Consider the following 57,671-nt stretch of genomic DNA (forward strand, 5'->3'; position numbering starts at 1 on the left):
CATCGGTCACCAGCCACCCTGCCAACAGCAGCAGGCCAATCCGTAGCGCGGCGCTAGGCAGCAGGAAAGAGAGGGGCCGTGTCAGGCGCAGCGCCAGACGTACACTCAGTGCCAAGCCCAAGAAATACAGGATACTGACGGTAACACCGGTGCCAAAGCCGATGATCACAGCATGCCAATCAATCATCATGACGGTCACTCCCGCTTTCCTTGCTGACCCAGGCCCAGGCAATGAAGCCGCCGAGGGCTACGCCCCCCAGAATCAAGGCAATGGTCCACTGAAAATCCTGCGGCATGTTGCGATCAAGCCACAGGCCAAAAAAGGCGCCTGCCACGGTGGGTACCGCGATCGACCAGCCGATCATGCCGAATACACCCAGGCCCCGCAGGGGACTCGTACCGGGCTCCTCCCGTGCCTTTCTCAGACGTCTCGCACGACGGCCGATGTCATCCACCGGAGATTTTCGCGGCTTGGTCATGGCGTTTTGGGTCGCTGCAGATCGGCAAACCGCCGCACCATGCCCGCCTCTAAACGCGCCAGGGCGGAACGTGCCACGCGCTCATCTTCATCTACCTCAATAAAGTTTCTTTGCACGGTTTCCTTCAGCGAGGCCAAATCCGTTCCCTGGACACCTCGCCGGATCGCAATCTCGACCTGATGGCCCTTTTTCACCAGTATCCCCTCGTCGATGCCAAATATCTGCTCCTCACCATTGTCTAGAGTCAGGATTAACACCGAAGGCACCAGGGCGGTGACGAAATCGATATGGTTTGGCAGCATCCCGAAAGCACCGTTTTCCGCCACGGCAAACAGCCGACTTGCCGGGCCCTGATGCAGGGTCATGGCTGGCAGTCTCAAGGTCACCTGCATCATCGTTGACTGGGTCATACCAACGTCTCCAGATCGGAGAGTGCGCCGATCATGTAATAGTCGCTTTCGTTACGCTCAAAATGGGTCTGGTTCAGGATGGTTTCACAACCCTCTAGGGTCTCAATGGTGGTCACGCGTCGTCCCTCGGTACCGGTAAAGGCCGCCGTGGTGAAGAAGGGTTGGGTCAGGAACCGCTCCAGCCGGCGAGCGCGGGCAACGGTTGCCCGGTCAGCGGCTGACAGTTCCTCGATGCCCAGCATAGCGATGATATCGCGCAGTTCCTCATATTCGGCCAGGGTTCGGCGCACGCCCCGAGCAATGTCATAATGACGCTGCCCCACCACCGACGGCGTGAGCATTACTGAGGACGAGGCCAGGGGATCAATGGCCGGATACAAGCCTTCACTGGCGCGTTTACGGGACAGCACGACCGAGCCCGAAAGATGAGAGAAGATATGGGCAGCGGCTGGGTCGGTGAAATCGTCGGCGGGCACATAAACGGCCTGGATCGAGGTGATCGCTGCGCTGCGAGTGGAGGTAATTCTTTCTTCCAGCTCCGCCAGTTCGGTCGCCAAGGTCGGCTGATAGCCCACCCGCGAGGGCATACGACCCAGCAGCCCAGATACTTCAGAGCCGGCCTGGACAAAGCGAAAAATATTGTCGATCAGCAGCAACACATCTCGGTGCTGCTCATCGCGGAAATACTCCGCCATAGTGAGAGCCGTTTTGCCAATCAGAAACCGCACACCTGGCGCCTCGTTCATCTGCCCGAATAGCATGACAGTGTTATCAAGTACGCCAGCCTCGCCCATTTCACGGTAGAGTTCTTCCGCCTCGCGGGAACGTTCGCCGATGCCGCAAAATAGGCTCACCCCCTTGTATTGCTGCACCGTATTGTTGATTAGTTCGGTGATCAGCACGGTCTTGCCCACACCAGCACCACCGAACAGGCCAGTCTTACCGCCTCGCTCAATGGGAGACAGTAGGTCGATGGCCTTGATGCCGGTCTCCAGTACTTTACTGCGAACGACACGATCTTCCAGCCGTGGCGGTGCTTGGTGAATGGCGCGGCGCTCCACCGTCACTGGTGCGGGCTTGCGGTCGATAGGCGTACCAAACACGTTAAGCATGCGGCCCAGGACAGCGTCGCCGACCGGCACGCTGATCGGAGCGCCGGTGGCCCGAACCGACATACCTAGCCCTAGCCCCCTGACCGGCCCCAGCGCCATGCAACGAACGATGCCATTATCCTCAAGGCCGGCAACCTCCAGGGCTGTTTTCCCGACATACAAGAGCTCTCGGATAGCAGGTACCAGCTTCGCGAACTTGACATCGATGACACCCCCACGAATGGCGACAATAGTCCCGGTGTCATTGTCTGGTTCGACCCGATCGTGGGCGTCATGTTGAGTCATCATCACGTACTATGCATCGGTAGACACCCGCGTGCCTGCCGATCCGTCAAGAATGGCAATGGCATCCTGCAGCCGGCCAATGCCGCTGAGCCCCCCCGCTTCAGCAAATTCACAGGCGGCACGCAGTTTGGGGCCCATGGAGCCAGCAGGTAATTCCAATGCTCGCGCCTCAGCCACCGTCAATGCGGAAACCGGTGTCGCCTGATCGGTGCCAAAGTCTCGGTAGACCGCATCCACATCGGTCAACAGGAGCAACGCATCCGCCCCCAGTTTTCTGGCCAACAATGCGCTGGCGGCATCCTTATCGATGACCGCTTCAACGCCCATCAGGCTGCCGTCCTCCTGCCGCAGCACCGGTATTCCGCCACCGCCGGTGCAGACCACGACCACGCCCTGCTCCAGCAATAGCTGCAGCACGCGCAGATCGGGTATTTCGAGGGGTTTGGGAGAGGGCACCACACGCCGCCACTTGTCACCGTCCGGCGCAATACTCCAGCTCGCACCAGCCGCCCGGCTCTCAGCTTCCTCGCGCTCATAGACAGGTCCGACAAACTTGGTCGGTTTGGCAAAAGCCGGATCTTTCGGGTCTACCACCACTTGCGTCAGCAGCGTCGCGACGGGCCGGTCATGCGCCAGTGCATTCTCCAGTTCCTGTTCGATCATATAGCCGATCATACCTTCGGTTTCCGCGCCCAGAACATCCAGCGGGTAGGCTTCATCCGGCTTGTAGGACGCGCCCTGCAACGCCAGCAACCCCACTTGCGGCCCATTGCCATGGGTAATCACCAGGTCGTGTCCGGCTCGAACGATATCCGCCAGCGACAGTGCCGCCGTTTTCACATTGTTGCGCTGAACCACCGCAGTCAGCGGCTCGCTGCGTTTCAGAAGAGCGTTACCGCCCAAAGCTGCGACCACCAACATGTCAGTCTCCCAGGGTCGCCACGAGGACGGCTTTGATGGTATGCATCCGGTTCTCGGCCTGATCAAAAACAATGGAGGCCGGACTTTCAAATACTTCGTCAGTCACCTCCATGGCATCAATGCCATGAGCCTCCTGAATCTCTTTGCCAACCACTGTTTCGGTGTTGTGGAAAGCTGGCAAACAGTGCATGAACCGCACCCGGGGATTGCCGGTTTTCGCCATCAGGGCCGCGTTGACTTGGTAAGGCATCAGCAGCTTGATGCGTTCGGCCCACTTTTCTTGTGGTTCACCCATCGAGACCCAGACATCGGTATAAACAAAGTCGACACCGGCAACGGCGGCGTCAATATCATCGGTGATGGTGATGCGAGCTCCAGTTTCCGCCGCCAGCGCCTTTGCCTCGTCTTGCACCGCCTGTTTCGGCCAACAGGCCTGAGGCGCGCACAGCCGCACGTCCATACCCATTTTGGCGCCGCCGATCAGCAAGCTATCGCCCATGTTGTTGGCGGCATCGCCGATAAACACAAAGGCTACCTCGCGCAACGGTTTTTCCACCTGCTCCTGCATGGTTAGTAAATCTGCCAAAATCTGGGTCGGATGGAACTCGTTGGTCAGACCGTTGTAGATCGGCACACCAGCATACTGGGCCAGCTCCTCCACAACCGACTGCCCGAAACCTCGATACTCAATGGCATCGTAGACCCGTCCAAGCACCCGCGCGGTGTCTTTCACCGATTCTTTGTGGCCTATGTGGGTGCCAGTGGGCCCCAGATAAGTCACTCGCGCACCCTGGTCATAGGCGGCCACCTCGAACCCGACCCGGGTTCGCGTGGAATTCTTCTCGAAGATCAGCGCGATGTCCTTGCCCTGCAGTCTTGGCACCTCCGTGCCGGCGTACTTGGCGGTTTTAAGATCAGCGGACAACTTCAGCAGAAAACTGATTTCGCGCGGCGTAAAATCCCGCAGCGTCAGAAAATGTCGGTTCTTGAGATTAAACGCCATGTATCTTCTCCTTAGCTGTCAAACAGCATCCCTGATGGTTGGGCAACTCATGCAGCGCCCTCCGCCTCGACCTCGGCCCAGCTCGGCGCCGGGTATGGCCAGAACTTCTATGCCCGCTGCTTCAAGCGCAGCATTGGTATCGTCGTTGCGGTCATAACCCACCACCACCCCGGGGCTCAGTGCCAGTACGTTGTTACCGTCGTTCCACTGTTCGCGCTCGCGCTCTTCCGGGCTATCCCCCCCCGTGGGCACAACCTCCAGCGCCGGGAACCCGAGAATCTCAGCCACCACCTCAAACAGATGTCGGCGATCCTGCTTAAAGGCCAATGTTTTGCCACCCTCGCCGGGCCTCAGGTCATAGCAGACCACGGCATCCGCCACCTCCTTGAAGGCCGTCACTACGTTGCCACCACAGAAGGTGAATACCGTATCCAGGTGCATGGCTGAGCGGGATTTGGGCAGTTGGCAGGCAATCACCCGATCGACCATGCCGCCATCGAACAGAGCCTTTGACAGCTGACCAATGGCCTGGGGCGAAGATCGCTCACCCATGCCCACCAGCACCGTGCGATTACCTAGTGGCATGATATCCCCGCCTTCCAGGGTGGCTAGGCCATGGTCTTGCAACGGATCCCCCCAATGCACCGTCACCTTGCCGGCAAATTTCGGGTGAAATTTATAAATAGCGGTCATCAGAAGGGTTTCTGGCTGGCGGGCAGCCCAGTGCATCGGGTTCAGTGTTACCCCGCCATAAACCCAGGCACTGTTATCCCGGGTAAACAGGAAATTCGGCAGCGGAGGCAATACAAATCCGAATGGTCCGAGATGGTTACCAAACAGCCCCGCCGAATCAAAAGGCAGATCCGTTACCTCAAGACCTCCGATCAGAAACTTCGCCAACTCACCACCGGGCAGCTCGTCCATCCAGGCCCGCAGATCCGACACCATGCCAACGCCGATATGATTCCAGTTAATCCGATGATCCAGAATCCAGCCCCGTCCTTCAGGAATCTCCAGCGTTTGTGCCAGTAGCTCATTGACATCCAGTACCTCAGTCCCCCTGCTGCGCATCAGATTGGCAAACACATCGTGATCCTTTTGCGCCTGCTTAACCCAGAACACATCATCAAACAGCAGGGCGTCGCAGTTTGACGGCGTTAGCCGCCGATGGGCCAGCCCGGGCCGACAGACAATCACCTGGCGCAGAGTTCCGGTTTCAGAGTGCACTCCAAGAGTTTGTTCCGACATGACAAAATTCCTTTTAACCAGTGTTCAAAACAGTGTTTAAAACAGTGTCCCGATGCTGATAATCACGCTGATAAACACGGTCAGAATAAGCAGCAAAGGCCAGATAAAGGCGAGCCAGCGATCGTAGGACACCCGCCCGATGGCAAGTCCGCCAACCACCACCGCAAAGGTGGGGTTGATTAGATTGACCAGCCCGTTGGCAGCCTGGAAAGCCGTCACTACCAGATCGCGCCCCACATTGGCGAAATCCGCCAGCGGTGCCAGAATCGGCATGGATAGGACGGCCAGCCCGGAGGAAGACGGCACGAAGAAACTCATGCCGACCTCAATCCAGAACATGAGGTTGATAAACGCCAGCTCCGGCAGACCACCCAGCGAGGTTTCTGCGCTGTGCAGAATGGTATCGGCAATCATACCCTGCTCCATGATCACCACGATGCCACGGGCGAGGCCCACCACCAGTGCAACTCCGAGTAAATCCCGAGCGCCATCGACGAAACTACCGGTCAATTTCTTTTCGCCCAGCCGGGCAATGAGGCCAATCACAATGGCAGCACCAAAGAACAGAGCTCCCATACGCGCCATCCACCAGCCCTGGGAGGAGACGCCCCAAATCATGATGACAAAAGTCAGTCCGAAGATAATCAGCGCAATGATCTGAGTCCGGGTCAGGCTTGCGCTATGGCTCTCTTCATCGTGCCCTTGCAGAAACAGTTGACGGTGGGCGTCCCACTGCTTGGCCACCACCGAGCGTGAGGAGTCGGCTTTGACACGGTGGGCATAGCGCATGACATAACCGATGCAGATCAGCAGGCCACCAATCAGCAGGATAAAACGCAGCACGATACCATCGGTAAACGGTATGCCTGCGGCGTTAGCCGCGATAACGGTGGCAAAGGGATTGATGGTGGAGCCCAGTACGCCGATCCCGGCGCCGAGCAGAATAATGGCAACACCAGTAACAGTGTCGTATCCAGCCACCAGCATCACCGGTATCAGGATGGCGTAGAAGGCGAGTGTTTCCTCCGCCATACCATAAGTCGTTCCACCCAGGGCGAACAGTGTCATCAAGATAGGGATTACCCAGATTTCGTGGCCCTGCAAATGTCTCATGGCACTGCGAATACCGGTATCGATGGCGCCGGTTGCGTTCATTACCCCCAGAAAGCCCCCCAGGAACAAAACGAACAGCGCCACATCAATGGCATTGGCCACGTAACTGTCCGGATCGTAGAACCCGGCGGTGGGAGCCAGCATAACCTCGACCGCGCCCTGGGGATTGGGGTCAACGGTTTGATAGGTGCCGGGCACGGCCACTTCGCGCCCGACCTCCTCATTCATGACACGATCATATTGTCCGGCCGGAATAATCCAGGTCAAAGCAGCGACGACAATGATCAGGCCGAAGAGGATGGTATAGGCAGTCGGGAACCGCGAGGCGAGATCACTTTCCGATACAGGCGTTGACTTATCATCCTTAGCCATGGTGCGTCTCCTTTCGTCAACTTCACACTCAAAGCCTTTCTGAGCCTCTAAACAACTCGGCAGTCAGCGGCATTGCCCAGCTCAAATCTGCTTGAAAAAGATAGTTCACCGACCGCACTTGTACGAGGAGTTTCAATCAGCGCAGCACCGTTAGTTGATCGAGATCAATATCGGCGTATCAGTTGCCTCATCATTTCAATAAACGTCTTCAAGGTATCGTCCTTGGGACTTTAGCGTTGCAACGTCAATAGCTAACGGCCTGAGAATATCTTCCAGAGCCTGCTTAACCCCAGCAGCCATCCCTCTGCCACCACAAACCAGAATCTGAGCGCCAGCATCGACCATGCGACGCACCGCTATCTGATCCTGCCTAAGCTTATCCTGAACGTAAACTCGCTGATCAGACTGAGAGAATGCCGTACTGAGCCCGGTCAAACGGCGGTCGTTGAGATAATTACCCAGTTCGGGTTGATAGAGAAAATCCGATTCTGCATTGCGCCCACCCCAATATAGATACATCGGATTGCGGGCGGTATTACGGCGAATAAACCCCGCCAGCGGGCCAATCCCAGCCCCCGCCCCAATCAAGATAGTCGCATGACTCCCCATCGCTGGTCGAAATTCGGGATTATGACGAATAAAGCCATTGATAGAGTCCCCCGATTTAAGCCCGTGAAGATAACCAGAACACAAGCCGCCGGGCTGTCTGCGGACACATATCTCCAGTAGCCCGTCTGAATCAGAAGATGCCAAAGAATAGAACCGAGCGGTCTGCCCATTAGGAGGTATAACGCCAAGCAGATCGCCAGCTTCAAATAGCGGTAGCGAGCTTTTTCGCGAGAGAAACGTCGACCACCGACCCTGCTTCGCGCCTGTCGCTTTGAAACGCATGATACTGGTCGGCGCCTGAACAGCCAGCCCATAATCCGCGCGCTCTACTAATTCCAGCGTTACCGTCGCTGGTGGCAATGGCTCATAGGTAAGCGTAAATGGAACGCCCATCTGCTCACTGATTCTGTCGCCCCATTCACTGAATTGCGCAGCATTGCATCGATCAATCCGTTCGAGGGAATATAAGCGTGCCAGCCCTTTTTTATCCAACGCGACATCCACATCCACAGCAAACTGACAAAATTTCGGGAACTGGCGGTCGCCAAAACCCAACACTGCGTATTTCAGCGCTTTCTTATTCTCGAAATCATTAAGCTTGGTCATAAACCGCTGTGCTGTCCCAGGTGCATCGCCGTCACCATAGGTCGACGTCAGCACAAACAGCATGGACGCCTGTGGATAGTGATCAGCCAATGCGTTCATCTCGCTGCAATGCACCTGAAAACCTGCTTTTTTCAGGCTCGCCTGAAGCTCACGGGCAAAGCCCCAGGTGGTGTTACCTTCAGAGCCAACGAGAATAATGATATCCGCCTGAGCGACATCGGCGTTATCCAGCATCAGCCCTGATGACCGCCGCCGTTGCCACCAGATGCTCACCCCAGTCAATGAAAGCACCGGTACGGTAAGCGCCGACGCACCCAGTATTAGGCCCAACCACCACAGCCCCTCACCGGTATGCAGACTGACCATCCATTGTTGGAACACGCTACCCTTAGAGCGCGGCTGATACTTCAGCAGCTCGCCACTCGCCTGATCGACAAACCCAGCTCCCTCTCGGGTCGTTAGAGAATAGACATCCTGGATGTCACCCTGATAAGGAAACACCAATTCGTGCAGATCACTGAGGTCAACATTCTTGAGGGCATTCAGGCTTGCCACCGGTGCTGGCTGCCCGCCCGAGACCTCAGCCGGAAAGATGGGCTCGGCCTCAATAGGTTCGGGCAATAGACCAAAACGCTGTGCTGACATATAGCTGCCAGTCAATGCCGACAACAGCAACCCAAGAACGGCAAATCGCGCCAGTTCAGTGTGAATACGTGTGCCACCGGAACCGGTTAATGGCTTTAACAGTCCCTTCCAGCCACCGCTACGCCGAACCAGTAGCAAAACACCCGATATACACAGCAGTACCATCACCGCGGCCATGACTCCAGCCAGCATTCGCCCGGCGTTATCAAGCAGAAGCGAACGATGCAGATCCTTCATCCAGATAAAAAACACCGAAGGTTCAAAGGGCGCAATGCCCTCTCCGGTCAACGGGCTAACTAGGTCTGCTCCAGGCTGGCCATCGCGGTAGTAATAGACGATCACCTCACCAGATGCGCCGCGCACGATCTGCTCGGTTCCCGGGTAATGGGTCACCACCCGCCCTGCCAGTTCAGCCACGCTCACTTCACCAGCAGCAGGAATCATTACTGCAGCGCGATCCATCGCAGGTGCTAGTGCCAGAATTGCTCCCGAAATGGTCAGCACCGTAAGAATCAATGCGACAAGCAGACCAGGGAGTCCATGCAGCCGTCGTAACATAGCGCTATCTCCTGCTCACACCTGTCAAAGGTCATATTGAAACGATTGAATATAACCACGCCCTGCCTGCGGTTGTCCGGCGCTTTCGCTGGTTAGCGGCACGGCGATGTCGTCACTATGATCGCGCATATCTTCAACGGCAGTATCAATCCGTATCTCGTAGCCACTGTCGATCAATGCATCATCTAGATCTAGGTTGATTTTCAGAGTGCGCCCACTGGCTAAACTCGCACCGGTTAGACCATCATATTCGACCGCATTCAACCCACTCCCACGCGCCCAGCCACTCAAGTGACTGTAGTATTTGGATTTTTCCCCAGCTACCCAGAGAGTCCCTTGATACTGTCCCTCCCCATCAGCAAGGTACAGTGCCAGATACGCACCATCGCCACCGTAGTTCTTCATCTCAATCGTAAAAGTTACTTCACGCGCCTGAGCAAAAGCAGGCATGGCTAAAGCGCTGGCGAGTGCGATGACCAAGCCAACGGCTGATAAAATCTGTTTCATCTTCGCTCTCCTGATAAAAGGGTGGTCAGCTAAACATCTTTCCGGTCATTCAACCGTTACGCTGGGGCGACCACTGACAATGCCATTACGAGGTACTGCCGAAGGGTTACTGCCCGGCGTACCTTCACGTTTTTCGCTGTTATTGCGGTAACGATCGTCATCGTTATCTTCGTCGTCATCCTCTCGTTCCAATTCCATCAACATCAGTGATGCGGGAGAAAACGATGCTTCTGCACGAAAGCCCCCAGGTGCTTCCCCCTTCACTTCATAACACCCGTCGTCCACCTTGATGCGGTATACCGTCCAGCCCTCAGCTTCCAGTTTTTGGCGTAAATTTTCCTGGGGCTGCCAGTTGGTCATCGGATCATTACAGTCATCATCTGCCAGCAGCGATGCGCTCATGAAGGCTAAGGCAAGGCTTAAAACCACTGTTTTCGTCTTCATTTGATATCTCCTCGAGAGGTCACAACGCATACGTTATGAGCTTTACCTGACACTGACCTGAACGCGGCTAATAATCCGCAGAAAGCTGAAATGCAGGTTGTAAGCAAGACAGACAAAAGAACAAACATGGCCGTGTTGTTCAGGCCAATGTCAGGTACTTGCGGTAATATCTTTTCCACAAGAAGATATGAAAGTGAGATAAGAGGTGAATAATGCGGGTACTACTGGTTGAGGACACGATCGGCCTTGGCGAAGCGGTTCGCGATCAGATCGCCGATGACGGTCACGCAGTAGACTGGGTACAAACCCTGGGCTTTGCCGATGCCAGCGTTAAGGCCACTGCCTACGACCTTATCCTGCTCGATCTTATGCTGCCGGACGGCCATGGCCTGACTTTTTTACGCAAGCTCAGGACCGCTGGAAATTCAGCACCTGTCATTATTCTAACGGCCAGAGACCAAGTCTCTGACCGAGTAGAAGGACTTAACGCCGGTGCCGACGACTATCTGATAAAGCCCTTTGATCTTTCTGAACTTTCTGCTCGGGTATCAGCGGTAGCTCGTCGTTACCGGGGCAATCCCAATCCAATCATCCATGTTGGGAACCTGGTGGTGGATCTGAACGATCACCGCATTCATCGCAACGGTCAGCCTGTCGAACTTACTGCCCGAGAGTGGGCGATTTTCGAAGGTTTCATCCAGCGACCCGGCATTTTATTGTCACGCTCACAGCTTGAGGATCGCCTCTACGCATTCGGGGCAGAAATAGAAAGTAATACCATCGAAGTTTATGTCAGCCGTTTGCGTAAAAAGCTGGGGCACGATGCTATTGTCACGGTGAGAGGTATGGGCTACCGACTGGAAATACATGGCCAATAAAAATAGTTTACAAAAACGCCTCGGCGTTGGCCTCACCCTGGGTGTCACTTTACTCTGGTTGTGCGGTGTGACGGCCTCTGGACTTATCGCACAACACGAAATGAATGAAGTTTTCGACAGCGCCCTTGAAGAAACCGCCCAACGCATTCTGCCATTGGCCGTTACTGACATTCTGAACCGAGAAAACAATTCGAGAAATCGAATAGCACCCACCCTAAAAAAGCACGACGAATACCTCACTTATTTGGTGAGAGATAGTCAAGGCAACCTATTATTACAATCTCACGATGCCGACCTCAGCGCTTTTAACGCATTTCCTCTGGAAGGATTTTCAAATACCTCTACACACAGGATATACGGCGCATCCGCTGTTAGTGGCACCCTCTTCATAGAAGTAGCCGAGCCGCTAACCCACCGACACGAAGCCGCCCTGGAAGCAGGCTTGGCATTGCTACTGCCACTGATATTGTTGATTCCGATTAGCCTGTTGGGGGTCTGGTGGATTGTCCGGCGCTCGTTGCGGCAAGTGGTTGAATTCAAGCAATCGATAGAATCCCGAGGGGCGGGAGATCTTACTCCCTTAGCGGCTGATCAGTTACCTAGAGAATTTGAACCCATCGCCGCCGCAGTCAACCGCTTGCTGGAACGATTACAGCGTGCGCTTGAGGCTGAGCGCAGCTTTACGGCTAATAGTGCCCATGAATTACGCACCCCTTTGGCAACGGCGCTTGCCAAGGTTCAACGTTTGAAAACCCAGCTCCATAGTGACGCGCTAAGGGATAATGTTACTGAAGTGGAGGTCGCACTGCGTAGCCTATCAGCACTCTCGGAGAAACTACTCGAACTGGCCAAAGCCGAAGGCGGTGGCGCTATTGCGCAACGTACGCACAACTTGGTGCCCATTCTGGCCCTGATAGTGGCGGATTTTGAAAGCCAGACTCCGGGAAGAATTTCACTGACACTGCCCGCGGGAGAAATGAACTCTTTTCTCGACCCTGATGCCTTCGCCATTCTGGTTCGAAATCTGATCGAGAATGCGATCAAACATGGCTCACACCAACATCCTGTGGAGGTCATCCTATCCGCTGACGGTAACTTTCGGGTACGCAATAGCGGAAATATCGTGCCAGCAGATGAACTCAACCTGCTACGTAACCGCTTTACTCGCTCAAAAACCGATGCGTCTGGCTCTGGTCTCGGTCTCGCTATTGCAGATGCCATTGCTACAGGTGCCAACATACATTTACACCTGCAGTCTCCAGCAAAAGGCAAACAAGATGGATTCGAAGCTGACCTTAATATCGCCGATGCAAAATAAAAAAATTAATAAAGCATCCTACAGCAGCTAAATTTAACTAGGAAACTCTTGCGCTAAGCGTCCGTTAATTTTGGTACTCTGTAGCTATCATCTGATTTTGTTCAACGCGGAAATATTGATATCGAGTGTTTAAGCCAGATTGCCGAAACGCCTGCATCGCATGGCAACCTGTTCACAGCGTACTGGAACTGCTGGATATATCGACGATGGTCTACCAGAGCGAGCTGGACATCAGCCAACGGTGTTCAGTCTAGGGCTGGCAATTGCTTATCCATAACCACGAAGCACCGCCTTGAACGAAAACCAGCTTTATCCAACTAACGTTATGCAACGACGCCAAAAATCCGCCCGACACCTGCCGTTAATGCCATGGCTAAAGCCCCCCAGAAGGTTACCCTGATAGCGCCAATCATAGTGGAGGCACCGCCTGCACGAGCAGCCACGCTACCCAGAACCGCCAGAAAAACTAATGATGAAAGTGCGACAAGCACAATAAGTAGATGCACAGGTGCTAACCATGCGACCCCTAACGGCAACGCCGCACCTACTAAAAAAGACCCTGCTGACGACAAAGCAGCCTGTATTGGCCGTGCGTTGCCATCGACAGAAATGCCAATTTCATCCCGGGCATGCGCACCAAGCGCATCGTGTTTCATTAATTGTTCTGCAACCTGTTGTGCCAGCCGAGGCTCTACACCTCTTTGTTCATAGATGTCGGCAAGCTCTTGCTGCTCGAACTCAAAATCATCTTCTAGCGATTTTCTTTCCAGTGCTACGTCTGCATTTTCAGTATCTGACTGGGAGCTTACGGATACATACTCACCCGCTGCCATGGACATAGCGCCTGCCACTAAACCAGCAACGCCTGCTAAAAGAATACTCTCTTGTGACGCTGAAGCTGCTGCCACGCCAATAATAAGGCTCGCTGTAGAAACGATGCCATCATTGGCACCAAGCACAGACGCACGCAACCACCCGACGCGATTAGTTCTATGAATTTCGTGATGGCTCAAGGACGTATCTCCTATCCTCATGGATGTGTTTGATACTCAGAAAAACCGGTTATCTGCTTGCTAAAAACAGAGAGCTAATCGCAAGAAAGAACGGCCAAAACAGGAGACTTCAATCGCGTGGAGTTAAAGGACTTCGTATGGTTGGATCAATTGGGAGTAGTCATGCGGTATCCAAAGTGATGCTGAGCACACCATTAATGCGACTAGGCCCATTGAAAAACCCAACGTGGGTCAAAGTGTAGTGCGGTTATTAACGATTAACCACATGATGCCCAATCCCAAAATAAGCTAGGGCTGGCCGTCTGGCTGGCACTCGTACTTAATTAGCCCTGCTGATGGAAGCAGCTTATACGAGCTTTTAAGCAAGCGTTTCTTATGGTGTCGTCTGTGGGGTCGAAACACAAAGAAGGTGAATTCTAGAAAGGAATGAAAAACATAACTATTTTATTGGCGTCCCTGGCAGGAGTCGAACCTGCGACCTGCCGCTTAGGAGGCGGCTGCTCTATCCTACTGAGCTACAGGGACTTATGGGGCGCATAGTATAGCGTGTTGGTGAGTGTCAGCCAACCGCGCAGTTAAATCCATCCTAGCAGGCGCAGCACAAAGATACCGCTGGTGACGGTGACGCTGGCCATTAAGGTGGTTATGGCGATGATATTGGCGGCCAGCGCTACATTGCCGTTAATTGCTTTTACCATCACAAAGCTGGCGGCGGCAGTTGGGCTGGCGAAAAATAGAAATAACAGCCCGAGCTGCTCTCCAGAGAACCCCACCGCCCACGCTGCTAGCGTGGAAAGCAACGGCAGCACAATCATTTTCATACTACTGGCGCTTAATGCGATTTGGCTGCCGCTGCGCATGCTGGCAACCGAGAGTGTGGCGCCGACACAGATCAATGCTAGCGGTAACGTTAACGAGGCGAAGTAATCGCCTGAGGTAATCAGCCAACTGGGCAGTGGAATCGAAAATGCTGTGAATGGCAGCGCGGCGATCACAGAAATAATCAGTGGATTAGTGACGATATGCTTTAACAGGCTGCGCCAATTTGTCGATTGCCCAGGTTGGTAGGCTGCCAGAGCCACCACCGAAAGTGCGTTATACATTACAATCACCACGCCAAGCAGCAGGCTACCAGCAGAAAGCCCGTAGTTACCGTACATTCCCGCCGCCAGTGCTAACCCTACGATGCCGCAGTTACCCCGGAACGCGCCCTGAACATAAATACCGCGGTCGGCTTTAGGCACCCGATAGCTCGCCCATAGCCAACTGATCAGGAACTGGCCGAGTGTCGCGGCGGCAAAAAACAGCAGCAACGGCACATCTAATGCAACGCTTAGATCGGCTTTTATTAAACTCAAAAAAATCAGCGTGGGGAGCGTTGCTTTGAAGACGAGGGCTGACGCTGTAGAGACAAATTCTCTGTCGATCCACTTTAGGCGCTTTAAGCCGATACCGACGAACACCATGGCAAAAACAGGCAACGTGATATCCAGCGTGCGGGAAAATAGCTCAAGTAGGTTCACGAAAGCCCTCTCATTCGAATAAGCAGACGCTTATATTCTACCGTCACTCTGGGTTTGTCGACTAATGGGAATGAATAAGAGACGCAATATAGAAGGCGAACCCAAAGACCACGTGTTATTCAAATAACGACATTGGGTCTAGTGCCTTTGGCAGTTTGACCACCACACTGTCACGCCCATGCCCTTTGGCTTCGTAACTGGCGGCATCCGCTCGGGAAAGTGCCACGTTGTAGTTAGTGTCATTCTCATCAAAGCTGGTCACACCAATACTCAACGTCACGGTGTACTCTTTGCCTTCATGGGAAACCGACACTTCGCTCACCGCTTGGCGTAGCGATTCAGCAATGCGTTGCGCCTGGCCTAAGGTACAACTCGGCAGCAACACCCCGAATTCGTCACCACCTTGACGTGCCACGTGGTCGCTGCGACGAACCTCCCACGCGACTACCTGGGCAATACGGCGCAGCATTTCGTCCCCTAACGCATGTCCACCTTCATCGTTAATGGGTTTGAAGTGATCAAGGTCGAACAGCAGCAGCGCTGACGGTGTACTGGTTTTCCGGAAGTCGGCAAAGGCCTCTTCAAGACGACGATCAAAACCACGGCGGTTGAGCAAGCCAGTCAATGGATCATGCTCTGCTTCCCAACGTTGAAGCGCTTCCTGCTCACGCCGTTCGGTAATGTCTTTTACCACACCCACCAAGCCAAGCGAGTTCCCACCCTGGGAAAGCATAACCACACGGGCGTGAATCTCAAGCCAAAGCATCTCTTTATCACTGCGTATAAAGCGCAGTTGACGCACGTAGTCATTGCCGGTTTTTAAGCTATGCATCCACATATCTTTCGCGCCGGAACGATCATCTATATGGATTTGCTCAAGCCAGGCTTCCATAGGCATATCAGGCTCAATACCCAAGATATCTAATAGCGCGGGGTTCATATAGGTAATGTTGCCGCCAAAGTCAGCCACAAACATTCCTTGGGGCGAGGCATTGAGCACCGAATCCAAAAATGCTTCACGCTCTTGAAGGTGACCTACTAGCAGCTGACGCTCATTCTCAACACGATTAAAGGTACTGGCTACTTGTTTTAGCTCTTGCATATTGGTCGCAAGATCAACGCCAGAACGGCGTCCAAGCCCTACTTCACCAATTTGTGTTTCCAGAAGATTTAATGGCATTAAAATACGTGCCAGCAACCACCATAAAACAGGCATCATTAAGACCGCAGCGGCGCACCAAATCCACCATAGCTTATGGATAAAACCAGATAACGGTAATTGAGCTTGCTTTAGAGGAAGATAAAGCCCTACCACCCAGTTCGCAGACCATACCTGTGCATAGGACTGTAGACCAACTCGGCCATCAAGCAACTTACCAACGCCATCGCCCTGCCAGCCATCGAGCGCTAAGTCCAACAACGGGATAGCCGTTGCATCGAAGCTATCGTTATTAATTAGCGCCCTATTCGGGTGATATAACATTTGGCCAGTTGCAGTAGAAACCGCAGCATAGCCTTCACTACCTAATCGAATGGTTGCTAGGCGTTTGAATAACCCGCTGCTATTTAAACTGACGACCCCGCCAATCATGCCCGCGAACCGCCCGTCGCTGTCTAACCGGGGCACACTTACTAACACCATTGGCATGTCGCTTGCTCGGCCAACAAACGGCTCGCTCACATAAGGCCTTCGCGTGCCTCTGAGCATTCTAAAATATTCAAGCTCCGCTGTATCGAGGCCCACACGCCCGACAACCGTTGGCCAATCAGACACAATTCTGCCGCTGCTATTGCTAACAACGATAGCGTCGAACCACGCCAATAGTGCATCGTTCTTGCGCAGTTCATAACCAAGCCATTCAGGGTCATTGGACATACCAAGGACGTCGCTTAGTCGCTCTAGCGCTTGAAAACGGTGATCGATTTGCTGGGTAACTTCATCCGCAATCAGGTCGGCTTCATAACGCATGTGGGCCATATTAGCTTCTTGCACCATGGTTTTTCCCACCTGCCACGCCATCCCCAATACTAACCCAGCCAGTATCAACAGCGCACACAAAAGCCCCAGCAGCAGCCGGCCTTTTAAAGAGCTAAGGATTGACTTACTCAGCATCGATTCCCTAAACATCGATCTTTTGCAGGCAGGAGCCTGACGCACCAATCACCACCTTCTTATTAACGTTTGCTACCTTTGCGTCCAATGAGCCTGTCCCAATCGCGTTATAAACCGACAACTTACCAAAATAGGGGAAGAAGTGCGCGTTGGTGAAATTCAACGTGGTTATACTGTTGATATGTATCATTATGTAACAAGGAGCCCTCTTACCGTAAGACCACTTTAGGCTTAATTGATAAGCTAGACCTTTTCACGTATGTTCGCCGCTTTAATTATTTGCGTTTATATTTCCGCTTGTTTTTGACACTAATTCGGCTCTTTCATGGCAAAACTAATAGCAGGCTATACATCTCCCGGTATTACCAAGATCAACGCGCTTGCTTCTTTTTTGCCTGAATACTCGCATTTTTCACGCATTAGGCCACTGAGCTCGAAACCGAATGCGGTTATTGGCTGGGGGCTTAAGTCCACAAGTGATGGCGCGCGAAATTATGCCGCTCGTCATGGCCTACCGTATGTCGCTCTTGAGGATGGCTTTCTTCGTTCTTTAGGACTAGGCGTCGAAGGCTATCAGCCTCATAGCATGGTCGTCGATTACACGGGCATCTATTATGACGCCTCTCGACCTAGTGATTTAGAAAACTGGCTCAATCATGCCACGTTCGACGCCGAGGAGCTTGCCCAAGCCACGCGCTGCATTGAGCAACTATCGCGTTATCGCTTATCGAAATACAACCACGCGCCTGATTACTCGTTCCTCGTTGCTGGAACTGACAATGTTGGAACTGACACCGTATTTGGGACTGGCACTGTATCTGGGACTAATCATGTATTAGTCGTGGATCAAACGGCAGGCGATGCCTCTATTCACTATGGCGGCGCTAACGCAGACAGTTTTCGGCAAATGTTAGCGTGCGCTATAAACAACCATCCTGATGCCGATATTTTTATTAAAGTACATCCTGACGTTATCGCAGGTAAAAAGCAGGGGCATCTAGCAGACGCTCACGATCACCCGCGTTGCCATATCATCAGCGATAACATTAACCCCTGGGCACTGTTTGACCGAGTTAAAACCGTTTATGTCGTCACCAGCCAGTTAGGTTTCGAAGCCCTGATGGCAGGTAAGAAAGTACACTGCTTTGGCCTGCCCTTCTATGCAGGATGGGGATTAACGCAGGATCAGCTCAGCTGTACACGTAGAAGAGTCTCTCGGCGCTTAGAAGAGGTATTTGCCGCCGCCTATCTTCGTTACACCCGATACGCCAACCCCTATACGGGCAAGGCTGCGACGCTGGAAGAAACGATTGCCCTGATTGCCGACCAAAAGCGCCAGCAAGAGCGCCTGCGTGGTGAGTGGTTAGCCTGTGGCTTCTCTTCATGGAAGAAGCGCTTCATTGGCCATTTTCTTGGCCCCGCGGCAAAGGTTGGTTATCAAAAAGAGCTGCCAGCCGCTTTCTCAGCGGATGTTGAAAAACCCAATCTGCTGGTGTGGTCCAGCCGTATTAACGATGATTTTAAAGCCCGCCACCGTGACCATATAGCGGCATTATGGCGAATGGAAGACGGCTTTATACGCTCCGTAGGCCTTGGGGTAGACCTCACCCAGCCACTCTCTTTGGTCATTGATCGCCAGGGCATATACTACGACCCCAGCCAGCCCAGCGAGCTAGAAACGTTGCTGAATACCGCCGATTTCAGCGATGACTTACTAGAGCGAGCGGCACAACTGCGCGAACGGTTGGTCGCATTGAAGCTTTCCAAATATAATGTACCGGGCAAAGAAGCCATTGAATTACCCGCTAACAAGCACATTATTTTGGTGCCTGGTCAGGTAGAAAGCGATGCGTCCATTGCCACAGGTTCGCCAGAAATAAGTACTAACAGTGCGCTGTTAAACGCCGTACGGGACACCAACCCCGATGCTTTTATTGTTTACAAAGCCCACCCTGACGTGATTACCGGTGCGCGTATCGGAGCACTCGATACCAACGCCAAACGCCTGTATGATCTCGACGCTAGTCATATCGATATCACCGTATTATTAGCACGCGTTGATGCAGTGCATACCATGAGCTCGCTCACTGGCTTTGAAGCGCTACTTCGTCGACGCCAAGTGTGTACCTATGGTCTTCCGTTTTACGCTGGCTGGGGGTTAACCCAGGATGCCATGCACTGCCCGCGACGCAACCGAGCGCTGACGCTGGATGCGCTAGTCGCAGGAACACTGCTGCTATACCCAAACTATGTCGATCCTGGCTCTCGGCAGCTGTGTAATGCTGAAACGGTAGTCAGCCTGTTGGAACAGGCTAAATTAGAACAAGTTAAATCTCAAAAACACATGCTTACATGGAAACAGCGGCTATATCGCTCCTATCGTAACTTATTCATTGGAAGTCATTAAGTTGAAGCAAAAGCGTGCATTCTTATTTCTCCAAGGCGTCTGCTCGCCCTTTTACCAGCGTCTCGCCCGTCGGCTAACCGACGATGGTCACCGCGTGGTAAAGGTTAACTTCAACGCTGGCGATATCGTCTACTGGCAGCGCACCCACAGCCAGAACCATTTGTTTCGCGGCCCGCTAAGCGAGCTACCGGCTTATATCCAGTCGTTGTGGCAACGTTACGACATTACCGATCAGGTGCTGTTTGGTGACCGGCGTCCGATTCACCGCCCCGCGGTTGACTTAGCATCCGCGGCTGGCATTCGCACCCACGTCTTTGAAGAAGGCTACTTTCGCCCTTTCTGGGTCACCCTTGAGCGCGAGGGTGTTAATGGTCACTCGCTGCTGCCCAGAGACCCCAAGTGGTTTTTTGAAACTGGCAAAGCGTTGCCCAAACTCCCTGCACCGGTTCGCTTTCGCTCGTCTTTTAAAATCCGTGCCGCTCACGACATGTGCTATCACCTAGCGGGGTTAGCGAATCCCCTGGTGGCTCCCCACTATCGTAACCATGCACCCATCACTGCGCCGGTGGAGTATGCGGGCTACGCCAAACGCTTTACCTTACTTCGATACTGGAAAAAGCGCGATGCAGCGCGGATTAAAAATCTTATAGAAGGCGGAAAGCCTTATTTTATGTTGCCGCTGCAGCTCAACACCGATGCGCAGATTCGCGACCACTCACCTTATGCCAATATGGAAGAGGTGATGGATCACGTGATGGGATCATTTGCGCTACATGCCCCTAGTGATGCGCTGCTGTGTATAAAAAATCACCCGCTGGATATGGGGCTGGTTAATTACCCGAACATCATTAAAAGGCTGGAAGATTTTTACGGCCTACATGGGCGCATCGTTTACCTGGAGTCAGGCAATCTCAATCCATTGCTGAAACACGCCACGGGCACCGTCACAGTAAACAGCACGGTCGGCATTGTTTCCCTTGAAAAACAGTGCCCTACCTTTGCGCTCAGCGACCCCATCTACAATTTAGCGGGCCTCACCTACGAAGGCTCTCTAGACGAGTTTTGGCACCAACCGCCGCTGCCTAGCCAAGCGCTCTTTGGCTATTTTCGCAACACAGTGATGTACACGACGCAAATTAATGGTGGTTTTTACTGCCAACCCAGTATCGATTTAGCGGTGAACAATGCAGCGGGTATACTAGAAGCTTGCCCTTCACCACTGGAGACGTTGCTGTGAGCGTTGGTGTGAACGTTGATGTAACGACCTCTTTCTCTTCTAATGCCCCCCGCTGCGTATTGATTACCGGTGCCACCGGTGCAATAGGCGGGGCGCTAGCCCTTGCTTATGCAGCCCCTACAACGCACTTGGTGCTACATGGCCGCAACCAGCAGGCGCTTGAAGGGTTGGCGATGGCGTGTCGAGAAAAAGGCGCACAGGTGTCGCTATCATCAGCCAGCTTGACCGACGAAAGCGAACTCAACGCATGGCTTGATGCGCTATGTGCCGAGCACGTTCCAGATATTGTGATTGCCAACGCGGGCATTAATACTCATCCAAGCGCAAGCACGCTAGAACCGTGGGACGAGGTTCAAGCGCTACTCGATGTCAACTTGAAAGCCCCCATTGCAATGGCCCAGCGTCTGGTTCCTGCCATGCAAGCACGCGGCAGCGGTCAATTGGTATTTATTAGCTCGTTGGCGGGCTGGCACGGCCTACCGACAACGCCAAGCTACAGCGCCAGCAAAGCGGGCATCAAAGCCTATGGAGAAGGCCTAAGAGGCTTACTCGAACCCCATGGCATTGGTGTGACCGTGGTAATGCCTGGCTACGTCACTTCCGCCATGTGCAATGCCATGCCTGGCCCCAAGCCTTGGGAATGGCCGCCAGAGCGGGCCGCCAACGCCATACAACGTGGTATCACCGCTAACCGCGCCCGCATCAGTTTTCCCTTCCCGCTGAATTTCGGTACTTGGTGGCTAGCCGTGCTACCGGCGGGCATTTCTCAATGGCTCATCAAACGCCTTGGCTTTAATCATACCGGGGGCGCGTAGCGTGGAGTTCTTTCTATCATCCACATTTATTAGCCCACTTTTAGTAGGCTTGTTAGGTAGTGTGCTGTTCGAGGCACTGCTGAGCCCTCGCCCACAACCGCTTTGGAAACGCGGCATAGCCGCAAACACGCTGCACCTTGGTAGCTGGTTACTGTTGTTTGGCGGCTTTATGCTGCTTCTGCAACGCCCTTGGTTTGCTGTTGTTTTCATCTTATCGCTGCAACTCGTGGTCGTGCAGTCCAGCAATACTAAATCACGCACGTTGAACGAACCCTTTATTTGCCATGATTTTGAATACTTCTGGGATGCTATTTTGCACCCGCGTCTGTATGTGCCTTTTTTCGGCATTGGTCTCGCCATTGCTGCCAGCAGCGCCGGTGCGGTTGCCATTGGTAGCTTTTTGGTTTTTGAACCATCACTGGTCCGCCAATGGGGCGGCACTGCGTTTCTAGCGAATAGCCTAATGCTGATAGCAATCGGTGCGCTGCTCGTTTGGCTGGGGTGGCGAAAACTGCCGCCTATCACGCTGACCCCTAACATTGACCTAGATCGACTGGGACTATTTTCAAGCCTGTGGGCATACGGCATTGCCCTGATGCGCTCACAACCGCCCACACCCGAGACATCGCCCTTTCAGCCACTTGCTCAACATCAGCCACTTGCTCAACATCAGTCACTTGATCAACATAGCTTTGAGCTAGACGCCGATGCGGCAAAGCCAAACGTTGTGCTGGTACAAAGTGAATCGTTTTTTGATCCTCGCCCCTGGTGTAGCGAGATTGCCGCTGACTTACTGCCGAATTATGACGCTACCTGCCAGGAAGCTGTCGTGCAGGGAGCGCTGAATGTGCCCGCATGGGGCGCAAACACTGTGCGCACCGAATGCGCCGTTTTAACTGGCATAGCGCCTGACACCTGGGGACCGCGCCAGTTTAATCCTTACCGTACGCTGTCGCGCCACACACTGCCCAGCATTGCCAGTGCATTCAAAGCCCAAGGCTATCGAACTGTTTGTGTTCACCCTTACCCGGCTACCTTCTACATGCGTGACAGCGTTATTCCCAAACTAGGGTTTGAGACGTTTATCGACATTCGCGCATTCGAAAGCCAGGATAAGCATGGTCAGTATATTGGTGACCAAGCCGTTGCACGTAGAGTTGGACGCCTGCTTGAAGATAACGATAATAGGCCACTCTTTGTGTTTGTTATTACCATGGAGAATCACGGCCCTTTACACTTAGAAGCACCGGAAAAGGCCAGAGTAGCGTCAACATTGCCAGCAGCGCCGTGGCCACTACCGCATCATTTACGCGATTTGGCCGTTTACCTGCACCACTTAGGTGAATCAGATAAAATGCTCGGAAGCGTTAAAGCAGCGCTAAACTCTGCTATAAGACCAGGGCTGCTGGGCTGGTACGGTGACCACGTACCCATACTGCCTGCCGCATATAGGCACTATTCGCCTCCTGCTAGCAGCACCCCGTACATGATATGGTCAACGGAAGTAGATCGTAATTTGTGCGACCAGCCGCCAATTGAGCGCGCGTCGTACATGCTGGAAGCAAACGAACTTGGCGTCCACCTATTTAAACGGGCGTTTGGACGCGATATAAGTAGCGATGTGATCAAGGCAGAACCAGAACCTCAGGAGCAAGAATGACTAAACGCGTTGCCATTATCGGTGCCGCCCATCGTTTCCCCGGCACCACACCTGAAACGTTCTGGCAGGACCTGCAAGCCGAAAAAGACCTCGTCACCCAAGTGGCCTCCGACCGTTGGAGCCACGATGCTTTCTTGCATCCCGACAAACGCCATCCCGGCACCAGCGTCACGTTTGCCGCGGGTAGCCTAGGCGATATAAGCGGATTCGACGCAGAGTTTTTTGGCATTTCGCCCCGTGAAGCGGCGAACATGGATCCGCAACAGCGCATGCTGTTAGAACTTACCTGGGAAGCCATGGAAAGCGCGGGCATCGTGCCCAGCACCCTGCGCGGTAGCCAATGCGGCGTTTTCCTTGGCGTCGCCAGCCTTGATTATTCCTATCGTCTTGCCGATGACATGTCGGCGATTGATGCCTCGACCGCGACAGGCAATACATCAAGCATCGCCTCTAACCGGCTCTCTTACGTCTTTGATCTACATGGCCCCAGCATGTCGCTGGATACCGCCTGCTCATCTTCCATGGTGGCATTCCACCAGGCATGCCAATCGATACGCAGCGGCGAAACTAATATGGCGCTAGCAGGTGGCATCAGCCTGCACCTGCACCCCTATGGTTTTATTATTTTTTCTAAGGCCAGCATGCTCTCGCCCACTGGCCGCTGCCAAGTCTTCGATGAAGCCGGTAATGGTTACGTTCGCTCAGAAGGTGCTGGGCTGTTTTTGCTAAAAGATTATGATCAAGCCGTGGCCGATGGCGATAATATCCTGGCCGTGGTAGCAGGCTCAGCAGTTAACACTGACGGCCACAAATCTGGCCTTACGGTGCCCAACCCCAGCGCCCAAATTGAATTAATGCGCCGCGCCTACGAACAGGCTGGCATTTCGCCGGACGAGATCGACTACCTTGAGGCTCACGGCACCGGCACCGCCGTTGGCGACCCCATTGAAACCCGGGCTATCGGCGAAGCACTTGGTAAGCATCGTAAAACACCGCTTCTGATTGGCTCAGTGAAAAGTAATCTCGGCCATTTAGAAACGGCATCTGGCGTTGCCGGGCTTGCTAAAGCGCTGTACAGCCTGCAGCACCGTGAAGTGCCCGCCACCATTGGCATACGCAATCTTAATCCACGCATCAAATTTGATGAGTGGAACATTAGCGTGGTCACCAAAGCCCAAGCGCTCAAAAAACAGGGCCGCTTGGTCATTGGCGTCAACTCCTTTGGTTTTGGTGGCGCCAATGCTCACGTCATACTGGAAAGTGCCCCCGAAAAAGCACCAGCACCTCGCCAAGTGCCCGATGCTGCGCTACCCGTTCGTATTAGCGCACGAAGCCAGGAAGCACTGGCGGCTAATGCCCGTGCCCTAGCTAATTTCCTACGCGAAAGCGACCATGCTTTCTATGATACCGCCCACACGCTGAACAGCCACCGCGAACAACACACATTTGGCGCGCTCTGTTTCGCCCAAACATCGGAAGCCGCCGCCAGCGCGCTCAGCCAGTTTGCTGAAGGTGAAACCAACAGCGTTGTGACACTGGAGCGCTTAGCTAACGCCCGAGGCCCAGTGTTTGTTTACGACGGGAACGGCTGCCAATGGGAAACCATGGGTCACGACCTGCTAGACAGCGACCCCGTGTTTAGCGACGCCATTGATTGTGTGGATACCCTGTTCCAGAAGCATGGTGATTTTTCACTGCGTGACGAGCTTGCGGGCCGTAACCAGGAAGAGTCCAGCGAAGGTCGCTTTGAGCGCACCGAAATCGCCCAACCCGCCCTGTTTGCACTGCAGGTCGCGTTAACCGAATGGCTTAAATCCAAGGGTATCGTGCCCACCGCCGTATTCGGCCACAGCGTTGGCGAAGTTGCTGCCGCCTGGGCATCCGGCGCATTAACGTTAGAAGACGCCGTTAAAGTTATTTATTACCGCAGTTTCTACCAGGGCAAAACCCGTGGTCTTGGGGAAATGACGGCTGTCGCTATCAGCGCGGAAGAGATCGCTCCCTGGCTTGAAAAACCCGAATTTAGCAACATTAGCCTGGCAGGCATTAACAGTCCCAAAGGCATTACGTTAGCAGGTGATCGTGACCAACTAAGCGCCATTGAGGCAGCCCTTAGCGAGCAGAGCACCTTTGCAAAGCGCCTGCCACTGGATTACGCCTTCCACAGCCCCGCCATGGACAGTATCAAAGCAGGCGTCGTGGAAGCCCTGGCTGACATCCGTCCAGGCACCACGCAGATTCCTTATGTGTCCACCGTTACTGGCACCATCAGTGAAGGCACACAGCTGGATGCCCATTACTGGTGGCTCAATATTCGTGAGCCCGTCCTATTTGACAACGCCGCTACGGTGCTTATTGAGCAGGGTTACAACGTATTTGTGGAAGTCGGCGCGCACCCCATCCTGCGTCGCTATCTGAACGACTCCTTACGCCAGCAAGAGCGTAGCGGATTAGTGCTAGGCACCATTGAACGGCATAAGTCAGGCGCAGATGGTTTAACCCGCTGCCTCGGCCAATTGTTGCTAAGCGGGTTAAGCCTCGATAGCCACCACTTCTTCCCTGTAGAAGGCCAGCGCGTCCTGCTGCCACACTACGCCTGGCAACGCACCCAACTTTGGGTGCAAGGCACCAACGATGGCCAAGGGTTGCTTTCCCGCTATTATCAGCACCCATTACTTGGCTACCCATTGGCGCAGCAGGATCACACCTGGGAAAGCCAGCTGGATACCAAGCGCCAGCCATGGCTGGCCGACCACGTCGTTGGCGAAGGCGCAGTCTTCCCGGGCGCGGGGTTTGTGGAGCTTACGCTAGCAGCGGCCCTGCAGCAGAAAGACACACCGCTTTTAGACATTGAAGAGCTGGAGATTCGCGCTCCGTTATTACTGGATGGCCCCAATGGGCGCACCATGCGCTTGACGCTGGATCCAGACGACGGCCGCTTAGCCATCCACTCCCGCGAGCCAGCCACCGGTAGCGAATGGCAGCTAAATGCCGTTGCTCGCCGCATGCGCGAAAGCCGCGGCTTCTTGCTCAACCGAAAAGCACCAAGCCTGCCAAGCCGCGCGCCAGACTATACCCTGGCCGAGCACTTGCAGATGGCCGAACGTATCGGACTGCATTACGGGCCTGCGTTCCAAGCCATTAGCCGTGGCTGGATTGAAGGCGACAGCGTCATTGGTGAAATTACCCTATCCGATAGTGTCCAGTCGCAGCTCGATACGCTGCACGTTCATCCGGGCATTTTGGATAGTGCTTTTCAGATGTTCATTCCGCTGCTAGCTCAACACAACGAGTTTGCAGCCCAGCTAGCCTTTGTGCCAGTTCGTGTTGGGCGCATCCAGGTGAACGCTGAAGCCGGTGCCCCGGTGCTGGCGCGAGCAGTAATGGGTAAGCGCGCGCCCCACTCCTTCACCGCCGACTTCGAACTGTATGACGCCGCCGGTAACGCCGTGGCCGTGCTTAGTGAAACCCGCTTCAAGGCGATTCGCTTAAACCGCGCTCATCACCAGCATTTTAGCTACCTGGATGTTGAGTTAACGCCTGCTCCGCTAAACGCGGCGACGCTTTCGCTGCCAGGCAGTGCACTCGCCCGGCTAGCTGGGCTAAGCGATGCGTTTACCGCCAGTACTGGTCAACGCTATGCCCAAGAAGTATCACCGCTGCTCGATAGCCTTAGCGAAGCCTTTGCTGGCGTAAATATTAGCGGTGGTGAAGATCAGCTCGCACCGGAAACCATTTGGCAGTTACTGGTGCAGGATTACCCCGACTATTTTGCCCCGATTCATATGGTGGGTCGCTTAGGGCTACACCGTGAGCAATTGTCCAGCGGCAACGACACCCTTGAAAGCCTAGGCATTACCACTGAGCACCTAGCAGGCATTAATCGCGTCCTTATCGGCGAAAACGGCTGGCAAGTGTTAGCCGCCGAGCTTGGCGCATTAATGGAAGCCACGCTAGCCACGCTGCCCACCGGTCAGCGGCTGCAGTTGTTAGAAGCAGGTCCCTGTACTCCCGCTCTGGGCCAGCGACTGCTCGAACAGCTAGCGAATACGGCTATTGCTAAAGATGCGCACCATTACCGTGCCATCACTACCAGCGACACGGCTCGCCATCAGGCGGAACAGCTTCAAGAACGTTTCCCGCTGATGGATATTCAGCCACTGGAAGATTCACTGCCGACGCTTAGCCCTGCAGAGAAAGCCCAGTTGGCGTTTATCAGCGTGGACGTGACCCAGCCTGAACGCACCCGCCAGTTGATTGAAGCGCTGCCAGGCCAGCTTGCGCCAGGCGTTCAGGTAATGGTGATTGGTGTCCACCCGAGCCGTTGGCTTGATGACTTACTGGCGACACCCGGCATCGACCAAACCGCCCTGGAACAAGACAACCTAGTCGAGTGGTTAGCGCAACAAGGCCTCAGCGTTTCGCCGCCGGTTGAGCTGGAAGAGAATGGTGCTTACCTACTGCATGGCCAATACGCAGCAAGCAATGACTCGCTGACGCAAACGGCAGCAGAGGCCTATCATTTGCTTGTCTCTGACGCGGAGCACGAAGCACTTGCTGCCCAGCTTGCAGAGCGGTTAGGCACCGCCAATACATGGCTAACCGTCAGCGACGCAACCCCGCAAGCACTGTTAAATATAGCGCTAGGTGAACGCGAAGACGTACCTGCTGCACTCAATGTGATTGATCTGCGTGGGCTTAAGGGCTGTACAACCGCCGCTCAAACCCAACGCTGCTACATGGCACAGCAGTGGTCACTGGCATTAGAAGCAAGTGGGCTGGAAAGCCAAGGCAGCCGTGTCACGCTTTGGCTACCGACCCAAGCTGCCAGTACAGGCGATGACGCCGCGCTATGGGGCTTTGGTCGTTCGCTCGCCAATGAAGCGGTTGGCCATAGCGTCACGCTGATCGATCTACCAAACGTTCCCAGCGATGCGACGTTAAACGCCTTTGCAGCGTCGCTTGCTACGCCAGATAGCGAAAACGAGCTGGTAATAACGGTTGAAGGTGAGCGGTTTGCTACCCGCCTTCGTACCCTGCCCGCGCCTCACCCGGTCAAGCAGGCAAGCGCTGCGCCTCATCAGGCAATGACGCTGGGCTTCTCCCTACCAGGGCAATTGCGTCAGCTGCAGTGGCGGCCGCGCCCACTGCCTGAACTTGGCGCGGATGAGGTAGAAATTCGTGTCAAAGCGACCGGTCTCAACTTCCGCGATGTCATGTACACCCTTGGCTTACTGTCTGATGAAGCGATTGAAAATGGCTTCGCTGGCCCGACTCTAGGGCTTGAGTTCTCGGGTGAGATTATCGCGGTGGGTGCCAATGTTCAGCACGTTGCGCCCGGTCAGGCGGTCGTGGGCTTTGGACCCGCCAGCTTCAGCGACCGTCTCATTGCTAGCCAGAATGCCGTCGCGCCCCTGCCGGAAGGCGTCAGCTTTGCTGCTGCCGCGACGATACCGACCACTTTCTTCACCGTGTACTACGCGCTAAAACATCTAGCGCGCTTGGAGCCCGGTGAGAAAGTACTGATTCACGGTGCCGCTGGCGGTGTGGGTATCGCCGCGCTGCAAATTGCCCAGTGGCTGGGCGCCGATATCTACGCCACCGTTGGCTCTGAAGAGAAGCGCGACTTCCTGCGCCTTATGGGTGAAGAGCGCATTTACGACTCCCGCTCGTTGACGTTTGCTGAAGAGATCCTAGAGGACACGCAAGGCGAAGGCGTGGATGTCGTACTGAACTCCTTGGCAGGCGAAGCGATTAATCAAAACCTCCGCGCATTGCGCCCGTTTGGTCGCTTCCTGGAGTTAGGTAAACGGGACTTCTATGAAAACACTCATATTGGCCTACGTCCGTTCCGCAACAACTTAAGCTACTTCGGCATCGACTCCGACCAGTTGATGAAAGTGCAGCCTGCCCTCACCCAGCGCCTGTTCGGTGAAATGATGGCGCTATTTAACGATGGCACACTCAGCCCGCTGCCGTTCACGGCGTTCAGTCACAACCAAGTGATTGATGCCTTCCGTTATATGCAGCAAGCACGCCAGATCGGCAAAGTGGTGGTCACCTACGAACAGCCTATTGCTCCACCGCGTAACGAGCTATTAGGCACCGGCGCGATGACACTCGCAGCCGACGCCAGCTATCTAGTGACCGGTGGCTTGGGTGGCTTTGGCCTAAAAACGGCTCAATGGTTAGTCAGCAAAGGCGCACGTCAGCTTATCCTGCTAAGCCGCAGCGGTCCCGCTAGCGAAGAAGCCCAAGCTGCTATCGCGACCTTTGAAGCCCAAGGCGTGAAAGTACTGGCTGCGGCCTGTGATATTACCGATTACGACGCGCTAGCAAGCGTTATGGCGCGCGTGCAACGCGAACTTAGCCCGCTGCGTGGCATCGTGCATGCCGCCACAGTGATCGACGACGGCTTGATTCGTAACTTAGATGCCGAGCGTATTCAAAAGGTGCTGGCTCCTAAGATTGACGGTGCCCGCCATCTGGATGCCCTCACCCAGGACATCCCACTCGACTTCTTTGTGCTCTACTCCTCGGCGACCACGCTATTTGGCAACCCAGGACAGGCCAATTACGTTGCCGCCAACCACTGGCTAGAAGCCTTTGCTGCCCGCCGTCGCGCTGCTGGTCTTGCTGCTACCTGCGTCCGCTGGGGGGCCATTGAAGATGTCGGTTTCCTGGCGCGCAACACGCGCACACGGGATGCATTGCAAGAGCGCTTAGGCGGTTCTGCGCTGCGCTCTGATGATGCCCTCAAAGTGCTCGAACAAATGCTGCTGACGCCTGGGCCAAGCCTTGGTGTTCTTGAGCTTGAATGGGGAGCACTGGCGCGTTTCTTGCCCACTGCCCAGGCACCACGGTTTAACGAAATTGCCCGCACCAGCGATGATGATGGCAGCGTTGACCACGATGACGATATCAGCGCGCTACTGGCCGACCTCTCGCCAGAAGAGCTGCATAGCACCATTACCGACCTACTGCGCGCAGAACTAGCCAGTATCCTGCTGATTGATGAAGAGAAAATCGACATCAACCGTTCGGTATACGATATGGGGTTTGATTCGCTCATGGGCGTTGAATTGATGACCGCCATCGAGAACCGCCTGAACGTGCAAGTACCGGTGATGGTGTTGAGTGAAGCGTCAACGCTGAACAAACTGGCAGGTGTGCTGATTCAAAAATTACATCAGCATGACAATGATGTTGAAGAAGCGCCACAAGATGCGTTAGCCTCTCTGGCCGCTCGCCACGGGGCGGACGGGCTCAACAATGAGCCGGCTTCAACATCTACCACCGAGACACCATGACCGTAAAGCGCTCTGAACTGAAACGACAGCTGCTGGAACAGGCACGCAAGCGCCCAACGCCCCGTGCCACCAGCACCCAAGCCACTGCTATCTCAGGCGCCGAGGCAACTCGGACTGTTCCCGAGCGCTTTACACGATTTGATGCCCACCCGGGTTATCAGCAGCTAGTCATGATGCGCCAGGGCGCTAAACAGCTCGGGCTTATAGACCCGTTCTTTAAAGTCCATGACGGCCTCGCCGGTGCTACCAGCGTGATTGATGGACATGAGTGCATTAATTTCGCCAGCTACAACTACCTGGGTTACTCCGGTGACCCACGGGTTGTTCAAGCGGCATCCGACGCAGCGGCTCACTACGGCACCTCCGTCTCTGCCAGTCGCGTCGTCTCGGGTGAACGACCTATTCACGGTGAACTAGAGCAAGCAATCGCCAACATCTATGGTGTTGAAGACGCGGTTGTTTTTGTCAGCGGTCACGCAACCAATGTGTCTACCCTTGGCTATCTATTGGGCCCGAAAGACCTTGTGCTTCACGACGAGTACATCCACAACAGCTCGTTAGTCGGCGCACAGCTTTCCGGCGCCAAGCGTATATCTTTCAGCCATAACGATCCCGCCGCGCTAGACGCCCTGTTAAGCCGCCATCGCCATCAATTTGAACGCGTTCTTGTCGTCATTGAAGGGCTTTACAGCATGGATGGCGATATCCCCGACCTACCCCGCTTTATTGAACTGAAGCAGCGTCATCAGGCGTGGCTGATGGTCGATGAAGCGCATTCGTTTGGCGTCATGGGTGACACTGGCCTAGGCTTACGAGAGCACTTTGCGATTGACCCAACCGATGTTGATATATGGATGGGCACTATGAGCAAAACGCTATCAGGCTGCGGGGGCTATATCGCAGGCAATAAAGCGCTGGTCGAAACACTGCGCTACTTTGCACCCGGTTTTCTTTACAGCGTCGGCATGCCCGCTCAAGTGGCCGCGCCATCGCTTAAAGTACTGGAATTAATGCCCCAGGAAACCGAGCGCGTTACCCAGCTACAGGCAATTTCGCACTACTTCCTGGAGCAGGCGCAAGCTAGGGGAATGGACACCGGTCATAGCATTGGCTCTGCCGTCGTACCCGTTATTGTGGGTAGCTCGCCGCTCGCGGCACACCTCTCCCATGCGCTGTTTGCACAGCATATTAACGTGCAGCCTATTCTGTATCCTGCGGTTCCTGAAAAAAGTGCTCGGCTACGCTTTTTTCTTTCCTGTGAACACACGAAAGACCATGTTGACCAAACGCTGGATGCACTCGCGCTACTGCTCGCAAACGCCAAAGGGTGATTTATGGAGGAGTTCGAAACCCAAGCAGAGCGGGCTACCCCCTGCTGGTATGTAATTCAATGCAAAGGCGGCGAATCATTTCGCGCCGCAGAACACCTCACCAACCAAGGTTATGAGGTGTTCCATCCAGTGCTTAACGCTAAACGTAAGCGCCAAGGCAAACTTACCCTGGTGACCGAGCCACTTTTCCCCTACTACCTGTTTATTCGGCTGGATCAGACCGTCAGCAACTGGCGGCCAATTCGCTCTACCCGCGGCGTGCTGCGCCTACTCACCTTTGGCAACACACCCATCGCCGTACCAAATGCCCTGGTAGATACCCTTCGCGCACAGCCGCATCATCAAGAAGGCAGCCACAGCTACTTCTGCGCAGGGGAAAAAGTGACGATCACCGACGGCCCCTTCAAAGATTTAGAAGCCGTTTTCAAACGTTGCAAAGGCGAAGAGCGCGCCATTGTGCTGCTTAACGTGCTACAACGTCCACAGGATGTCGAGATCTCTGTCGATAACTTACAGAAAAAATAACCCGTTGCCCGAGGCAAAACAGCGCCTCGGACAGGGATACATTACATGCTCTGGTCAACCACTTCCTCAGCACTCAATCCTTCTTCACTATCTACAACGTCGAGCTGTTCCAGGAAGAAGCTGCGCGCGGCTTCACCGTTAACGCCACGCTCCTTAGCCCCGGCCTCCCACTGACTTGGAAGATCTGCGGCTATTTGTTGGAAGCGCTCAAGTTCTTCGGCCGGCAGGTCCACAAACGTATTGCCCTGCTGTTGCGCAAACTCGACGCCACGCTCATCCACCACGTCCATCATGTAGCCAAACAAGCGAGAGAGTCTTTCTCCCGACACGTCTTCAATGGCCGCACGATCTTCTTCAGAAAGCGAGGCCCATGTATCAGGGTTGATGACCAGCGAGAAACTCCCCCGATAAAAACCACCCGGCATCTGAACGGTGTAGGGCAACACTTCCGCTAGACGAAAACTTTTGAGCCCTTCAAGTGTTAGCATTGCGCCGTCAATAACGCCCTGTGTAGCAGCCTCATAAGTGCTAGCGGGGGGTAGTGCTACGCCGGTAAGCTCAAGTGCATTCGAAATGTCCGCCATAATGCCGCCACCGATACGAACACGCTTTCCGTCTAGGTCATCAAGGCTATCAATTTCTTCGGTAAGATAAAGCGCACCCGGCCCATGTACCCCAACCCCAATCACCTCAACCCCTCGGTGTTCATTAGCCTCGGCTAGGAACTCGTTATGGGTGCGCCAATAAGCCACCGACGCAGACTCGGACGAGAAATCCTCAAACGTGGGTAGCTCGGGCAGTTTGGTCAGCTCGAAACGCCCCGGCATTAACCCATGAAAAAGCCAAGTAACGTCGGCAACGCCATCTGCGATTAATTCCATTTGCGAGCCTGGCGGCCCCATATCGTGAACAACGTTAACAGTGACGCGCCCTTCGGTAGCTTCCTCAACCCAACTCCCCCATGTTGGCCAAACAATAGTGTTAACGCCGTGATTAGGGCCCGCCCAAGTACTAATCTGTAATTCAGTCGCGGCGGCGGCATGTTGTAAAGTGCCTAATGCCACCAAGGCAGAAAGCGTTGTCAGTGTGGCGAGTTTTTTCATTATTAATTTCCTCTCGTTTATTACAGGATTGGCGTGCAAGGTGCTGCGTTTTAATGTTGTTAGTTGTTGCTTGTTAATTATTAATTGTTAGCCATTAGAGAGCGAGAACAAGACGATCCCCCTTAGCTCTCGAACAGCAGGCCATCATACGATCACTGGCAGCCCGCTCAGCACGGCTGAGTACCACGTCACGGTGATCAATATCCCCCTCGACAACAGCGACTTCACAGGTACCACACAAACCTTCGCAGCAGTCGCTGGGCACATCCACACCAAACGCCGTCAGTGCTTCAAGCAAGGTCTGATCATTCCCGACCTGAAGTGTCACGTTAGAGTCGCTAAGCACTACCTCGAAGGCATGCTCTTGCTCAGGATCAAGGATGTTTGAGCGAGCCGAAAAATGCTCAACATGTAAGGTTCCTTCCGGCCAGTTCTGCGCCAATACCTCGAGCGCCTCTAACATTCGTTCAGGGCCACAGCAGTAGACCTGGTCACCCTTGGCTACGTTACTAAGTGCGGTCGAGATATCAAGCCGACAGCCCTCATCGCTTGCATGAACGGTTAGCGCTTCGCTGTGGTCACGCTCGACGCGCTCCAAAAAGGCCATGGTTTGCCGCCCGGCGCCGCAATAGTGGAGTGTGTAAGGTTTGCCTAATGCCTTAAGTTGATCCGCCATGGTAAGAATCGGCGTAATACCAATACCGCCGGCTATCAAGGTATAGCGTTCTGCCGTCTCATCCAGGTGAAAATGGTTCTTTGGGCCAGCAATATGCAGCACGTCACCTGGTTTGATCATTTCATGGAAATATAATGACCCGCCACGCCCCGTAGGCTCACGTAAAATAGCAATAGACAAACGATGCTGGTCATTGCGCTTTCCACACAGCGAGTAATAGCGCCGCCATTCGCCTGAGACCAGCTCGATATGTGAGCCAGGTGACCAGTCCGGCAACTCACGGCCATAGGGATCGACAAGATCGACCCGAACGACTTCCTCGGCTTCACGCTCCACCTCAGCGACTACAACCCGACGCACAATATCCTCTTTAATAGGCGCACCAATATGGAAATGCGTCGGGTTCTCTAACACCGCACGGTTACGACGCTCTGGGTTCTGCTCAGGATTCCACTCCACCCAAAGCGAGGTTGGTCCACGGAAAGACGTATTGGGCAGATACTCGAACGTTTGGTCCTCGATGAGATGTATATGGGGTAAACGGCGGACAAACTCATCTAGAATAATCCGCATTTCCATGCGGGCAATATTCTTACCCATACATTGATGCGCACCATAACCAAAGGTGAAGTGCTCTGCTGAGTTATGGCGGTATATATCAAACTCGTCAGGGTTTTCAAAATGTCGTGAATCACGGTTAGCCGATGCCTGTACCAACAACAGTTTGCCACCTTTGGGGATCGTCACACCCCCTACGTCAGCATCCTCAGTAGCGATACGGCGCCAAGCCACCACAGAGCCAGCGGCACGGAGACACTCCTCAATGGCGCTGGGAATTAGCGTCGGGTTCTCACAGATATCATTCCAAGAAGCACGATTCGATAGCAGGATGCGGAAAGCATTCGTGGTGGCGAAAGCCGTCGTCTCATGGGCAGCTACCAAAATCGCCATCATCATTGAGCGCAGGTAACTCTCAGGCACAATCTCGGGGTGCTGGTTGTGCATACGAATCGAATCATACATCCACCCCTCACCCGTTGGCTCTTCACGCATGCGATCGAGAATAGCCTGCGCCGTTTGCCAGAATTGTCCCACGTCTTCAGCAATCTTCAGCTGCTGTTCTGGCGAGGGGCGGCCCCAGGTGTTGAGCGTGTGGGCGACCGAGAATTTGCGAAGTTCTTTGGCATCTTCGCTGGGCACCCCCAGAAAGCGCAGCGCCACAGTCATGGGAATTTCCCGAAACATCTCCTCCACCAGATCCGCGCGGCCTTTATCGATGAAATGATCCATATAGCTACGCGCTAACTCGCGAACCCATACCTCATGCTTCTCGAGGTTTTCAGGCAGGAAAGCATCCATCAGTAGGCGGCGGCGCTCCATGTGGTCTGGCTCATCCTCATTGACCATGGTGCGACGCATTGCAAAGCCGTAGCTTTCGAGAATTTTTACCGCTTCGGGTGGCGCTGGCGTCAGCTTCTCCAACGCGATAGCGGGCGAAAAGGTCAGATTGTCACGAAAAACAGCTTTTACCTCCTCATAGCGGCTCACGACCCAATACCCAAGCTTAGGGCTAAAGAACACCGGCTCCTGCTCGCGAGACCAGCGTAGCGCCTCGGCGGGGTCGAGCTGGTAAGACGCGCCGAAAGGATCAAAAGCAGCAGCATCACGCGAGACGGGGCACCCCGTTGGTGATGTCACTGTTGCTTGGCTAGTTGCATGGCTAGTTGCATAAGCTGGCTGATGAAAAGGACAGCCTTCTGACATTTTATCGGGTTGGCGTGCAGGTGTGGTCATGATGTCTCCAAGGGGGAACGCTCGACAAGACGTTTGTTTTATTTTTGTCTCTATTAACGCACAATAATTATCTATTATAGAAACAAAAAATAGATGAAGTGTCGCGCACCGTCAATACATGTTTGCAGCCCCAAGGTACTGCGCCATACTTGTCGGTCCTTCATTGTCCATACGCAAACGTCTGTTCGAGGTTCTCCACTGATGTCGTCCACGCTTCAAACGCTTGATCGCGGCCTGCTCGCCTTAAAAATAGTCTCCGAGCATAATGAAGGTATCAGCATTGCTAAGCTTGCTGAGGAGCTTGAAGTCCACAGGACTATCGCCTACCGCATCGTCGCTACGCTCGAGTCACATGCCCTGCTTACCCGCACACAGGGAGGCACCCTTAGGTTAGGCGCAGGCATTACTTTGCTAGCTTCGCGTTTTGAACCTCAGCTCCATACGGTCGCCCTGCCATTGTTAAAAACCCTGGCCAAAGCAACACGTGCGACTGCGTTTATTTCTCTAGCCCAAGGGGAAGAGTGCATGGTGACGCTGGTCGCTGAGCCTGAAGAAGGAATGCTGCGTGTGGGATATCGCGTTGGCAGCCGCCATCCATTAACACAAGGCGCGGCTGGTATCGCAATCCTGGCAGGACGAGCACCAAAGGAAGAGGACAGCCCAGAGGTCAAGCAAGCCCGCGCTGATGGCTATAGCCTTACGCGGGGACAGCTTCAACGCGGCGCGGTTGGCGTAGCCACGCACATCCCGACTACCCAGTCTCGTAGTGGTATGGAAGCGTGTGTTGGGGTCGTCGCGATGGATGACCTGGATAGTGAGCGAGCAATTCGCGAGGTAAAGATTTCCGCGATACAGCTAGCGGAGCTGATAGGACAGTAGTGATAAGGCCAGTAATTTAAGGACAGTCGTGATAAAGACACGGCGAACTGGCACGCTTTGCGACCCGTTCGCCATTAGGCATCAGTTCGTACTTGAAAGCTTTAATGAAACACTCCCCTCCAGGACGGAGAGTAGTCACTACTTACTTGTCACTACTTACTTAGCGATGGAACTGCTTCTCCCGCTCGGGCTGCCAGAAAATCGCATCAATGCGTAGGCGTACTTCGGTGTTGTTGGGTAGCGGCCACTCAATGACATCGCCCACGCGCAAGCCAATTAACGCCGCGCCTATTGGTGCCATCACCGAAATTCCATCCTCAACGCTTTCAAGCGCATGAGGATACACCAACGTTCGAATCATCTGACGCTCTCGGGTCAGATCAGTAAAGCGTATCTGGCTGTTCATACTAACCACATCCTCAGGAATATCCTGAGGGTCAAGCACCTCTCCGCGCTCCAACTCCTCTTCCAGTAGCTCCGCCACCATCATGTCTTTTTCAGATGCATTATCAATCAGGCGCTGAAGTCGTTCAGCATCAAGACGATTAATGATAATAGAAGGACGCTGCGCCATCTCTACTCTCCTTGGAAAGCAATCAATAGTGATGTTAGTGAGCATAAAACGCACCAACGAAAACAGCCCTTCCCCAGAGGGAAAGGACTGTGTCACAACAGTGTATGTGGTTTAGCTAATAAAAGCGATTAGATAACGCCCTGCTCAATCATCGCATCGGCCACTTTGCGGAAGCCCGCAATATTGGCACCCAATACAAGGTTGTCAGGTTCACCAAACTCACTTGCCGTATCCGCACACTGACGATGAATATCCGCCATAATCTGTTTAAGCTTCTGGTCAACTTTCTCTAACGGCCACTGCTCCATACTGCTGTTCTGGGCCATCTCCAACTGACTCGTCGCCACGCCACCTGCATTCGCTGCTTTGCCGGGCCCATAGGCAATTTTGGCCTCCAAAAAGACATCTACCGCCTCTTTGGTGGAAGGCATATTAGCACCCTCGCTCACGCAGGTAACGCCATTCGCCAATAGCGTTTTGGCATCGGCTTCGGTCAGCTCGTTTTGCGTCGCACAAGGGAACGCTGCCTCGCCTTCAATACGCCAAACCGCGTGACCATCCTGCGGGTAATCCCGAGCCGAAATATAGTGAGCTTCCGGGTGCTCATGCAGATAGCTTTCCAACGATACACGCTGGACTTCTTTTAACTGTTTTAGCAGGCCTAAATCGATACCGCTAGGGTCGTGAATAGTCCCCTTGGAATCACTACAGGTAACGGGCTTGGCACCCAGTTCATAGAGCTTCTCGATCGTATAAATCGCCACATTACCCGCGCCAGATACCAAGCAGGTCTTACCACGCAAAGCTTCGCCTTTAGCTGCCAGCATGTTCTCGGCAAAGTAAACCGCACCGTAGCCAGTCGCCTCTTTGCGACCGAGGGAACCACCCCAGTTTAGGCCTTTCCCCGTCAACACGCCCTCGTAACGGCCCGTTAAACGCTTATATTGACCAAATAGATAACCAATTTCTCGTCCACCAACGCCAATATCCCCAGCGGGCACATCGGTATGCGGCCCAATATGACGATAAAGCTCCGACATAAATGCCTGACAGAAACGCATGATTTCGTTGTCAGACTTCCCTTTTGGATCAAAGTCAGCGCCGCCCTTACCACCGCCAATCGGCAACCCCGTTAACGCATTTTTGAAGATTTGCTCAAACCCTAAAAATTTAATGGTGCCCGACGTCACGCTGGGATGAAAACGCAAACCGCCTTTATAAGGGCCAAGCGCCGAATTAAATTGCACGCGATAGCCTTTGTTGACTTGTACACGACCAGCATCATCCACCCAGCTCACCCGGAACATAACCTGACGCTCCGGCTCAACAATGCGCTCAATAATACTGTGCTGATGGTAATGCGGCGCACGCTCGAACAATGGGCGAAGACACTCAAGCACTTCCTCAGTGGCTTGATAAAACTCAGTTTGTGCAGGGCTACTTTTCGCTAAACGTGTCAGCGTATCGTGAACATAAGGCATATACAGTCACCCTTTTATAGTTAAAAACGTCGATTTGCTGGCCAGAGCGATGACGTATTTAACTGCGGCAACGAATATATGCATACCCTATGCAGGTTCGGTATAGGCCAGAAACACATCAGAAATAGACTAAAGTGCTAGCTTTTCCGCCCAGTTTTGGTGCAATTAATAAATACTAATAAACGAAAAATAAACGAAAAATAAACGAAAAATAAACGACAGTGCTGCTTGGAAGTCAGTTTAAGTAAGTGTTTAAACACAGTTGATGCCGCCTATCCATTTTTTTAATTCCCTAATACTCCAACGGTGCTTTTTTAGTATTACGTGCTAACTTAAAAATAGGCGTGAACTTTAACAAATATTACTGAGCATTTTAGTTCTTGAGACAGGTCTTGAGACAGGTCTTGAGTTAGACCTTGAGGTAATAAAGCAAAATGCTCTTTTCTGCGGGCAACGCTATAAGCAATTAATCTCTAAGGAGTTGATTATGCTGACCTTAAACTACTCTCGCACAAGCTACTCTCGAATCACTGGATTAAGCACTGTCATTGCCGCACTCACTTTCTCTAACTCCACTTTAGAAGCCCAGACCGTTAGCGGAACCATCGACGCTTCAATTACTCTTGAAGACGCTTGTTCAGTTAATGGGGAAGAAGGCGCTGCAGTCGACTTCGGCAGCTTGGCATTCGGCACCCACTCTGCCCTATTCGATCAGGCAGATGCCCAAGTAGCTGGCGGAGGTGGTATTACAGTGCTCTGCTCACCTGGAGTAACCCCCACCTTCACTCTGCTCAGCGGCCTTCATGATAACCAAGCCTCACCTGCTACCCATGCCATGCAAGATACTGCCGCAACGGCATTTGTCGGCTACACCTTGTACACAGATACAGCACGAACGGAGGCGCTGGCTGTAAACGACACCATCATACTCAGCGCATTCGCCAGCACTCCCCAGACAATCGATCTTTACGGAAGAGCCTTTGGCGACCCTGGCAACCTACCTGCAGGCACCTACGAAGACACACTGAATGTTGAGCTGTCCTGGTAGCTTCTCGAATGGCTCGGCGCTTGAGACTCATCGCCCCGATGATGATAGTGGCGGGGCTAACGCAGGCCTCTCCCACCGACACGTTCATGGTTTCAGCTACCATTACGCCTGGCTGCCTAATCAATAACGAAGTTCCTCCGGCAGGCACCCAGGTTGGGGCACTAGGAAGCCTAGCCTTTGGCACCGCCTCAGCGCTTTCACAGGAAACGCGTAATGTATCGCTGCTTGCCTCTGGGTCTTTTACGCTCAGTTGTACACCAGGAATTTCATTAAGCATGCGTATTGATGGTGGACTTCAGCCGGATGGTGATCGACAGCTCAAGCGGGAAAATGGCAGCGAAACGCTGGCCTACCAACTCTACCAGGATGCCGCTTCACAGAACGCGATTGGTATTGACCAGCCCATCACCTTAGACACCACGACCAGTCCTAATGATATTACCCTCCCCATCTGGGGCAGGTTAACGCTGCCAGGCAACCGCCCAGCAGATAGTTACCGCGACGAACTCGTACTAACGCTGGAGTGGTGACATCGCAGCGAAGGGCACAAGCTCGATTTAGGAGAACATCTATGCTGGAAAAGCGCTTCGGCCACATCATTGGTATTTTCATCCTGCTAAGCCTTCTTGCGGGCCCTTCATCAGCTAACTCTCTGTTGATTTGGCCCATTTACCCTGTTATTGAGAGTCACCAGCAGGCAAGTGCACTTTGGCTGGAAAACAGAGGTAGCGAAACGGTCAATATGCAGGTGCGGATTTTTGCTTGGTCTCAGGTAGGAGGAGAAAATCACTACCAATCTCAACAAAGCGTTGTGGGTAGCCCACCCATGACGGCAATTGCTCCCGGGGAACGCCAGATGGTGCGCCTGATCCGCCAAGAACCCTCACCAATTGGCGAAGAGCAAGCCTATCGCATTATTGTTGACGAAATTCCGGCCCTAGCACCTAATAGCGGAGGAGAAAGCTCGCCTCGTGCCGCTGTGCAATTACAAATGCGCTACTCTCTTCCCCTGTTCGTTTATGGTGAAGGAGCACTGCCCCCTGAACGTATCGCCTCCAGTAACATCCCCTACCCCGGCCTAACCTGGAGACTCGTAACACATGAGGGACAGTCGCAACTAGAAATACACAACGCGGGTCAGCATCATGTGCGCCTAAGCCAAGTTACCTTTGAGCAACCAAGGCAGCGCAACGAAGTCACCAACGGGCTGCTTGGCTATGTACTGCCCAGGCAGGTACGACGCTGGCCACTACCCCAAAACATAAGACCTACTGGCGAGCTTCGCGCTCATATTTCGGGAGTCAGTCATCGCATTTCGGCCGAGTAGGCGCCAGCATGCTCCCGCGTATCCATTGGCATTTCCCGGCATGGCTCATGTTGGGCAGTTGCGCTTTACTTTTAACGGCGGTGTCTTTTCCTGCTATCGGCCAGGCATTGCCGCCACCGCCACGCGCGGGCGATCTCCAGGCAGTTTCGGAACTCTACCTAGAGATCATCGTCAATCAACGCTCCACCCAGCGTATCGAGCACGTTACCCAGCAGAATGGCGAACTGTTCATCAAGCGTGAGGTACTCCAAAAACTAGGCCTTCCTAATGAACACCTGCAGCGTCAAGATAACATCATTAATATCAGCCAATTAGATGAATTAGAAGCGCGCTATCACAGCCCCAGCCAACGGCTATATCTGGAAGTACCTTCCCATTGGCTACCACATCAGTTTCATACTAATTTACCTCAAAACGAGACATTCGCACTTAACACCAGTCCTGGCGCACTGCTTAACTACGACGCTTATATCAGCGACACTCAGGGTGGCGCGACACTTGCCAGCTTAGGGCACGAAGCGCGACTGTTTGGTGCAGCGGGGACACTAAGCACCTCTGGCATTTACCGCGAGATAGTGACGGGAGAGAGTGGACAAGACAACGGCTACCGGCGCTTCGACACCCGCTGGGAGTACGCCGATCAACAGCGGATGCTTCAGTACAGCGCAGGAGACGTCATCACCAGACCACTGGGTTGGACAAATGCAGTTCGTCTTGGCGGCATTCAGGTTTCTCGAAACTTTGCCCTTCGTCCCGATATCATCACCCACCCACTACCTGAGTTCAGCGGCGAAGTAGCGATTCCCACGACCCTCGATCTGTTCATCGATGGCGCGCAGCAATCCTCAATGGAACTAGCGCCGGGCCCCTTCACTGTCACCAATATGCCCATGGTCACCGGCGCTGGCGAAGCCACCATTGTGACCACCGATAGCCTGGGAAGACGAGTTTCCACTAGCCTGCCGTTTTACGTTTCCAGCGAACTGCTACAACCCGGTTTAAGCACCTTCAGTTTCAGTGCAGGTTCCCAGCGCCGCCACTTCGGCCAGCGTGATTTTGCCTATAGCGGAATGGCCGCCACCGGTAGCTATCGGCGCGGCATCAACAATCAATTCACCATGGAATTGCAAACTGAAGTCAGCGACGATTTAATCACTGCAGGCGCTGGCGGCACGTTTGGCTTATGGCAGCTAGGCACGCTAGAGACAGCCTACCGCCAAAGCCGCAGCGAAGGCGTCACCGGTAATGCCTACACGGCCGGATACCGCTACCGGAGTCGCCGCTTTAACATCGCTCTGCGCCACCAAGTAGAGCAGGCTGGTTTCACCGATCTATCTCGCCACATTCACAGCGCGACACGCGAAAATACGCAGCGGAAAGTTACCCAGTTTACCGGGGGATTAAACCTTGGCACGCATGGGTCGCTTGCTGGCGGTTACTTTGACATCCAGACCGGTGACGATAGCCGTACTCAGCTGTTTAACCTGTCGTACAACCGCTCTCTATGGGATCGCATGCATCTCTCGCTCTCTGCCAACCGTGAGATAGGCGGCGGCTGGAACACCCTAGCCCAGATAACAGTGCCGCTAAGCAGCCGTCCTGGCACATTAAGCACCAGCGTACGCCGAGACAATAACGGAGAAATGACCAGCAGAGTCCAATATGCCCACACCCCACCCATACAAGGCGGCTGGGGCTGGAACCTCGCCTATGAACACCGCGACACCGAAAGCAGTTACCGTCAGGCTGAAGTGGCTTGGCGGGGAGCTTCCACTGAATTACGAGGTGGCATTTTCGGCACCGACGACAATGACACACGCTATGCCGATGCCAGAGGATCGCTGGTATACATGGACAATCAGTGGTTCGCGACCAATTACGTGCGCGATGGATTTGTCGTCGTCAGTACCGATGGCCAGGCAGGCGTGCCGGTTCGCTACGAGAATCAATTAGTCGGCCATACCCGTGATAGCGGCCACCTACTCGTCCCCTGGGCCCGTGCCTACTACGCTGGTAAATACGAGATCGACCCACTGGCTCTTTCCGCCAACCTCAATGTCCCAACAATTGAGCAGCGCGTAGCGGTAAACCCAGGTAGCGGCTACCTGCTGCGCTTCCCGGTTGAACGTGTTATTGCCGCAACGATGGCCATTCTAGACAGGCAAGGCGAGCCACTGCCGTTAGGCTCTCGTGTTATCACTGACAACGGTTCAAGCGCGCTGGTGGGCTGGGATGGACTGACGTATCTCAAAGGCCTACAGAGTGACAACCAATTACAAGTGACACTGCCCGACGGTAGTGCGTGCGTACTCAGCCTATCTATTGATACCCACATCGATGATATCCAGCAGCTAGGGCCTAAACCCTGTACTTAGAGGAGCGCCAACCAATGCCACTCACAACTCATCGCTGCTATCACCGCTGGCTGGCCGGAGCTCTATTGCTGGTTTTGTTATTGATTACGCCTAAGGCTTGGGCGTGCACGGTAAGCCCAAGCACCAGCGCTAACTTTGGTAACATCAGTTCCTTTGCCATCACTAATACACCACGCGACACATCCGCCCAACCCAATGCGGATGCTGTTTGCCAGGGGTCTGTTCTAGGGCTCGCGGTTGTGTCTGACCAATGGATTCGCGCAACGGTCACTAGTGCTAACCAAGGGGAGCTGGTCAATGTTGCCAGCGGTGATGCCATACCTTTTCGCATCTTCGCGCTGGCTTCAGAGAATGAAGAGATCTTTCTCAACACGACCTACAACTATTTCAACTCTGTACTCATCGACCTGCTCGGCCTGCTTGGCGGCCAAAGCGTCGACATCCCCATGGAGTTTCGCACCCAACCCACGGCCAATGTAGCCGCTGGCACGTACACCGACACCTTGACTGTCAATTGGAACTGGCGCATCTGTAATCTAGGTGTACTTGTGTGTCTCAGCTATCGTACCGGCTCGGGCACCAACACCATCACCATTAACCTGACTGTCACTCCAGACTGCGCCATTCAAGCACCCGACCTGAATTTCGGAAGCTCCCCACTGGTCGCCGGATTCAACCCAGTAACGCAAACCATCGATATTACCTGCACAAAAGGCAGCGACTACTCAGTAGGATTGAGCGATGGTCAGCATCCTGCTGCCAACATCCGCCGCATGGAGAACAATGGTCACTACCTGGAATACCAACTTTACAAAGGCACTACCGGCAACGACCGCTGGGGCAGTACTGGCAGCGAACGACGCCCCTCCTCCTCCGCCGACACCAACCCCGGCACACCTAGTGGCATAACAAGCCAGGGCTTCACTTACCGAGGCGACATTCTACCGGGGCAAAACACACCACCGGCAGGTACCTACACCGATATGATTGTTGTCGATGTTATTTTTTAGCCAAGGCGCTTTTCGAACCCAAAATCCCCTGCGGGTGCGCTGACGCTTACACCGCGCTACAAACACCGCTCTAAATCAGCCTACGGCACCTACCGTAGCGCGGCGTAACGAATCTCGCGAGGGACGAGCGAATGAGGCACCCGCGTCATGGCCACGTAAGCAACACGATTATTTTACAGGGGGATTACCGCGAATCTAACTGAATCTGCTGCTTCCGGTTGTTTGGCAGCCTAATACTATTATTACTATGCAACCGCCCCAACCATTGCCATTACAAATGGCTTTATCGAATGCCGCACTGGAGTAATTCACCGAAACTTAGGAAAGATAATTTTCACTTTGGCAATTTATTAAACAGAAGGATTCTTTACCAGGTGCACGTTTTCTCTACAACATCAAAAATTAAACAAAAAATAGCATTTATCGTAGATAGAAACTCTTACAACAATCAAGTCCAGCACTAACAACGAATAGAAATATTCTCCATATACTGCATCAGATATCTTTCAAATGCATGAGAGATTCGCGATCGCGGTCGGTATCTTGCAGTAATAACAGAGATAGGAAATGGTATTAATGGCGACAGCTTCTTTAACCTATGGCTCTCGATTTGGTGCTGTTTTGCAGTATGCTCAGCGACAATCGCTATACCCACACCCTCCTGGCACATGATTAACGCTGGCGAAAAAAGATGTGATTCAGCGACAATATTACATTCAGCACCAACTAAATTAAAATTTTGTACTAAACGCTGGGTTGTTGCATGCCTACGATCTAATGTAACCAGTGGAAGACCACTTAGATGCTGCGGCGTCAACGTTTCCAATTCAAAAAGATCACTTTTGTTGGGCAACACGGCAATCAAATTGACTTGAAAAGGCGTTATTCTTAGCGATGATGTTGGCGACGGCGTCTCTACAACACCTATGTCAAAATGCCCGGCGAGGACCGCATCTATAACTTTCGTTGAGGCATGCGTTTGGAGCGAAACATTGATGCCAGGATGTTCTCGCATAAATTCGGAAATTACGTAAGGCAACACCCCCATGGACACCCAACCTAGCGCTCCTACTGTCAGCATTCCGTACTCTAACTTGGCTAGCTGATCAACCCTAATTTCCAAGGTATTCAGCACATCCAAGGCATGCGTCACCTCAATTAGAAGTGTCGCCCCCTCAGGAGTAATCTCCAGCTTACCTTTCATTCGTTTAAATAATACAAAACCAACCGTTTCTTCTAGCCTGCCCAGCATGTTACTCGCTGCAGGCTGTGATATACCCAACTGTCTGGCTGCGCCACTGATACTTCCAGTCATGGCAATCGCTTGAAACAACGTTAATTGTCGGGGATTTAACATATTGTGGGGCTGCTAAAGGTGTCGGTGTGGGGAAAGTGGATTTAACATATTAAAGCCTGACTTTATCTCGTCAGTAAGAGTCTTAGCCGTGACTGCCGCAAGGGTCAACCCCAAGTGACCATGCCCCGTATTGACCCAAAGCCCAGGGTGATGCCGCAAACCACCAACATAGGGAACACCATCCGGTGTGGTAGACCTAGCCCCTACCCATGGTTCGCGAACACCTGCTCCTAAGTGACGCTTCGCAATCCTATCAAGTTGAGTTATTCGATCGTTGTTCACCGGCGCATTATGCGACGCAAACTCTGATAATCCAGCAATTCTTATGCCCCCATTCATAGGAGTAGCAAAAACACCATGATTAGCTAGCCCTACAGGCCGAGATATTTCAATTGGCTCGTCAACAATCGCATGGTAGCCGCGTTCAGATACGATGGGCAAATCTATCCCCATTTTTTTTAGCAGGTATCCGGTAAAGGTACCTGTTGCAAGAACTACATGTTTCGCACAAAACTCACCACCTTTAGCAGTGACAGCTTGCCCACCCTCTATCGTTCGCACTGTTTCAATTTCAGATTTCTGAAACCTGCCACCAATAGATAAATAATGGTCAAATAGTTTTTTACTTAATTCATAAGGATCAGTAGAAAAGCGAGCGTCTGGATAAAAAACGCCACCACTATAATGACTCCTTAGCCCTATGACATTCTCCTTTACTTCGTTACTACTCAAGATAGAGTATGGGATATTAAAAGCTTTTTTGTACTGTGCTTCAATTTTCATAAAGTCCTGAAAGGTGCCGGGTTTATCAAATGCAACGACAACGCCAGACGACTTTACTAAAGATGCACAGCCTGCATCATCGAGCAAGTTTTCCCAGCAGTTCCAGGCATCCTTCATCATTGACCCCATACTGTAACCGCTCGACTCCCATTCTCGCTGCCTCGTAGCACGTAAGAAATACTTACCAAACTTCGATAATTTCAGCGCGTAGCTTGAACGAATAGATAGAGGACTATTTTTATCAAGCACCATTGGTACTAAGTTTTTTCGCAAGCTGGGGGTAATTAATGGCATAACAGCATAATTAGCGATGATACCCGCATTGCCATAGGATGTGTCTGCCCCTGGGAGACCTTTGTCGATTAAGCAAGTATCATATCCCATCTTTACAAGTGAAATAGCACTACTCAGCCCTACAACACCAGCACCGACTACAATGACAGTATAATCCATAACTTTATTCTTCCAAAAGCAGTGCGGAAAAGCATTGCTCATCCGCACTATTGTTTATTTTATATTTTTTGCATCATCTATATAAAACTTGAGACTAACAATCCCAATATATAAAGAAGTAGCAATACATAGAGCGCTGAAAGTGTAGATAACCGCTGAGTACAAAATCATGACTTACTCCCCAGAACAGTATTGATACTAATAACTTTTTTGTCAGTAATCGCAAGCAGTACAAAAACTATTAGGTTCACAGACACACCAGCAAGTAGAGGCGTAAATCCGGTTAACTCCTGAAGCGGAAATGGCCCCCAATTCCATAGTGCTGTGGTTGCTCCACCAAGAACGATGGCTGAAATAGCGGCACGTTTACTCATTACGTCAAATAGAACCGCACCGATAAGAGGAATAATCATGGTAGGCGCCCATAGCGCATAGCTCATGAGTAGAGCATCTACGATAGAGGTCGCTGTTAAGGCGAATAGAGTAGCGGCAACGCCCACTATCAAGCTAACCCAACGCTCAATCTTCAAATGCTGTTTAGAGGTCGCCTTGGTATTTACATGCTTAGAGTATATGTCTCTTACAAAGACAACAGCTGTTGAGTTCAAGTAAGAGTCGGCCGTTGACATAACTACCGCCAATAGTGCGGCTAACACCAACCCTGTGACACCAATAGGTAAGATACTCTTGACTAATGTAGGCAGTGCTTGATCTGGTGCAATATCTGGGAATAGAACAACAGCGACTAGACCCAGAGTGGCTGTAATAGTGAAGAAAAGTAAACCAAACAAACCTGAGAGCATGTACCCTTTCTGCGCATTTTTAGGATCTGGCGCGCAGAAAGCACGTTGGGCATAGGGCTGAACAAGCGCCTCCCCGAGCATAAAGGCAACAAATATTGTTATAAATGTTGCAATTTCATAACTACCTATAACGCTGAAGTGCCCCACTGGTAGAGCTGCGACTAATTCAGCAGGCCCACCGATCTGATATAGACCGATGATGAGCGTGACAGGCAAGAAGATGCCTAGAAGCATGAACTGAATTACGTCAGTCTGAATGACTGCCCACATACCACCAGCCACCGAGTAGACCATTACAATACACATACCGATCAAAATTCCAGCAGTAATACTGATGCCTAGAATTGCTTGGAAGATAGTACCGATGGCAAGTGCTTGAGCGCCCAGTATGCCTATACAAAACACTAAAGATAAAACCGCACTAAGCAAACGCGCAAACCCACCATAATGAACTTCCATTATATCGCCCAACGTTTGAGCGCCGGGATAGCGTTTTAACTTTGGTGCGATTAACCAACCGGTTAGGAATGTTTGAATAGTAAATCCAGACGCTGCAAAGAGAAATACGTATCCATCGTTAAAAGTCTGTCCAGCCCTTCCCATACTTGAACCGCCGCCTAAAAAAGACGCAGAGAGCGTAGCGAAAAGTACTGGCCAAATTATTTTATTCCCTGCAACGGCGAAGTCATCGCTATCTTTTACTCTGAAAGCACTATAAACCCCTATGCCAATCATAAGCAGGAAATACAGGGCTATCATAGCCCAGTCAATATTGCTCATAGAACACCCGTTTATTGTTTATTGATGTCCGAACATTTTATGGCCATTACTCATAACTTGAAAGCCCATTAAGATTATTAACCTATAACATGAAGCTATACCTTCAAGAATCAAAAAAAACACATATTATAAAAATATTGCAGCAAACAAAAATAATACAATCTCTCAAAAAACGAACAACATGTTGTATTTTTTATGAATAACTTAGCATCAAATAAGATTTCACTATACAGGTTGGAATTTAGTTAAATTAATATCTTTAACTAGCAACCTCCAGTGTCAAGATAGTTATCACCTAATTTTCTTTATCAGTAAGCGCGAAAAACCTAGTACTTTTAGCCTGGATTCATAGAATAAGCGCAGCACTTTAGATCACAAGGTAGAGACAGGAGGGCTAGCGCCGGTCCCCTCTCTGTCTTACCTACCAAAGCGAACCAGAGCATGAGATCCCGGCAAGGCTCTTCTCGACCCCAAAATATCGGCTCCCCACACAACCGTCATTCCCGAGTGGGGTTATCGGGAATCCACCTTGACCTTACCCGCTGGGCCACCGAACGCCTGAATCAAACTGGATTCCCGCTAAGGGCATGCGGGAATGACAGAACGGTGGGAATAGTAGTGTTAATGGCAAGAAAAAAGCCGCTGCAGGGTGAACTGAGCGGCTTCTTTTAGCAATATTATTGGCCGTTGACCTTACACGTCATAACCTGCTTCGCGAGCAAGCGTAGTGTTAGCTTGCAGCCAGCCTTCAATATGACCACAATCGAAGGTGCGGCCATGCATACGGAACGCCTGTACGGTTTTACCTTCCTGCATCAAGCGATCGATGGCATCCGTTAGCTGGATTTCATTACCCGCACCAGGTGGCTGGTCACACAGCAGCTCCATAATGCGATATGGCAGCACATAGCGGCCAATAACCGAAAGGCGTGAAGGCGCTTCTTCAGGCGTCGGCTTCTCTACAACACCGCGCATGTTGGCGCTCTCACCGGCAGCAGGCTCATCACAGTCCACAATGCCATAACGATAAACGTCTTCCTTAGGCACCGCTTCCACCATGATTTGCGAAGCGCTATTTGTATTCCAACGCTCTACCATGCTGCCCAGATCACAAGCCGTACTGCCAACTTGTGGCTTCACCAGCACATCAGGAAGGATGACGGCAAATGGCTCGTCTTTGTCTAACAGGTGCGCGGCACAGAAAATCGCATGGCCCAAGCCTTTTGCATTTGGTTGGCGAACGCTGGTCACTTTGAGTTTTTTGGGTGAAATGGCCGATAGCGTCTCCAGCAACGCACTCTTGCCTTTACTGGCTAATGAATGCTCAAGTTCAAAGTGAGCATCAAAATGATCTTCAATGGCTGATTTCCCAGCCCGAGTTACCAGAATGATTTCATTAATACCCGCCGCCAGCGCTTCTTCCACCACGTGTTGAATGAGCGGACGATCCACAACGGGCACCATCTCCTTGGGAATCGCCTTGCTGATGGGTAGCAGGCGTGTGCCAAAACCGGCTACCGGAATAATCGCTTTACGCACTTGGGTCATCATTAACGTCCTTTCTATTGCGGGTGCGCTGTGGGCTTACCTCGCACTGCAAAACCGATAAAATAAATATTCCGCACCTACCGTAGCGCGGTGTAACAACTCTCGTTAGGAACCAACGAATAGGTCACACTTACTCCTTTAGCACGCTAGAAAGCAGCGCGGTGGCGCTTTCAATTAACTCGTCCAAATGCTGCGAGCCTTTGAAGCTTTCAGCGTACACTTTATAGAGCGATTCAGTACCACTGGGGCGGGCCGCAAACCAACCATTATCAGTTGTTGCCTTCAAACCACCAATGGCTGCGCCGTTGCCGGGGGCATTAACCAATACCGCGGTGATCGGGTCACCGGCTAACGTGGTTTCCGTAACACTGTCAGCAGTAAGCTTCTTAAAAGCTGCTTTTTCTTCAGCTGTACAGGCAGTATCGACGCGCTTGTAGAACGGCTCGCCGAAGCGTTCGGTTAATGAACGGTAGTACTCACTGGGCGTTTTCCCTGTGACCGCAGTAATTTCAGCCGCTAACAAGCAAAGCGCAATACCGTCTTTATCAGTAGACCAAGCCTTTCCATCGCGCGTTAACAAGCTCGCACCAGCGCTCTCTTCACCACCGAAGGCAAGCCATCCCTGGTGCAGCCCTTCAACAAACCACTTAAAACCAACCGGCACTTCATAAAGCTCACGTTGATGGGCAGCCACAACCCTATCAATCATCGAAGAAGACACCAGCGTCTTACCTATGTTGAGCGTTTCCGCCCACTCAGGACGATGGCCAATCAAATAGTCCACGCACACCGCTAAAAAGTGATTCGGATTCATCAACCCGTTGGCATCCACAATGCCGTGGCGATCAGCGTCAGGGTCGTTGCCAAAAGCGAGATCAAAGCGGTCTTTGATCTTTAACAAGTTAGCCATGGCATCAGGGCTAGAGCAATCCATACGAATCTTACCGTCGTGATCCAACGGCATAAAATCGAAACTGGCATCTGTTGATGTATTGACCACCTCAAGATTCAAGCCATAGTGTTCAGCCACTGCCTGCCATACTGGCAGCGCTGTTCCACCCATGGGGTCAACGCCAAGAGTGAGGTTAGCGTTTTGGATAGCAGCCATGTCCACCACCTCGCCCAGCTGAGCTACATAGTGGGCGGTGAAATCATACGCTTGCGCATGCGCCAACGCCTGCTCTAACGGCACCGGTGAAATATCACATAACTGACGTAGCAAATAGGCATTGGCGCGAAGCTCAATCCATTTTGTTGCTTCGGTATCCGCTGGCCCGCCATGCGACGGGTTGTACTTAATACCGCCATCTTCAGGTGGATTATGGGAAGGGGTAATAATCAAACCATCGGCTAACGCAGTGTCTGGTGCTGCCTGAGGATTGAGTTGGTTATGCTGCAAAATTGCACGACTGACCAGTGGTGTAGCCGTAATACCATTATCTTTTTCAATGAATACAGGCACTTTATTGGCGGCCAGCACCCGCAACGCACACTCCCATGCGGGTTTTGAAAGTGCATGAGTATCGTAGCCAAGGAACATAGGGCCCTGATAGCCTGCCTCAGAGCGGTAATCAACCACCGCTTGAGTAATCGCAAAAATGTGCGCAGCGTTAAAGGTGCGATCTGTAGCACGCCCTCGGTGACCTGAGGTTCCAAATGCCACACGCTCTTTTGCAATGTTGGCATCTGGAGTTTCATCAAAAAACGCCTTAACGATGGCATCCATTCTATTTGCTCCCTGATTAATATTTGGCTAATCCGCACGCGCTTGCCAAAACCTTAGTGCACGCTGCGGATTACCGATTTCACTGGCGTCTTTTGCGGCCTGCTGCGCCATTTTAGCCGTCGCCATTGGATTATTAAGTAGCTGCTCAATAGCAGCTTGCCAAGCCTCTGGGACATCTTCTACCAACAGCCCATTGACCCCGTCGCTCACCACATCGGTATAAGGATAACGATTAGAATAGACACCTACTCCGCCCATCGCAGCTATATCGAGAAACTTAATAAATGACTTGCCCTGATTAAAGGGTGTGTTTAATAACGGCGCTAGACCAATGTGCAACTGACACTTAGCCTGATAACTGCGAAAAGCGTGCCAAGGTAGCGGGTCTGGTGCCAAAACATTAGGTAATTCTACCAAGGCCTTTGGCGTATGCTTACCCAGCATCAGCTCAAGCTGTGTGTCGTTGCGAATTTGCTGAATAGCCTGCAGTGCAGGAGCAATGTGCATTAAGTCATTCAGGTGCGCTCGAGTACCGTGGAAACCAATTCGCCACGGTGCTGAGGATGAAGGAGATGACTCAAAGTGAGTCTTTATTGGCAGCGTAGCAATAAGAGGCGGCGTTAAGACTGATACGCACTGGTGATGAGGACGAAAACGCTCAGCCAAAACAGCGCTGCAAGCAATTACTTCATTGCTTAATGCCATTAAACGGGGCTGAAGCTTAGCAACGCGCGCCATACGCTTTCGGTAAGCTGGCGGCAAAGTGGGATCGTTGGCCGCCGCCCCAATATCATCATCAATTAGATAACCGATATAGCCAAATGCTTGGCGATGCCGTTCTAGCCAGCGCAGCCAGCTCAACGGCAGCGAGCGGCATAGCAACACATTTGCGCCAGCATACTGGTGTAAAAAAGAGCGGCCATAACGCCAAGCCGCACCAAAAGAGCGCGAGGTAACAGCGCGCTCAATCATTGCACCCTGAGTTCGCATTGCCGGAGCAGCCGACTCAAGAAAGTAGATATCTTCAGTCGGCAGGCCACCATCGCTAAGCACGACCCAACGCGTGTGGTAACTCCTCACCCTACCCCCTCACTTGAGCGAAAAATCTTCATGCACAAGCGTTAAATTGGGATTGTAAGCGGGGTCGCTGTCTAGGTGCTTACCCCAGGTACGGCGCATATAAGCAACTTCACTCAGCCAGCGGGCGCGTTTAGTAGGTGTATCGTCGGCACCGCGAGAGATAGACTCATGGTGGTAAAGTTCAGCAAACGGAGACCACAGGTTACGGTAACCTGCTTGCCTAACCTTTAAACACAAATCAACATCGTTATAGGCAACGCTTAATTTCTTCTCGTTTAAGCCGCCCACGTTATTGAACACATTCTTGCGCAGCAGCAAGCAAGCAGCGGTCACCGCAGATAAGTTCTGGACCAACTTCAAACGACCAGCGTAACCATCACTTTCACGCGGGAAGAAGCGGTGCGCATGGCCTGCTACGTCTCCCAAACCAAGGATTACCCCACCATGCTGCAGCATACCGTTTGGGTAGTAGAGTTTAGCCCCGACACAGCCAATTTCAGAGCGGCAGGCCTGGCTTACCATCTCGGTTAACCAATGCTCATTGACTGGTTCTACATCATTATTAATCAACCCAATGATGCTGCCATGGGACTGCGCCGCGCCAAAATTATTGATCGCTGAATAGTTAAACGGATGATCCCAATGCAATACACGAACACGCGGGTCGCGCTTCGCTACGTCATCCATGTAGGCAATGGTTTCCGGGCAGTCACTCTGGTTGTCTAGAATCAGCAGCTCAAAATGAGTGTAGGCGGTGCGCTCTAAAATGGCATCCACACATGGTCGTAAAATATCAACGCCATTACGAGTAGGCACTAACAAGCTCACTAGCGGCGCAGGATTAGGAATTGGCCACTCAATTCGCACTGAGGTTTCCAACAAACCAGGGTGTACTACCGCTTTTGCACTAGCCACTTGCTGCTTCAATACGCTGCTGACCAACGAAATAGCATCCTGCTGGTGAAGCGGATGAGGAAAGTCTTCACTACGGTGATACAACATGGCAGGCAAATGACACACCGACTTTTCGTTACCGTGAGTCACTTTCCACATCATAAAGGTGAGTGCCAGCGCATAATCAACCGCAGCTCGGCTGGTCAGATGAGACAGCAAATCCGTCTGCTCAGACTCCAGTTGCCACAGCAGCCGCCGTTTGTAGAGCGCTACACGACCAATGTAGTTGGTCGAAAGCAACAAATCTGGATTCCAGCCAGGCTTGAAATTTGGCTTGCAGCGTTTGCCATCTGCTCCCAGTACATCTTCATCACTATAAAACAGCTGTGCCTCAGGATGATCATTCCAGGCTTTTGCCAGCTGACATAATGCTTCCTTCGCTAACTGGTCGCCCCAGCTAATTCGCATGACCCCATCGCCCTGGGTTTGAATGAACCCTTGATGGTCTAACTTTGCCAAGGTGCGATGATAACTATGGATCAAGTTGATACGGCTAGTGGTGGGAATATAACGCTCTAACGCTTTTCGCTGCGCATCGGTGATCTCAGCGGAAAGCACAATAAAGACTTCCCAAAAAAAGTAACTTTGTGCTTTTAAAGAGTTAATGGTGGCAATGAAAGGCGCTTCACCCTGCTCTAAATCACTCAGCGTAACCGGCATGATAATCGAGAATAGCGGCGCGGTTTTCAGGCCCGCAATAATCGATTGAGGATCTTCAACAATCTCTTTCTCGGTGGTACTTACCCAACGCGCATAATCTTCAGACACATGCTGCTTTGCGTGGGTTTGGTTATATTCCGCCAAGGCAATTCGACGCCAATTGCGGCCTTGGGCAACGGATTCAATGTGAAAGTGCCGCACAACGTCGCGCGTTCTCATGCCTTTATAACTGACGTGGTTATTGATCAACCGTCGCGCCAAGCGGCTTCGGGCGAACCAAGGTGTTAACCACACCCACTCTGCCGTTAAGTTTGCCAACGCTGCTTCACTGGCGAGAAACGAAAAGGCAATTTTTTTCACCCCAAGCGGCACCCAAAGAATTCGCTTAGTGGTCTTACCAGGGCGCAGCGAAACGGATGTTTCGAGAATGCCTTTACGGGTATAGAAAAGAATCGTGGCCGCGCCATGGGCATCTGCCCCTAGCCCGTCCAGTTCTAGCATATTCCAGCCGGGAAGAGGCTTTTCTCCTTCACTAACACAGTAGGTACTTGCCTTTACGGGCGTATTTACATTTGCTGCTGCTTCACTTTTAAAGGCAGGTGCAGCGGCCACACGAATACTGGGATTACGCCGCCAAAAAGAGGGCACAGCACTGTGCCTTCCAATAGCAGCCATCATTTCTTTTAAACTGACAATATGTTGCCTCATCGCCATCCTTAACCCATTCCGTTACCAAGGCAACACTTACACAAGATGGCTGCTGGCAATCTGTTCCCAGCGCAGCAACCCCAAGGTTTGAAGATAATCATTTGATGCGATGATACGCTTTTCATGAACACCTTCAAACGCCTTCTCGTCCAGCTGTGCACACTTTTGGTGAATCACCTCATCCAGATTATGGGTAACCGTCGGTATCTGCACCACAAAACGGGCATTGGTCTGAGTTGCTAAATACGCTGGAGCAACCGCTTTTACTAGGTCAGGATCTACATTGCCCGCGCTATGCACAAATACAATGCGCTGAAACACACGGCATAAATAGTTAAACATCGAGTAGCTAGAGGAAGAACCAAAAATCAAACACGTGCCTGCTATCAAGGCCTCTGGATACTCAATCACCAGTAATCGGCCAAAGTTGGGCAAGCCGTTATCGTAGGTTTTATAGCGAGAATGACTAAAAGAAACCAGCACATCAACGCTAGATGTCTGCTTAGGGGTTAGCTTATTACCGAGATCACCGCCCATCGCTCTATTTTTATAACGATCTTTTTTAAACAGCGCCATGCAGGCCTTCTTTTCGACACCCAGCTTCACCGCTAGCGCAATCGTTGCGGCCAACGCCCCCTGATGGGTCCAATGGGTATCAGTAGGAATAAACGCTCCATCCCCCAAGGCTTTCAGTTCCTTGACAGGGTAAACCACCCCATCAGAAGCACTAAGACTAAGCACCTGATGCATGGGACCAGAAGCGCCCTCTTCACGTGGGTGATAGCTTGCCCCCATAACGCTTTCTTTAGAAGGCGCCACTAGCAATGCCCAAGGAAGTTCACCAGCAACATTTTCAAGCTGATGGAGATAATTATCCCAACCGTGTATGCCAGCTTTTGTCAGGCGCATACGCCCCATAAACTGGTCAACGCTACCATTAGTGTCGTTATCCAAAAACAGCCAACCTTGCTTACCTTGCAACACTTTCAGTTGCTCTGCGGATTCCACGTCTTGAGTATCAACCGTTACTTCTTGCAGTAGCCAACGCGCTTCCTCAAGTGCCAACCATAAACGAAAGCTGCCAAGCTTAGGGGGCACCGTAAAACGAAAACCGCACATGCGCTGGGGGTGATCGTCCGCCGACACACAAAAAATATTTTTAATAACGTCAGGACGATCAATCTCAAGGGGATGGCACAGCTCAAAAGCAGACTGCCACTCAGCCACAATGCGAACTTGTGAATGCATTTCTATGAGACTTTCCGGCAATAGCAGCCAACCTTGAACTACCCGCCCAGAAGGCTGAAAGCGCGAACCACGCTGCTCTGAAGGATAATCCAGCGCCCAGCGTTCTATGGGTGGGTGTTCGCTTGTGGTAGTGGAAGACCACTCTTTTAGGCGGCGTTTCAGCCAGCGGGTTAACTCCGAGCCGGAAGAGGGCTCAGTAGGAAGTGTTTTACTAGCCTGCTCGTTGGTCTCCGAGCCGCTAATGGCTTGCTTTTTATCAGCAAGCTGCTGCAACCATTTCATTTGTTTTTTGACCTTAGGCGCGAGTTCAGCAGCTAAATGACACACAACATCGTTGCGATCATGGCGCATAAAATAGTCGCGCTGCTTATGATAGTTAGCTGTTGTGGCACTGCCCCGTTTGGATTTACCCAACACAAACTCTTCAACTGATTTCACTAAATAGTGGTTAATGCGAGCACCTTCCCAGGTGACATGCTCACTTAACCCAAACCACGGTTTTCCTTGCTGGTTTACACGTGGGACTAAGGGTTGTCCCAGGCTATTAATATAATGACCACGCTTTAAACGTGCATAGTGAGGGTTATCAAAGCGCTTAACATAGCGTGGACGAACCACGCTTTTAAAATGATGATTGGGGCCGAATTCCTGATTAGCTCGCTGAGTAAAGCGCTCAATAACTAACCCATCCTCACGGAATTTTGCGCCATTGGAACCAAAGCAGGCCCAATTCAAGCCTAGCGCGCCAACGTCAGGCGAAATAAAGCGCTCTTCTAGCCACGCCAATAGTGTTTGCCCTTCAAGACTCGGCAACAAATACTCATCAGCATCAATAAAAGCAACTAAATCAATTCCTTTAGGG

The 57,671-nt window shown here is 52.5% G+C and carries 41 protein-coding genes and 1 tRNA gene (2 of these 42 only partly in view); 15 read left to right on the forward strand and 27 right to left on the reverse strand.

Features of this window, described 5'->3' with window-relative positions; translation table 11 throughout:
* The 11 genes from JFC11_RS08430 to JFC11_RS08480 form a co-directional block, all read right to left on the reverse strand.
* A protein-coding gene (locus JFC11_RS08430) for a hypothetical protein (protein ID WP_198349185.1) crosses the window boundary here: on the reverse strand, positions 1-190 show its 5' portion. 113 nt of this gene lie to the left of the window's left edge; 190 of the gene's 303 nt are visible here — the first part of the coding sequence; its start codon is at positions 188-190; its stop codon lies off the left edge, out of view.
* Positions 180-479 carry an AtpZ/AtpI family protein gene (locus JFC11_RS08435; RefSeq protein ID WP_198349187.1) on the reverse strand — a complete coding sequence of 100 codons (300 nt, stop codon included), beginning with the start codon at positions 477-479 and terminating at the stop codon, positions 180-182. Before JFC11_RS08435 ends, JFC11_RS08430 begins: the two co-directional genes overlap by 11 nt.
* Positions 476-889 (reverse strand): F0F1 ATP synthase subunit epsilon, encoded by a 414-nt coding sequence (locus tag JFC11_RS08440; RefSeq protein ID WP_198349189.1) that lies wholly within the window; start codon positions 887-889, stop codon positions 476-478. The genes JFC11_RS08435 and JFC11_RS08440 overlap by 4 nt, the downstream gene beginning before the upstream one ends.
* Positions 886-2,286, reverse strand: a complete 1,401-nt coding sequence (gene atpD / locus JFC11_RS08445; RefSeq protein ID WP_198349286.1) for a F0F1 ATP synthase subunit beta — start codon at positions 2,284-2,286, stop codon at positions 886-888. The genes JFC11_RS08440 and atpD overlap by 4 nt, the downstream gene beginning before the upstream one ends.
* A gap of 9 nt (positions 2,287-2,295) precedes the next feature.
* Positions 2,296-3,207: a carbamate kinase gene (gene arcC / locus JFC11_RS08450; RefSeq protein WP_198349190.1), complete on the reverse strand. Its 912-nt coding sequence runs from the start codon at positions 3,205-3,207 to the stop codon at positions 2,296-2,298.
* Position 3,208: 1 nt separating this feature from the next.
* Positions 3,209-4,210: an ornithine carbamoyltransferase gene (locus JFC11_RS08455; RefSeq protein WP_198349193.1), complete on the reverse strand. Its 1,002-nt coding sequence runs from the start codon at positions 4,208-4,210 to the stop codon at positions 3,209-3,211.
* Positions 4,211-4,228: 18 nt separating this feature from the next.
* Positions 4,229-5,458, reverse strand: a complete 1,230-nt coding sequence (locus JFC11_RS08460; protein WP_089037522.1) for an arginine deiminase — start codon at positions 5,456-5,458, stop codon at positions 4,229-4,231.
* A 36-nt stretch (positions 5,459-5,494) separates the two neighbouring features.
* Positions 5,495-6,943, reverse strand: coding sequence for a YfcC family protein (locus JFC11_RS08465; protein WP_198349195.1), 1,449 nt, complete (start codon positions 6,941-6,943; stop codon positions 5,495-5,497).
* Between the two features lie 195 nt (positions 6,944-7,138).
* Positions 7,139-9,361: a PepSY domain-containing protein gene (locus tag JFC11_RS08470; protein WP_198349196.1), complete on the reverse strand. Its 2,223-nt coding sequence runs from the start codon at positions 9,359-9,361 to the stop codon at positions 7,139-7,141.
* Between the two features lie 24 nt (positions 9,362-9,385).
* Positions 9,386-9,868 carry a DUF2271 domain-containing protein gene (locus JFC11_RS08475; protein WP_198349197.1) on the reverse strand — a complete coding sequence of 161 codons (483 nt, stop codon included), beginning with the start codon at positions 9,866-9,868 and terminating at the stop codon, positions 9,386-9,388.
* A 45-nt stretch (positions 9,869-9,913) separates the two neighbouring features.
* Positions 9,914-10,312, reverse strand: a complete 399-nt coding sequence (locus tag JFC11_RS08480; protein WP_198349199.1) for a PepSY domain-containing protein — start codon at positions 10,310-10,312, stop codon at positions 9,914-9,916.
* Positions 10,313-10,524: 212 nt separating this feature from the next.
* Between JFC11_RS08480 and JFC11_RS08485 the strand changes: the two genes are divergently transcribed.
* Positions 10,525-11,190 carry a response regulator gene (locus JFC11_RS08485; RefSeq protein WP_198349201.1) on the forward strand — a complete coding sequence of 222 codons (666 nt, stop codon included), beginning with the start codon at positions 10,525-10,527 and terminating at the stop codon, positions 11,188-11,190.
* Positions 11,180-12,508, forward strand: a complete 1,329-nt coding sequence (locus JFC11_RS08490) for a sensor histidine kinase (RefSeq protein WP_198349202.1) — start codon at positions 11,180-11,182, stop codon at positions 12,506-12,508. The genes JFC11_RS08485 and JFC11_RS08490 overlap by 11 nt, the downstream gene beginning before the upstream one ends.
* A gap of 323 nt (positions 12,509-12,831) precedes the next feature.
* On the opposite strand, the gene JFC11_RS08495 is transcribed toward JFC11_RS08490, so the two are convergent.
* The 4 genes from JFC11_RS08495 to JFC11_RS08510 all read right to left on the reverse strand — a co-directional run bounded on the left by JFC11_RS08495 (position 12,832) and on the right by JFC11_RS08510 (position 17,157).
* Positions 12,832-13,521 carry a VIT1/CCC1 transporter family protein gene (locus JFC11_RS08495; RefSeq protein ID WP_198349204.1) on the reverse strand — a complete coding sequence of 230 codons (690 nt, stop codon included), beginning with the start codon at positions 13,519-13,521 and terminating at the stop codon, positions 12,832-12,834.
* A 448-nt stretch (positions 13,522-13,969) separates the two neighbouring features.
* Positions 13,970-14,046 (reverse strand) — tRNA-Arg (locus JFC11_RS08500).
* 50 nt (positions 14,047-14,096) lie between these two features.
* Positions 14,097-15,044 (reverse strand): AEC family transporter, encoded by a 948-nt coding sequence (locus JFC11_RS08505; protein WP_095603246.1) that lies wholly within the window; start codon positions 15,042-15,044, stop codon positions 14,097-14,099.
* Between the two features lie 115 nt (positions 15,045-15,159).
* On the reverse strand, positions 15,160-17,157 hold the full coding sequence (locus JFC11_RS08510) for a sensor domain-containing diguanylate cyclase (RefSeq protein ID WP_120386718.1): 1,998 nt from the start codon (positions 17,155-17,157) through the stop codon (positions 15,160-15,162).
* Between the two features lie 325 nt (positions 17,158-17,482).
* On the opposite strand from JFC11_RS08510, the gene JFC11_RS08515 reads away from it, so the two are divergent.
* From JFC11_RS08515 to rfaH, 7 genes are read left to right on the forward strand one after another with little or no spacing between them, the layout of a single operon-like run.
* Positions 17,483-19,564: a capsular polysaccharide biosynthesis protein gene (locus JFC11_RS08515; protein WP_198349206.1), complete on the forward strand. Its 2,082-nt coding sequence runs from the start codon at positions 17,483-17,485 to the stop codon at positions 19,562-19,564.
* Between the two features lies 1 nt (position 19,565).
* Positions 19,566-20,801: a capsule biosynthesis protein gene (locus tag JFC11_RS08520; RefSeq protein ID WP_095603250.1), complete on the forward strand. Its 1,236-nt coding sequence runs from the start codon at positions 19,566-19,568 to the stop codon at positions 20,799-20,801.
* Positions 20,798-21,616, forward strand: a complete 819-nt coding sequence (locus tag JFC11_RS08525) for an SDR family NAD(P)-dependent oxidoreductase (protein ID WP_231657177.1) — start codon at positions 20,798-20,800, stop codon at positions 21,614-21,616. Before JFC11_RS08520 ends, JFC11_RS08525 begins: the two co-directional genes overlap by 4 nt.
* Position 21,617: 1 nt before the next feature.
* Positions 21,618-23,276, forward strand: a complete 1,659-nt coding sequence (locus JFC11_RS08530) for an LTA synthase family protein (protein ID WP_198349207.1) — start codon at positions 21,618-21,620, stop codon at positions 23,274-23,276.
* Positions 23,273-30,586 carry a type I polyketide synthase gene (locus tag JFC11_RS08535; RefSeq protein ID WP_198349208.1) on the forward strand — a complete coding sequence of 2,438 codons (7,314 nt, stop codon included), beginning with the start codon at positions 23,273-23,275 and terminating at the stop codon, positions 30,584-30,586. The genes JFC11_RS08530 and JFC11_RS08535 overlap by 4 nt, the downstream gene beginning before the upstream one ends.
* Positions 30,583-31,917: an aminotransferase class I/II-fold pyridoxal phosphate-dependent enzyme gene (locus tag JFC11_RS08540; RefSeq protein ID WP_038485856.1), complete on the forward strand. Its 1,335-nt coding sequence runs from the start codon at positions 30,583-30,585 to the stop codon at positions 31,915-31,917. Before JFC11_RS08535 ends, JFC11_RS08540 begins: the two co-directional genes overlap by 4 nt.
* Before the next feature lie 3 nt (positions 31,918-31,920).
* On the forward strand, positions 31,921-32,442 hold the full coding sequence (rfaH, locus tag JFC11_RS08545; protein ID WP_038485859.1) for a transcription/translation regulatory transformer protein RfaH: 522 nt from the start codon (positions 31,921-31,923) through the stop codon (positions 32,440-32,442).
* A 41-nt stretch (positions 32,443-32,483) separates the two neighbouring features.
* Here the strand turns inward: rfaH and JFC11_RS08550 are convergent, their stop codons facing one another.
* Both JFC11_RS08550 and JFC11_RS08555 read right to left on the reverse strand, forming a co-directional pair.
* Positions 32,484-33,545 (reverse strand): TRAP transporter substrate-binding protein, encoded by a 1,062-nt coding sequence (locus JFC11_RS08550; RefSeq protein WP_198349209.1) that lies wholly within the window; start codon positions 33,543-33,545, stop codon positions 32,484-32,486.
* Between the two features lie 94 nt (positions 33,546-33,639).
* The gene (locus JFC11_RS08555) at positions 33,640-36,015 is read right to left on the reverse strand and encodes a cytochrome P450/oxidoreductase (protein WP_232482827.1); all 2,376 of its coding nucleotides are present in this window, start codon (positions 36,013-36,015) and stop codon (positions 33,640-33,642) included.
* A 201-nt stretch (positions 36,016-36,216) separates the two neighbouring features.
* On the opposite strand from JFC11_RS08555, the gene JFC11_RS08560 reads away from it, so the two are divergent.
* Positions 36,217-36,894: an IclR family transcriptional regulator gene (locus JFC11_RS08560; RefSeq protein ID WP_038485865.1), complete on the forward strand. Its 678-nt coding sequence runs from the start codon at positions 36,217-36,219 to the stop codon at positions 36,892-36,894.
* 160 nt (positions 36,895-37,054) lie between these two features.
* On the opposite strand, the gene rnk is transcribed toward JFC11_RS08560, so the two are convergent.
* Together rnk and gdhA are read right to left on the reverse strand one after the other, a co-directional pair.
* Positions 37,055-37,468 carry a nucleoside diphosphate kinase regulator gene (gene rnk, locus JFC11_RS08565; RefSeq protein ID WP_198349210.1) on the reverse strand — a complete coding sequence of 138 codons (414 nt, stop codon included), beginning with the start codon at positions 37,466-37,468 and terminating at the stop codon, positions 37,055-37,057.
* Positions 37,469-37,596: 128 nt separating this feature from the next.
* Complete coding sequence (gene gdhA, locus JFC11_RS08570; RefSeq protein WP_038485870.1) at positions 37,597-38,949, reverse strand: NADP-specific glutamate dehydrogenase; 1,353 nt, start codon at positions 38,947-38,949, stop codon at positions 37,597-37,599.
* Between the two features lie 487 nt (positions 38,950-39,436).
* On the opposite strand from gdhA, the gene JFC11_RS08575 reads away from it, so the two are divergent.
* The 5 genes from JFC11_RS08575 to JFC11_RS08595 are packed head-to-tail and all read left to right on the forward strand — an operon-like array spanning position 39,437 to position 44,709.
* Positions 39,437-39,997: a Csu type fimbrial protein gene (locus tag JFC11_RS08575; protein ID WP_051626506.1), complete on the forward strand. Its 561-nt coding sequence runs from the start codon at positions 39,437-39,439 to the stop codon at positions 39,995-39,997.
* 20 nt (positions 39,998-40,017) lie between these two features.
* Positions 40,018-40,527, forward strand: coding sequence for a Csu type fimbrial protein (locus JFC11_RS08580; protein WP_167541180.1), 510 nt, complete (start codon positions 40,018-40,020; stop codon positions 40,525-40,527).
* Between the two features lie 41 nt (positions 40,528-40,568).
* The gene (locus tag JFC11_RS08585) at positions 40,569-41,324 is read left to right on the forward strand and encodes a fimbrial biogenesis chaperone (protein WP_198349211.1); all 756 of its coding nucleotides are present in this window, start codon (positions 40,569-40,571) and stop codon (positions 41,322-41,324) included.
* A gap of 8 nt (positions 41,325-41,332) precedes the next feature.
* On the forward strand, positions 41,333-43,699 hold the full coding sequence (locus tag JFC11_RS08590; RefSeq protein ID WP_198349212.1) for a fimbria/pilus outer membrane usher protein: 2,367 nt from the start codon (positions 41,333-41,335) through the stop codon (positions 43,697-43,699).
* A 14-nt stretch (positions 43,700-43,713) separates the two neighbouring features.
* Positions 43,714-44,709: a Csu type fimbrial protein gene (locus JFC11_RS08595; protein ID WP_198349213.1), complete on the forward strand. Its 996-nt coding sequence runs from the start codon at positions 43,714-43,716 to the stop codon at positions 44,707-44,709.
* Between the two features lie 460 nt (positions 44,710-45,169).
* Here JFC11_RS08595 and JFC11_RS08600 read toward each other — a convergent pair whose 3' ends face one another.
* From JFC11_RS08600 to JFC11_RS08635, 8 genes are all read right to left on the reverse strand, one after another.
* Positions 45,170-46,066, reverse strand: coding sequence for a LysR family transcriptional regulator (locus JFC11_RS08600; RefSeq protein WP_269769433.1), 897 nt, complete (start codon positions 46,064-46,066; stop codon positions 45,170-45,172).
* Positions 46,067-46,078: 12 nt separating this feature from the next.
* On the reverse strand, positions 46,079-47,302 hold the full coding sequence (locus JFC11_RS08605; RefSeq protein ID WP_198349217.1) for an NAD(P)/FAD-dependent oxidoreductase: 1,224 nt from the start codon (positions 47,300-47,302) through the stop codon (positions 46,079-46,081).
* Between the two features lie 167 nt (positions 47,303-47,469).
* The gene (locus JFC11_RS08610; protein WP_095603264.1) at positions 47,470-48,885 is read right to left on the reverse strand and encodes a sodium:solute symporter family protein; all 1,416 of its coding nucleotides are present in this window, start codon (positions 48,883-48,885) and stop codon (positions 47,470-47,472) included.
* A gap of 693 nt (positions 48,886-49,578) precedes the next feature.
* Complete coding sequence (locus JFC11_RS08615; RefSeq protein WP_038485883.1) at positions 49,579-50,433, reverse strand: UTP--glucose-1-phosphate uridylyltransferase; 855 nt, start codon at positions 50,431-50,433, stop codon at positions 49,579-49,581.
* 130 nt (positions 50,434-50,563) lie between these two features.
* Entirely contained in the window at positions 50,564-52,159 is a 1,596-nt protein-coding gene (gene pgm / locus JFC11_RS08620; protein ID WP_198349219.1) for a phosphoglucomutase (alpha-D-glucose-1,6-bisphosphate-dependent), read from the reverse strand.
* Between the two features lie 27 nt (positions 52,160-52,186).
* On the reverse strand, positions 52,187-53,239 hold the full coding sequence (locus tag JFC11_RS08625) for a glycosyltransferase family protein (protein ID WP_198349220.1): 1,053 nt from the start codon (positions 53,237-53,239) through the stop codon (positions 52,187-52,189).
* A 9-nt stretch (positions 53,240-53,248) separates the two neighbouring features.
* Entirely contained in the window at positions 53,249-55,561 is a 2,313-nt protein-coding gene (locus JFC11_RS08630) for a glycosyltransferase family 2 protein (protein WP_198349223.1), read from the reverse strand.
* A gap of 36 nt (positions 55,562-55,597) precedes the next feature.
* On the reverse strand, positions 55,598-57,671 hold the 3' portion of the coding sequence (locus tag JFC11_RS08635) for a glycosyltransferase family 2 protein (protein WP_198349224.1). Its footprint extends 236 nt past the window's final position; 2,074 of the gene's 2,310 nt are visible here — the last part of the coding sequence; the start codon falls outside the window, past its right edge; the stop codon is at positions 55,598-55,600.

It is taken from the genome of Vreelandella alkaliphila (assembly GCF_016107625.1).
Lineage (GTDB): Bacteria > Pseudomonadota > Gammaproteobacteria > Pseudomonadales > Halomonadaceae > Vreelandella > Vreelandella alkaliphila.

Excerpts from the sequence above, each read along its gene's own strand:
- JFC11_RS08475 (WP_198349197.1), bottom strand. The coding sequence starts at position 9,868 with ATGAAACAGATTTTATCAGCCGTTGGCTTGGTCATCGCACTCGCCAGC.
- JFC11_RS08605 (WP_198349217.1), bottom strand. The coding sequence starts at position 47,302 with ATGGATTATACTGTCATTGTAGTCGGTGCTGGTGTTGTAGGGCTGAGT.
- JFC11_RS08460 (WP_089037522.1), bottom strand. The coding sequence starts at position 5,458 with ATGTCGGAACAAACTCTTGGAGTGCACTCTGAAACCGGAACTCTGCGC.
- JFC11_RS08615 (WP_038485883.1), bottom strand. The coding sequence starts at position 50,433 with ATGACCCAAGTGCGTAAAGCGATTATTCCGGTAGCCGGTTTTGGCACA.
- JFC11_RS08485 (WP_198349201.1), top strand. The coding sequence starts at position 10,525 with ATGCGGGTACTACTGGTTGAGGACACGATCGGCCTTGGCGAAGCGGTT.
- JFC11_RS08470 (WP_198349196.1), bottom strand. The coding sequence starts at position 9,361 with ATGTTACGACGGCTGCATGGACTCCCTGGTCTGCTTGTCGCATTGATT.
- JFC11_RS08575 (WP_051626506.1), top strand. The coding sequence starts at position 39,437 with ATGCTGACCTTAAACTACTCTCGCACAAGCTACTCTCGAATCACTGGA.
- JFC11_RS08560 (WP_038485865.1), top strand. The coding sequence starts at position 36,217 with ATGTCGTCCACGCTTCAAACGCTTGATCGCGGCCTGCTCGCCTTAAAA.
- JFC11_RS08555 (WP_232482827.1), bottom strand. The coding sequence starts at position 36,015 with ATGACCACACCTGCACGCCAACCCGATAAAATGTCAGAAGGCTGTCCT.
- gdhA (WP_038485870.1), bottom strand. The coding sequence starts at position 38,949 with ATGCCTTATGTTCACGATACGCTGACACGTTTAGCGAAAAGTAGCCCT.
- JFC11_RS08630 (WP_198349223.1), bottom strand. The coding sequence starts at position 55,561 with ATGAGGCAACATATTGTCAGTTTAAAAGAAATGATGGCTGCTATTGGA.
- JFC11_RS08515 (WP_198349206.1), top strand. The coding sequence starts at position 17,483 with ATGGCAAAACTAATAGCAGGCTATACATCTCCCGGTATTACCAAGATC.
- JFC11_RS08465 (WP_198349195.1), bottom strand. The coding sequence starts at position 6,943 with ATGGCTAAGGATGATAAGTCAACGCCTGTATCGGAAAGTGATCTCGCC.
- JFC11_RS08590 (WP_198349212.1), top strand. The coding sequence starts at position 41,333 with ATGCTCCCGCGTATCCATTGGCATTTCCCGGCATGGCTCATGTTGGGC.
- rfaH (WP_038485859.1), top strand. The coding sequence starts at position 31,921 with ATGGAGGAGTTCGAAACCCAAGCAGAGCGGGCTACCCCCTGCTGGTAT.
- JFC11_RS08510 (WP_120386718.1), bottom strand. The coding sequence starts at position 17,157 with ATGCTGAGTAAGTCAATCCTTAGCTCTTTAAAAGGCCGGCTGCTGCTG.
- rnk (WP_198349210.1), bottom strand. The coding sequence starts at position 37,468 with ATGGCGCAGCGTCCTTCTATTATCATTAATCGTCTTGATGCTGAACGA.
- JFC11_RS08600 (WP_269769433.1), bottom strand. The coding sequence starts at position 46,066 with ATGTTAAATCCCCGACAATTAACGTTGTTTCAAGCGATTGCCATGACT.
- JFC11_RS08595 (WP_198349213.1), top strand. The coding sequence starts at position 43,714 with ATGCCACTCACAACTCATCGCTGCTATCACCGCTGGCTGGCCGGAGCT.
- JFC11_RS08455 (WP_198349193.1), bottom strand. The coding sequence starts at position 4,210 with ATGGCGTTTAATCTCAAGAACCGACATTTTCTGACGCTGCGGGATTTT.
- JFC11_RS08540 (WP_038485856.1), top strand. The coding sequence starts at position 30,583 with ATGACCGTAAAGCGCTCTGAACTGAAACGACAGCTGCTGGAACAGGCA.
- atpD (WP_198349286.1), bottom strand. The coding sequence starts at position 2,286 with ATGACTCAACATGACGCCCACGATCGGGTCGAACCAGACAATGACACC.
- JFC11_RS08490 (WP_198349202.1), top strand. The coding sequence starts at position 11,180 with ATGGCCAATAAAAATAGTTTACAAAAACGCCTCGGCGTTGGCCTCACC.
- JFC11_RS08535 (WP_198349208.1), top strand. The coding sequence starts at position 23,273 with ATGACTAAACGCGTTGCCATTATCGGTGCCGCCCATCGTTTCCCCGGC.
- JFC11_RS08435 (WP_198349187.1), bottom strand. The coding sequence starts at position 479 with ATGACCAAGCCGCGAAAATCTCCGGTGGATGACATCGGCCGTCGTGCG.
- JFC11_RS08550 (WP_198349209.1), bottom strand. The coding sequence starts at position 33,545 with ATGAAAAAACTCGCCACACTGACAACGCTTTCTGCCTTGGTGGCATTA.
- JFC11_RS08480 (WP_198349199.1), bottom strand. The coding sequence starts at position 10,312 with ATGAAGACGAAAACAGTGGTTTTAAGCCTTGCCTTAGCCTTCATGAGC.
- JFC11_RS08440 (WP_198349189.1), bottom strand. The coding sequence starts at position 889 with ATGACCCAGTCAACGATGATGCAGGTGACCTTGAGACTGCCAGCCATG.
- JFC11_RS08610 (WP_095603264.1), bottom strand. The coding sequence starts at position 48,885 with ATGAGCAATATTGACTGGGCTATGATAGCCCTGTATTTCCTGCTTATG.
- JFC11_RS08585 (WP_198349211.1), top strand. The coding sequence starts at position 40,569 with ATGCTGGAAAAGCGCTTCGGCCACATCATTGGTATTTTCATCCTGCTA.
- pgm (WP_198349219.1), bottom strand. The coding sequence starts at position 52,159 with ATGGATGCCATCGTTAAGGCGTTTTTTGATGAAACTCCAGATGCCAAC.
- arcC (WP_198349190.1), bottom strand. The coding sequence starts at position 3,207 with ATGTTGGTGGTCGCAGCTTTGGGCGGTAACGCTCTTCTGAAACGCAGC.